This is a genomic window from Empedobacter sp. UBA5987, assembly GCF_002429865.1.
Taxonomy (GTDB): domain Bacteria; phylum Bacteroidota; class Bacteroidia; order Flavobacteriales; family Weeksellaceae; genus Empedobacter; species Empedobacter falsenii_B.
Genome location: NZ_DJBB01000064.1, coordinates 1 through 55654, shown reverse-complemented (window position 1 = coordinate 55654; position 55654 = coordinate 1). Strand labels below are relative to the sequence as shown.

Sequence of the window (55654 nt, the reverse complement as noted above, 5' to 3'; positions counted from 1 at the left end):
ACTACAAGATATGAAAAATTGCCATATTTAGTGTTGGGCAAAAAGCACATAAAATTGATGTAATTTCTTACCAAGATCATTCAGAAGCTACACTGCAAGTCAATCCTGACGGAAGCGGAAAGATTTTAAAAGTAGATTTATTTCCTGAAATTATTATTTCTGATTCATCACAAATCGAGTTGGCGCTTTCACTTCACAAAAAGGCAAACGAATTGTGTTTTATTGCGAATTCATGCAATTTTCCTGTATATCATCACGCAAAATGTAGCGCAAAATAAAACCGAGCTAAACTCGGTTTTAATAATTTATTATATTTCTAAAAATATCTGAAAAATTATTAATAAAATAATTTTCCTCATAAGACGTAATAAATTCTGGAGATTTAGTTAATGTTGTATTATTTAACTCAAAATTTCTTTGCTGAGAAAATAATAACTCTCTATTTTTTAAATTAAGAACTTGCAAAGCAATACTATATCTACTTTTACCTTCTTCTGGTAATTTCGCTTTACTAAGACTTAGATACTGAGCCTCTTGAATATACGGTTCTACTTTTAACTCTACAATAAATGCATAATCATAATAAGTATCATGATTTATAAAATTCATAAATTCATCCGACTTATAGTATTTATCATAAAACTCTAATGAATTAACAATCGTATTTTCATCATTAAATAATCCTTTTACAGATTGGTCAATTTTTTCATGAAGTTTATCTGAACCCTCTGGAAAATCATTCTTTATAATGACATAATTTTTTTGTTCCTCTAAATTAAGTTGAACAGTATTATTTTCATTTAAAGAAACATTTTTTTCGAGGCGATTTACATTATACGAATTGCACGAAGTAAAAATAATTATTAAAAGTAAAAAGCTATATTTCATGGATATAAATAAGATTTCACCAAAATTTGACTGTAAAAATGAATTCGATAATCTTTCATATTTATTTTATTAAGGTTCAATTTCGTTATTAAATCTGTGGTAATAGTACAATATTTTATTTTACATCGAATTCGCTTTATTCCCTTCAAAATGAATCATCCAAGGTGTTCCAAATTGATCGATAAAAGACGCATAAAGTTCAGCAAAAAACTGTTCTGCCAAAGGCATTTCTAATGATTTTGCATTCACCGAAAGACGATCATATAATTGATGCGCTTCTGCAGGATTATCGACATCAAGCATAATGTAATTGTTATTTCCTGCTTGATATTTTTGTCCAAATTCTTCGACAACATCAGAACCCATTAACATTGTTGTTTCATTAATAAACAATGCCACATGCGAAACTTTATCCTTTGCACTTTCTGGAATCTGAAATTCTGGACTTGGCGGCATATCACCCATTTTATACATCCCAATATTTTGCGTTTCAAAAACAGTTTCATAAAACTGAAATGCCTTTTCGCAATCTCCGTTAAAATTTAAGTAAGCGTGTACTTTAGCCATAATATAGTGTTTTTTTGTGATTATTTTTTTAATATAATGGTTGACCATTTTCATCGGTTGTTAAAACCTCTGTCATATAATTCAAAAATGGTTGAAGAACCTGAATTGATTTCGCCACTTTCTGCGGAAAATCTTTTGCTAAAACTTCTTCATCCGTGAAATTCTTGATAAATAAATATTGCTTTTTACGCAACAATTCAATTCGCTCATGATCTTTCGAAAAACCTTTTGGCGCAGATTTCACTTCATCTCCTTGCATTTCTCCAAACTCATTCATAATTGTTTTGGATTGAAGAATCTTCGCTAATTCATCCGAAACTTCAATATCTTTTCTAATACGAAGCAAATCATCGCGCTCTGGTCCCCAAAAACCAACACCTATAAAATTATGATTCGGTTGAATATGGAAATAATACCCACCTCTATTAAGTGGCTTTTTGCGACCTGTTTGCGCAGAAAAATGAGTTTTATAAGGAGTTTTATCATGAGAAAAACGAACATCTCTATAAATTCTATAAATTTTAAGCGGTTCTAATTCTTCCTTTTTACTTAATTGTTGATAAATCGCATTGAAAATTGAATCTGCTTCAGCTTTCGCTGTATCAAATTCAACTTTATGTTCTGTAAACCATTCGCGGTTATTATTTTTTTCTAATTTTTTTAAAAATTTATCGATTTGTGACATGATTTATTTTTTTCGATTAAGTAGTACTTTTTCATAATTTTCTATCCATTGTTGTGGCGTAATTTTTTGCGCTAATTCTCCGATTAATTCAAACGGAATATCCTCTACTTTTTTGAAACGAATACAACTTTTTCCCATATCTAATTTACGTTTTGAGTATTTTGGATATTCATCAACAAACCAATTCAGCAATTTATTGTCCATATAAATTCCCATGTGATATAACGCAATGAAATTCTTTTGAGAAGCAATATTGATAAACGGCAACGGTGATTTCGGATCGCAATGATAACCATTCGGATAAAGTGAAAACGGTACAACAAACCCAAGATGACCATAGCTCAACTGCAACTCGAAACCAGTGGGTAATTTATCTGCCAAAATTTTAATTAATTTCTCAACAGCTTCTTTTCTTTCTACAGGAATTGACGTTAAATATTCTTCTAAATTTTCGACTTCATATTGCATTATTTTCGATATTTATCATTCAAACCTTTTCCTTCTAAAATCATAGGTTTTATTTTTTCGATGCGAGAAATTTTCGTTTTCTCTTGTTTTGCTTCATCAATATATTCGATGTATTCTTTTTGTCTTCCTGAAGTTAAAGCTTTAAATGAAGTAAATAATTTATTGTTTTGATTTAGAGTTTCTTTCAAAATCCCATCAACTTCTTTTGGTACAGATTTTTGAGGTTTTATTTCCTTTCCGTCTTTCACCAATTGAATCGCTTCTAAGACATATTCTCTTACTTTTTCGACATCAATTTCATCGGCAGAATTAAATCTCCATTGACGCAAAGCTTTCGTTTTTTCTTCATTCGCATTCACCAAAACTTTATATTGATCTTTCAAGAAAACGCCATTGTGAAACCACAACGCAAAATGATTTTTGAAACCACTAAATGCCAACACATTTTTCTTGTTAAACGTATAAATATCTCCACCCCATTTAAACTCTTTTACAAGTTCCGTTTCATTTACAACTTGTTGAATTTTCTCATTCGCTTCTGCCCAATTACCATTGTATTTCGTCCATTCTTCAGCTTTCTGATCTTTCATCAAACTAACTTTATACAACACAATTTCTCTCAATAATTTCTTCGGTAAAACTTTATCCAAGGGAAGTTGTATTGCACCTTTTGATGTTTTATAATCGGTTAAATTATTTTGAAAATGTTCGATTGTTTCTGCTCCAGGATAAATCCCTACATGATTTTTGAACATCGCAAAATGAATCACATTTCCATTCAAACGAAATGTTGGCATTTTATAATTAATCGTTTCCATTGCTCTTGGTACAGCTTCATGAATAATTTTTCTTACGTTTTCTAAAATCTCCTGTTTAGCTTGATCAAACCCAAGAATATATTCATCAATAGTTGTGAAATTATCTGTCATCATAATTAATCTTCGCAAATCTCTTTCAGTTTGCGCAGTGCATTTATCCACATTTCTCTGACTTGAGTTTCTGGAAAAACCTGATCATCTATCTCCACCGAACAGGTTAATCGTGTGTGACCTTCTACATCTTCCATTTTATAGGTTTCTTCTGTATTTTTCCACGCATCAATTTCTGGTCCATCAAAAATTTCTTGACCTTCTTCATTCAGCTTTCCTATATGACGCATTTTGATTGATTTTCCAATAATATTTTCATCTATTGTAGCAATCATCGCTGCCGAACCTTTCTCGGTATCATAAGTGAAATAAACATGAGAACCTTCGGACCAATCTCCTTTAAAATCTGAAGTTTCACTAAACGATTTCGTCCAAATTTTATACGAATCTGGCGCAATCATTACTTTATGCACATGTTTAGGCTGCGCATAAATTACTTCTGTAAACGATACTTTTTTCATATTTTAAGCATTTGCTAATCCAAAAACAGCTCCAGCAGGATCTTCTACAATTGCAAATTGAAGATTTCCTTCTTTATTTTTAATCTCATGAATAGATTTCCCTCCCATTTCCAACGCTTTTTGTAAACTTTCCGCAACATTTTCTACACTAATGTACATAATCCATTGCGAAGGAATTCCTTTATTCATACCACGTTTCGTACAAACTCCACCAGCCGCATTTTCTGGAGAAGACATCATTGCATAATCATTGTATTCTTCTTCGCCATCTTTCATCGCAACATTTTTGACTTCCCAACCAATCACTTCTTTGTAAAAATCTTTTAATTCAGTCGAATTTTCAACAGTTAAATCAGCCCAAACCATTTGACCAATTTTCGATTTATTTTCTTCCATCTTCTACTATTTTTATCGATTTGATTCAACATAATTTTTGAAACTATTCAAAATAGCTTGCCAACCTTGTTGTTGCATTTCAGTAGGATTTTGACTTTCTGGTTCAAATTTTTCTGTGATTTTGGTTAAATTATTTTCTTCATGAAAATTAATTTCAACCTTACGACCATCTGCAATGTAATAACGAATAAATTTATTTGGAATGATTTCATCATATTTAGCTTCAAATTCGAATTGAAAACTGCCATCTTTCGCAGCCATCGTACTCTTTAATTTTCCACCAACTTGCAAATCATTTTCTGCTTTCGGACAATGCCAATCATCAGAAGCTTGATTCCATTTTACAATATCTTCAGGAGAATTAAAAGCTTTCCAAACTTGATCTATTGGAGCATTTATTATTGTTTCGATTGTGATCATACGTATGTCTTTTGTTCATTTTTAAGGTTTCATAAAATCAAAAGCACCTTTGCGCAAATTAATTCCGTATTCGAGATAAGCTTTCAGACACGCCAAGAAATTCGCCCAACCTTCTGTTTGTCCCATCAATTGCTTAATTCCAGCTTCATCATCATTCATTTCATGTTCAATGACTTTAACAATTGTCGAATCATTTTCTCCTTTTTCGAGAAAAATCTCCACCAACATATCATCAACTCCACCGCTCCAATCAAAAGAAATATATTCATCTTGTTTTAAATCGCCTCCCATTACAGGAAAAATATCATCAAACTCGGGAAATTTCCATTCAACAATTTTTCCAGTTTCGATAGCACCCGTCGAAGAAGCAATAAAATATTGATTCATTTTATTTGGATTAACAATCGCATCAAAAACTTCATTTTTAGATTTCTGAATTTGAATTGTTGCTTTTACAGTTAACTTCATTTCAATTGATTTTGGCTAACTAATTTAGTCAAAAAAAGTGTTCGAATTTTCGAATTCATAAAAAATAATTAAAACTTTATCGATATTGAAATCATTTGTAGAAAATAATTCGATTTATAAGTGTAAAATTTAAAAGTTTTTTACATTTATAGTATTGTAAAATTGATAAACACGTGAAAAAATTTACTCAAAAAGCCACTCTACTTAGTCTTATTTTGATGAGTGGGATTAGCTATGCGCAAGATGCAAAAGCAGATTCTGCCTATGTTAGAGAGTATTATGAAAAGACTGAACAATTAATTCCGATGCGAGATGGAAAGAAATTGTTTACAGCTATTTATACGCCAAAAGATCAAACCAAAAAATATCCTGTTTTACTTAATCGAACGCCTTATACAGTTGCGCCTTACGGAGCAAATGAGTATAAAAAATCGCTTGGAAATTTCCCTGCAGAAATGCGTGAAGGGTTTATTTTCGTCTACCAAGATGTGAGAGGAAAATGGATGAGCGAGGGCGAATTTGAAGATGTACGACCAGTTAATAAAACGAAAAATAAAAAGGCAATAGACGAAAGTACAGACACCTACGATACGTTGGAATGGTTGGCAAAAAACATGAAAAATTACAACCAAAAAGCTGGAATCTATGGAATTTCTTATCCAGGATTTTATTCGACAATGAGTTTGGTTAATTCACATCCAACGCTAAAAGCTGTTTCGCCACAAGCACCAGTTACGAATTGGTTTTTAGGTGATGATTTTCATCACAATGGTGTTTTATTTCTGAATGATTCTTTCAAATTTATGTCGTCATTTGGTGTGAAACGTCCGCAACCAATTACGCCAGATAAAGGTCCAAAATCATTAGAATATCCAATCAAAGATAATTACCGTTTTTATTTAGAAGGCGGATCTGTAAAGGAATTGAAGGATAAATATTTCCAAGATAATATCAAATTCTACAATGATTTGTTTGCGCATCCTGATTATGATCAATTTTGGCAAGATCGAAATCCTTTACCGCATCTTACCAATGTGAAACCTGCTGTGATGACGGTTGGTGGTTTCTTTGATGCAGAGGATGTTTATGGTGCATTTGAAACCTATAAAGCAATTGAAAAGCAAAATCCGAATGCAACAAATATTTTGGTAGCTGGACCTTGGTTTCATGGTGGTTGGGTTCGCTCTAAAGCCGATACATTTGGTGATATGCAGTTTGGAACGCCAACAGGTGAATATTATCAACAACAAATTGAGTTGCCTTTTTTCAATTATTATTTAAAAGACAAAGGAAATTTCAAACCAACAGAAGCGCAAATTTTTATCACAGGTTCTAACGAATGGAAACAGTTTGATACTTGGCCTCCAAAGAATGTGACAACGCAGAAAATGTATTTACAAGCTAACGGAAAAATATCTTTTCAACAGACTAATAATGTAAGTTTTGATGAATATGTAGCAGATCCAAATAATCCAGTTCCGTATCAAGGTGGTGTTTTAGAAAGTCGTCCGCGAGAATATATGGTCGACGATCAACGATTTGCGTCAACTCGTCCTGATGTTATGGTTTATCAAACCGATATTTTAACGGAAGATATGACGATTACAGGTCCAATTATCAATCATTTATTTGTTTCGTCAACGGGAACAGATGCTGATTATGTAGTAAAATTGATTGATGTTTTCCCTGAAGATATACCAAAATATAATGGAAAATTGATAGCTGGATATCAAAATTTGATTCGTGCCGAAATTATGCGAGGAAAATACCGCAATAGTTTTGAAAAACCCGAAGCAATGGTTCCTAATCAGAAAACAAACGTGACGTATTCTATGCCAGATGTTGGACATACTTTCAAGAAAGGACATCGTATCATGATTCAAGTTCAGAATACATGGTTTCCTTTAGCCGACCGTAATCCGCAACAATTTATGAATGTTTACGAAGCAACTGCGAAAGATTTCTTGAAACAAACACAACGAATTTATCACGATTCTTATATCGAAATTCCTGTTTTGAAATAACAAAAAAATCCAACAAGTAATTTGTTGGATTTTTTATTTTGATTCTAACAATTTATTCCACTAAAACTGCAGACACCAATACTTTTTCGAAGCTAAATGAAACACTTATCGGACAAGTTTCTTCTGCTTCTTTTGCTATTTTCTGAAATTCTTCATCTGTAATCGAAGGAATTTTTGCAGTTAAACTTAATTCTGAGCGAACAACTTTTCCTCCTTCAAAAACAATTTTACAATCGGTTTCTAATTTTTCTGCTGTATATCCCGCTTCTCCCAATAAACCTGAAGTTTTCATTGTAAAACAACCTGCATGAGCCGCTGCCAAAAGTTCTTCTGGGTTTGTTCCTACTCCCTCTTCAAATCTACTTTTGAACGAATATTGTGTATTATCTAATACTGTACTTTGTGTGGTTAATGTTCCTGATCCTTCTGTAACCGAACCATTCCAAACTGCTTTTGCACTTCTTTTCATTTTTGAATATTTTTTAGATTGAATTTTATTAAAGTTAAAGATTATGAAATCATTAGAAGAATAAATTCTCAACTTTAAGAATAATTTTAACGAAAAAAGTTCAGATAAAATTATCTGAACTTTTGCTAAAAAAACTACTAACCACCCTTTACTATGAATTGTATTAGGTTATTCGAATATACTAAGAAAATGATTATTTATAAAATTGAAAATCAATTTCTAATCTAATTTTAATGTTAGAAATCTTTTACAACGTAACTTTTCCAATCTTTCCTTTATTTCCCACCAAAATCACATATTTTTTATCTGGCGAAACTGTGCAAGTATTGTAACTATCTTGTGTAATAGTTGTCCAATTATGTCCTCCATCTGCAGAATAATCTACTCCAGAATAACCACAAACCAAGACTTTATCTTTTGAAATAATTGTTACACCAGATTTATATCCTTTTGGATATTTCCATGAATCTTGAAAATCAATTTTACCATTTGTCAACTTAAATTTATAGAAATTATAGCTCGAATCTTCTGGTTTTGTAAAATCTCCGCCAACCAAGTATCCAACATTATTTGTCGCGTCATAAGCCATTCCATTAATTCCAGAAGTAGAACTTTTCGTTTTCTCTAATACGTACATTTGTCCACCTTTTGGCGTATAATAGTACAAATTTGATAACTCTCCACCTGTAGCAATCAAGGTTTGCTTCGCATCTACATACAAATTACTTCCACTTGACGCAAAAAAAGCTTCTTTCGGATTTTTTAGACGTAAAGGTTGACCGTGAAGCGATTTAGCAACTTCCCATTTTGTAGGATCAGTAATCGAAGACGTTAATACAAATGGTTTATCTGGTGACATTGGATCGCCTAAAACAGTAATTTTCTTCGAAGTTTTATCCACATAAATTGCATCTAAAAAAATACCTTTTTCATTATTTTCATACACTTTATTCCACGATTTTCCGCCATCTTTCGATTGCAAAATATAAGCAGGAGAATCAATTCCTAAAGCCAAATAATTATCTTTTCCTAAAACCTCTACATCTCTAAAATCTCTATTTTCTACAACTTTGGGATTAATCCAACTAAATGTTTTTCCGCCATCTGTCGTTTTACCAATTGTATTTTTTGAACCCGAAACAATAAACGTTTTTGCATCCTGAAAAGCCAAACCTCGGTAACTAACAGACGAATTTTCCTCATTAATCACTTGATAGGTTTGCGCAAAAGACAAACTCGATAACAATAGGACGAAATATTTCATTTTTATATAAATTTTAGATTCTACATTTTATATAAAACTATTTTATCTCGGCGAATCAACCAAATATTTTTTAAGTTTGTGTTTTACATCAAATAAAATGAAACGATATACATTCTCAACATTACTTTTAAGTCTTACCTTAACGTGTTTTAATCCAATCAATCAAACGGTTTATGGGCAAAATACGTCAAAAAATAGTTCGAAAAGTTTACAGATTAATGAAAAAACATTAAGCGATATTCTTGAGAAAAATAAAGCTTTTTACAAAGAAGGAAAAGTTGCCGATTATATTCCAGAATTAGGAAAAATGCAAGCCGATAAAATTGCTTTTTCTGTGGTTAATGAGAATGGTAAAGTGATAAATATTGGCGATGTCAACCAAAAATTTACGATTCAAAGTATTTCTAAAATCATTGCGTTGATGATTGCTGTTACGGAAAAAGGGGAAAAAAATGTATTTTCTAAAATGGGTTATTTCGGAACAGATAAACCATTTAATCATTACGCAAATCTTGAAACAACAGGAAAACCTCTTAATCCGATGATGAATGCAGGTGCGATTTTAACAACTTCTATGATTGATGGCGAAGGAGAAATTCCTTTCAAAAAAATCCTTGAAATGGTTCGTTACATCACCAAAAATAATTCGATAGATTACAGTAAATCGGTTTATAATTCTGAAAAAGAAACGGGACACAAAAATCGTGGAATGTTTTATTTGATGAAAAATAATGGCTTAATTGAAGGTAATGAAGAAAAGTTGAACAACTATTTCAAACAATGTTCTATTGAAGCAACTGCCGAAGATTTAGCTAAAATTGGTTATTTCTTTGCGCATCAATGCACACGTTTTGACGGTGATACAACATATAGAAATCCAGAAATCTCACAATTAATTCAATCACAAATGTTGACTGCCGGAATGTACGAATTTAGTGGCGAATATTCTCGCACCATTGGTTTACCAAGTAAATCTGGCGTTGGTGGAGGAATTACCGTTTCCGTTCCAAACAAAATTGGTATTGGCGTTTTCAGTCCTGCACTCGACAAACACGGAAATTCTGCGGCTGGTTATCATATGATTTTGGATTTGGTAAAGCAATACAATTTAAGTTTATTTCAATAATTTCTTATGTTCGATTTTAGATTAAAAGTTTTTGATACGGTTGCTAAACGATTGAATTTCACGAAAGCAGCAAACGAATTAAACATAACACAACCAGCTGTTACGAAACATATTAAAGAAATCGAATTAAATCTTAACATTAAGTTATTCGAGCGAAATGGAACGAAAATAAAATTGACAAAAGCTGGCGAAATTCTATTAAAATATACAGAGGAAATTTTTTCTGTTTATCAAAAAATGGAATTTGAAATTGGACAATTGCAAGAAAAACAAAAGGGAACTTTGCGTTTGGGTGCGAGCACTACAATTGCGCAATATGTGTTACCACCTATTTTGGCAGAATTTCGAAAAAGATTTCCAGAAATTCAGTTGAGTTTAGTGATTCAAAATTCTGAAAAAATTGAAGATTTATTAGCAAATCAAAAAATTGATATTGGATTAATTGAAGCTCAAATCAAAAATAGAACGTTTCATTATTTTCCGTTTATGAAAGACGAAATTGTATTAGTTTCTCGTCAAAACCATTCAATTTCAACCAAAAATAACATCAAATTAGATGATTTAAAGAATATTCCATTAGTTTTTCGCGAACCTGGTTCTGGAACTTTAGAAACCATTGATTTAGCTTTAAAATCGAAAAATATAAAGCTAAATGAGCTCAATATAGAAATTCAATTGGGAAGTACTGAAAGTATAAAATCGTATGTACTACATTCAGATGCTTTAGCGTTTTTATCGATTCAATCCATTTTACAAGAACTTAAAAATCAAACTTTAACTATTATTGACATTAAAAACCTTGTAATAGAGCGTAATTTCAATTTTATCATTCCAGAAGGTGAACAATCTAAATTAGTGAATTTATTTATTGATTTCTGTAGTCGTTATAACTTAAAGTAATAATAGATTACTTTTTATCATTTCTTTTTGAATAATAAGTACAAGAAATTTGTACCATAAAATTATTCAAATCATGAAAATTATACATTCAGAAAAAGGCTTATTTCAACAATTCACTACACAAAAAGTTATCTTTTTAATATGTGCATTTCTATGTTTAATGCCTTTTATAAGCTCTCCTATCGCATTAGTTTTAGGATTTGCTGTTGCTCAAATATTTGGAAATCCATACGAAGTACAATCACGAAAAGTATCAAGCACTTTATTGAAAGTTGCTGTGGTAGGTTTAGGATTCGGAATGAATCTCTTTTCGGCTATACAAGCTGGAAAAGAAGGAATTCTATTCACTGTTGTAAGTATTTCTACGTTAATGATTTTAGGATTTTTATTTACCAAACTCTTCAAAATTGAAAAAGCTACAGGATACTTAATATCAGCGGGAACAGCAATTTGCGGAGGAAGTGCAATCGCAGCAATCGCGCCAATTACAAAAGCAAAACCCAATCAAATTTCGGTTGCATTAGCTGTTGTTTTTACTTTAAACTCGATTGCCTTATTGATTTTTCCACCACTTGGACATTTATTCAACTTATCTCAACACGAATTCGGTTTGTGGTGCGCCATCGCCATTCACGATACAAGTTCAGTCGTTGGAGCAGCAAATAAATACGGAGAAGAAGCTTTACAAGTCGCTACAACAGTAAAATTAGCACGTGCACTTTGGATTATTCCATTGTCGTTTTTAACCTTATTGTTTTTCAAAAACACCACATCAAAAATTAATATTCCGTGGTTTATTGGATTGTTTTTAATTGCCATTTGTGTGAATACCTATATACCTTTTGTTCATCAATTTAGCCCAATTATTATCGATTTATCAAAAGCTGCACTTACGCTTACATTATTCTTAATCGGAACAAGTTTATCATTTAAAATGATGAAAAATATTGGTTACAAACCTCTATTAATGGCTATTATTTTGTGGGTAATTATTGGAGTTGGAAGCTTAATTATGATTATGAATTTAGCTTAAAATCATTCAGATTTCTATATTTGTTGTTATCTTTAGAACAAGAAAATTTACAATGAATCATCGATTATTAAAAAATATTGCTCTCGGAATTGGATTTTCAATTTCGAGTTTTGTTTCTGCGCAAACCTATACTTTAAAATTCAAAACTAATTACGGAAAATTTGATGTAATGTTATATGATTTCACTCCCAAACATCGCGATTTGATTTTGAGTGAGATTAATAAAGGAACTTATACAAATGCACAATTTAACAGAGTTGTGAAAGATTTCGTCATTCAAGGAGGCGAATTAGATGATCCTATTTTGGCGCGAGAAGCCGAACATCCAGAGCAAAAACCGATTCGTTTAGCGCCAGAATTTAATCCGAAAGCTTTTCATAAAATGGGAGCTTTAGGTGCTGGTCGAGATGGAAATAAAGAAAAAGCTTCTTATTACAATCAAATTTATTTTGTTGTAGGAAAAAAAATTACAGCTCAAGAATTAGATAATTTAGAAGCGAAGAAAGGAATCAAATTTACAGCAGAACAACGCGCTGAATATTTAAAAAATGGCGGACAACCTCGTTTAGATCATGATTTTACAGTTTTTGGAGAAATTACAAAAGGTCTTGACAAAATCATGAAAATTAGTAATGTTGAAACGAAAAACGAATTACCATTAGAACCTGTTATTTTTTCAATCAAAGTGAAAAAGAAAAAAACGCCTACAAAGTATAACAAAACCAGTGTTTCACTAGGCGGAACAGCGATTGGTTTTTAATTATTATTTTTGCACATCAATAACACATTATGCAATCATCAATTTTATTAACGACTTTAAACGCAAAATATATTCACCTCAATTTGGCAATTCGTATTTTGTACGATTTAAATCATCATCATGGAAATATTTTTTGGAAAGAATTTACGATTAAATCTGACTTTGATGAAGTTGCAGAAAAATGCGTTAAATACAATATTATCTGTTTTAGTTGCTACATTTGGAATATTACGCAGACGTTAAAAGTTTGTAAACGAATCAAACAAATTTCTCCTGAAACTAAAATTTTGTTGGGTGGACCAGAAGTTAGTTACGAATATGATGATGTGATTGCAAATGATTATATCGACTATATCATTGTAGGTGAAGGAGAAATTCCGTTCGAGGAATTTGCAGCAAATTATCCCGCAATAGAAAATGTACCGAATTTAGTTTACAAAAAAGAGAACGAAGTTGTTTTCAATGCGCAAAATATTCAGTTTGATATTAATCGATTAGAAGGTCGAAATCCTTATCAATACGATAATCCAGCGGATTTGGAAAAGAAGGTTTGTTACATCGAAACTTCTCGTGGATGTCCTTATAAATGTGAGTTTTGTTTGGCAAGTTTAGACAATAAAATGCGCTATTTGCCGATGGAAACCATCAAAGAAAATTTGTTGTATTTGATGAAACACGGGAAAACAATAAAGTTTCTGGATCGTACATTTAACATAAAACGAGATTTTACGATCGAATTGTTTCAATTTATTTTGGATCATTACCGTGAAGGAAATGTTTTTCAGTTCGAGATTACAGCAGATATTGTTCATCCAGATATTATAAAATTCATCAACGAAAAAGTGCCTAAAAATCTTTTCCGTTTCGAAATCGGAATTCAAACTGTTAATCAACAAAGTAATCGAGAAGTTTCGCGCAAGCAAAATTTTGAAAAAACGTCAAATGTTATCAATCAATTAAAAGACCGAATCGAAATGCATTTAGATTTGATAGTTGGTTTGCCTTTAGAGTATATTGATGATTTGAAGTTTAGTTTCGAAGAAACTTTCAAGCTTTATCCACCCGAATTGCAATTAGGTTTTTTGAAATTTTTGAAAGGTACACCAGTTCGTCAAAAATACGAGAATTACGGCTATCATTTTGATCAATTACCTCCGTATCAAATTATAAAAAGTGATTTTTTAAGTGAAAAAGATTTAGAAAATATTACAGCTTTAGAAAATGCGTTGGAGATTTATTGGAACAAACCAAGAACGCCAGAAACGCTGAAATATATTAGTCAAAAGTATTCTATTTTCGATTATTTGATGGGATTAGGACAATATTTTGAGCAGCATCATTTATTCCACAAACATACATTGAATGATGTTTTTCAAATGATTTTTGATTTTGCGCAAACATTTACAAACGACAAAATTATATTAGAATTAATCGCGATTGATTATTATAGTTTTCATAAATCAAAACCAAAAGATTTATTTGAAATGGAACAAAAAATTGAAGAAGATTTGAGTGAACTTGCTTCTCATCCAAAAAGTAAATTTGTTTCGATTCCAATTTCATTTGATTATCTAATTTGGAAAGATGAAAATCGAATTGAAGAAACTACTGAAAATTGGTTAATAGAATTTGTAGGAACTTCTCACAATATTATTCATTGCGAAGTTTTAGAGAAATAGAAGTATAAAAAAACCTCTCAAATATTTGAGAGGTTTTTTTCTTAAGATTAGAATTGCTTATTGCCATCCACCTCCAACAGCGCGATATAATTCGACCATTGATGATAAAGATGATAATTTCGCATCAACAACATTCAATTCAGCATTCAACCCATTGTCTCTTGCTGTAATTACTTCTAAATAGTTTGCCATACCGTAGTTTAACAATTCTTCAGAATAGGTAATTGCTTGATTGTATAATTGATATTCTTTTTGTTTATATTCAGCTTTCTTCGTTGCTGCATCGTATGTGTATAACGCATCAGAAACCTCTTTACTTGCATTTAAGATTTTGCTTTTATAATTAATCAAAGCATTTTCTTGATTTGCTAAAGCAACTTCTTTTTGCGTACGCAATTTACGTTGTTGTAACAAAGGTTGAGTTAAGCTACCGATCACCGTTGCAAATAAAGATTGCGCACTAAATAATTTATCAATATCAATTCCTTGTACACCACCTGTTGCAGTAATAGAAAGAGAAGGATAAAAACTTGCATTCGCAACGTTAACATTCTCAAAAGCGTTCATCAATCCAAACTCTGCAGCTTTGATATCAGGACGATTTTCTAATAATTGAGCTGGAACACCAACAGATAATTTTTCATTAATTTTCTGAGAAGCTAAGTTTGTACGATTAATTGATTGAGGATTTGTTCCTAACAAAATACTCATCACATTTTCGTTCATCTTAATTCCATTTTCAACATCAACCAATAATGATTTCACATTGAACAATTGCGCTTCTGTTTGGTTAACTGCAACTTCTGTAACACTACCAGCTTCTTTCAAAGCTTTCGTTGTTTCTAAACTTTGCTCGCGGTTGATTAAAGTTTTATCTAAAATTCTTTTTTGCTCATCTAAAGCCAATAAGTTGTAATACGCATTTGCAATAGAAGCAACAATTTGTGTTTTTACCGCTTTGTGCGCTTCTACAGTTTGCAAATAAGTTGCAGCAGATGCACGTTGATTACTTCTAATTTTACCCCAAATATCTGCTTCCCAACTTAAGTTCCCTGAAACTTCGTATTGACTTTGTGCACGTTTTGACATTAACGCACCAAACTGAGTGTTACGAGAGTTTTCTGTAAACGTATATTTTGGCCCAACAGATAAAGTTGGTAAATAACCTGCTTTACCTTGTTTAGCATACGCTTCAGCGACTGCAATATTTTGCAGTGCCGAACGTATATCTAAATTATTTTGTAAACCTTGATTAATCAAAGCTTGTAATTGAGTGTCTGTAAAAATTTGTTTCCAAGAAACAGTTGCAACACTAGCACTGTCTTTTGCAATAACATCTGTTCTGAAATTTGCTTCATTTACAACAGCTTCAGGTCGATGATAATCTTTTGCTACGAAACAAGACTGAACAGCAAACAATCCAGCTGCGATTAAAGTAATATTAAATATTCTGTACTTTTTCATTTTTAGATTGAATTATTATGTTCAATTTCTTCTTGTGGACGATCAAATTTAACTGGTTTAACTTTTTCTTGTAATGTTTGGAAAACAACAAACAATACTGGAATAACAAATAAACCTAAAATTGTACCTACCAATAAACCAAATGCTGCTCCAGTAGCTACAGAACGGTTACCAGCAGATGATACACCTGTTGCAAATACTAATGGCATTAATCCTAAAATAAAGGCAAAAGATGTCATCAAAATTGGACGTAAACGAGCTTTAGCTCCATCTATAGCTGCCTGAACAATTGACATTCCGTGTACACGTCTTTGTAAAGCGAACTCTACAATCAAAATGGCATTTTTAGCGAGTAACCCAACCAACATGATTAAGGCAATTTGGAAATAGATATTATTTTCTAATCCAGCTAACCATTGAGATAAATACGCCCCCATCATACCACAAGGAACAGATAATAATACTGCGAATGGTAAAACATAAGATTCATATTGTGCAGATAAGATAAAGTACACGAATACGATACATAAAGCAAAAATCATTGCTGTTTGAGAACCTGAATTAATCTCCTCACGAGTAAGACCTGTAAAGTCAGTACTATAAGAAGTAGATAATGTTTGTTCAGAAACTTGATTAATTGCTGTAATCGCATCACCTGTAGAGAATCCTGGTTTTACTGCTCCTGTAATATTAGCTGATGTAAATAAGTTGAAACGGTTAACAGAGTTAGGACCATACACACGTTTTAAAGTCACAAATTGTGAAACTGGTGTCATTGAACCTGCATCCGTTTTCACGAACATTTTATTTAAGCTTGTTTCATTGATACGATCATCTGGTGAAGCTTGAATGTACACACGGTATTGTTTACCAAAACGTGTAAAGTCAGCTGCATATAATCCTCCAATATATCCTTGTAAAGTTGAGAAAATAGAACTTACTGAAACACCAGATTGTTTTGCTCTTTCAATATTAACATCGATTTCGTATTGAGGAAAACCTGTGTTTAAAGATGTTTGAGCATACATAATTTCTGGACGTTGCATTAAAGCACCAATATATTCCTTTGCAACTTTATCAAAATCAGCAATATCTCCACCTGTTTTATCTAATAATTTCAACTCGAAACCAGAAGACATACCAAAACCTGGAATTGATGGTGGTTGGAAGAAAATCATTTGAGCATCAGGAATTTGAGCTGCAGCACCAAATAATTGTCCAATGATTGATTGTACTGATAAAGCATCTGTTGTACGTTCTTCGAATGGCTTCAATTTAATGAACATCATACCATAGTTAGAACCAGCTCCAGAAATAATAGAGTTACCCGAGATAATTGTTGCTTTATCTAATCCAGGAATTTTTTCAATTTTTTTCTGGAATTCTTTTTCAACTTCATATACACGGTCCATAGAAGCACCCGCTGGTAACTCGATATTACCAATAATAAACCCATTATCTTCAGTTGGTACGAAACCTGTTGGCATCATCTTTCCAACACCCCAAATTCCTAAACCACTTACAATAATCAATAAGAATGAAATCCATTTGTGTTTAATTAAAAATTTGAATGAATTACCATATTTATGTGTCATACGATCAAATGAAGCATTGAAAGCATCAAAGAATCGCTGAATAAAGTTACGTTTTTGCTCTCCTTCTTGATGTGGTTTTAAGAATAAAGCACACAATGCTGGAGATAATGTCAAGGCATTTAATGCCGAAATTAAAATGGCAACAATTAAAGTAATACCAAATTGTTTGTAGAATACTCCGGTTGGTCCTGAGATAAATGTTACTGGTACGAACACCGCACACATTACTAATGTAATCGAAACGATTGCTCCAGAAATTTCATCCATCGCATTTTTTGTTGCATCCATAGGAGCTTCGTGATGAGACTCCATTCGAGCATGCACGGCTTCCACCACAACAATGGCATCATCTACCACAATACCAATGGCGAGTACTAAGGCAAATAACGTTAATAAGTTTAACGAGAATCCTGCCAAATTAAGGAAAAAGAATGTACCAATAATAGACACTGGTACCGCAATCAATGGTACTAATGTAGAACGGAGATCTTGTAAGAAAATATATACAACAATAAATACTAAGATAAATGCCTCTATCATTGTGTGAACAACTTTAGAAATAGACGCATCTAAGAATGTATTTGTATCCATTAAGATAGTGTAAGAAACTCCTTCTGGTAATAATTTAGAAGCCTTTTCTAACTCAGCTCTTAAGTTTACAATAATTTCTTGTGCATTAGATCCTGGTGTTTGATAAACAGCAAATACAGCAGAAGGATCTCCATCCATTGCAGAACGTCCTGCATAAGATTGAGCACCAAATTCTACATTCGCTACATCTTTTAATCTAAGAACCTGTCCGTTTGGTAAAGATTTAATAACAATATTACGATATTGATCTTCTGTCTTGTATCGCCCAGAATATGTAATTGTATATTGGAATGATTGTCCAGAGTTTTCCCCTAACGAACCAGCAGCAGCTTCAAGAGATTCTTGAGATAAAGCTGCAGAAACTTCAGAAGGAACTAAACCATAACTTGCCATACGAGAAGGGTCTAACCAAATACGCATAGAATAAGTCATCGCACCAAACACAGTTGCATCCCCTACACCGTTTACACGTTTTAAGGCTGGAATAATGTTGATGTTCAAATAATTCTGAAGATAAATCTCATCATATTTAGGATTTGTTGAACTAAACGAAGCAAACATCAATGCTGACGTCTGTTGTTTTTGCGTCACAACTCCAGAACGAGTTACCTCCGAAGGTAATAATGGTGTAGCACGTGCCACACGGTTTTGTACGTTTACCTGTGCGATATCTCCATCTACACCTGGTTTAAATACAACATCGATAGAAGCAGAACCGTTATTAGAGGCAGTAGAAGAAATATAATCCATTCCTTCAACCCCGTTCACCTGTTCCTCTATCGGAATAATTACAGACTCCATTACTGTCTTTGCATTCGCTCCGGGATAGGAAGCTGAAATTTTTACAGTAGAGGGTGCAATATCTGGATATTGTGTTACCGGAAGCGATATAAGCCCCAGTATCCCCAATATCAATATAAGGATAGAAATTACCGTAGATAATACGGGTCTTTCAATAAACTTTTTTAACATATCTATTTACAATTTAGAATACCGTTTTTGTCGATTCTACGATTTGATCAAAGTTTGCTGGAGTTGGTTTAACAGCTGTTTTATCACGTAATTTACCTACACCTTGTGCTACAACTTTATCACCTTTTTTCACTCCGTCTTTTACAACTGCCATATTATTCGCTCTTTCTACAACAGTAATTGGAGTTGCGTAAGCTGTATCTTTTGTTACTTTGTAAACATAAGTCATACCTTGTTGTTCAAATGTTGCAGCCTCTGGCACAACCAATACATCAACATAAGTTTTTGGAACACGAATACGTCCTGAGTTACCATTTGCCAAAAGCTTAGCTTCATTATTGAACGTTACACGGAAATCAATTGTACCTGTTGTTGGATTAATTTGACCAGTTACAGTTTGTATTTTACCTTTTTCAGGATAAACATCTCCATTAGCTAATACTAATTCTACTGCTGGAATTTTGTTTAATTTATCTTTTAAACTAGCTCCTTCTGATTTAGAAATAAAGTTTAAATATTCTTTCTCATTCATAGAGAAATAGGCATATACTCTACTTGTATTTGAAACTGTAGTAATTGGAGTTTGATCCGTAGGACCAACTAATGTCCCTTGACGAGAATTAATAGAACCAACTACTCCACTAATAGGTGCTCTTACAACAGAATAGTCAACATTTGCTTGCGCTCCTTTATAACTTGCTTGCGCTTGAGTAACACCAGCCTGCGCTTGAGACTTAGCAGCTACAGCTTGATTATAACTCGCTTGTGCTTTTGCTAGATTAGCTTTTGCAGTTTCTAATTGTACATTACTAATAATGTTTTTTTGTACTAAAGGAGTTAATTTGTTCACCTCTACTTGAGCTGCTTGCACTGCCGCCTGCGCTGCACTTACATTAGCCTGAGCCGCTTTTACATTAGCTTGCGCTGCACCAACACCTGATTTCAAAGCATCCGCATTCTGAGTTAAAACATTTGTCTCTAATTTGAACAAAGGTTGACCAGCTTGTACATATTGACCTTCATCAACATAAACTTCTGTAATATATCCTTGTATTTTTGCACGAACATCATTATTTACAATACCTTGAATATTTGCAGGGTATTCATCATAACTCGTTACCACTTTCGTTGGCACATCAACCACCGGATAAGGCGTTGGACCTTGTGCTTGTTGAGCAGCAGCATTGTCTTTCTTTCCACAAGAACTCAAAGCTATTGCCAAAGCACCAACCATTATAACGTTAACGTTTTTCATATTACTTTTACTTATTTTCTAGTTGAATTTTATTTATTTTTTGTATTGTCTCGTCTAATATCACTTTTGTTTGATTAAGATGTTCCAAATAGATATCAACTACCCTATTTTCAACATTTTTAGAAAGCGTATTATTCTCTAGTTTATGTTCTTTTATTCGATTTGTATAACCTATATCTTGAGAAATCATTTCATATAAAAAATCTAATTTCTCTGTCAAATAATTAAAATTTAATCTAAAATATCTTTTTCTAGAGTTAATTTTATTTATGTATTCGATATGTTTCATCGATAGTAAGTAGTTAATAGAGTTTGATAAGGAACTTTTACTAACATTAAAAATCTCAAGAAGTTCTTCGAAAGTAAATCCCTCCTCATCTGATTCTAAAATCATGTATGCTTGCAACTTAGCCGTCAATGGAGGAAAACCATAAGTTCTCTCCAAAAAAGCACTATAGCTGCAAAAAAGATCCAAATTACATGCTTGATTTTTTATATTCATAATGTGTATAATCTACAAAACCATGCAAATATAAAATAGTTAGTTCGGTTTACACAGAACTAACTATACTTTTTTCGTTATTTAACAATAAATTAAATTAATAATTTGTTAATCCACTATTTTTAAGACTAACAAAAAATAGACCAAACCAATTAATAATAAGTCAATTATAGTAAATTTAATTATTATTTTATACAATATTAGATAAGCAACCTTTTGTTTAAAAGAACTATTGAAGTTTAAAATTTATAGGAGTTTTTCTTAAAAAAGTATTAATTTCATCAATATCGTTCTGGTAATCAAATTTTAAATCTTCATGAAATTTTTCAAAAATAGAAAAAATCAATTTCAATCTGCCATGTTGATAATTGTATAATTTTTCTGCATTATCTCCTGTTGTATAAGTTTCAAAAAGATAAGGATAACGACTAAAAGATTCTTGAATGATATATTTTCTCAATTCAAATTCTGACACTTTATCTTTCGTAATTTGAACATGATAGTTCACAATTCCACTCAATGTTTTTAACGTCAACAACAATTGACGATGACTTCTATTTATGTTAATCTGATTAATTAAGTGATGAGACTTTTCAAACTGAAAATCAATCTTTTCATAAATATTTTTTACACGATCTTGCAAATCATTTTCATTCTCTAATAATTGAAAATGCAAATGTTCTACTAAAGTTTCATCTTTATTGATAAGACGCAAAAGAAGTTTATCTTTTTCTTTTGAAGGAAGATCTAAAATAGAATTTTTCAATTCAGGAACGTCTTTCAATTTCATACTTATTTTGTTTGTTGTTAGCTTGCTTAAAATTACAAAAATATTCGAGAAAATTCATTTTACACAAAACGATTAAATCATATAAATAATGTATATTCGAAAAAATAAATCATAACCTAAATGCCAAAATCACTCAAAACCTACATCATTTCCTCTGTTCTTCTCATTCTATTTTTATTGAGTTTAAACCTTATTGGTTTAAATTTAAAAGGAGAATATACCTATCAAATTCTAGCTTGGACTTGGATTATTTTCACCTTTTACATCGTTATTAAATTTTGGAAAATTATCTATATCAAAATTTATGGTTTTTTACTTTTTGCTTTAGTTGGATTGAGCATTTTACCAATGGCAATTCTGTTTCTATCTATCGTTAGTTTTTTATTCAATATGAATACAATTCAAACCATTAAAGTAAACGATGAATATAAAATAGTAGTTACGAAAAAAGTTATGGCAATGAAACGTGCTTATATCTATAATTCTGAATCTAAATTTCCTATTTTAGAAAAATCAAACAATATCGCGAGACCAGATTATAGTGATATTGTTTCTGAAACATTAAATATTAATTCTGATGATCCAAAGCTATATGAATACGAAAACGAACCTATTCAGCAAGCTAAACTGATTTCTATAAACAAGGATAGTATTGGAATTGAATATCAAATTCTCAACAAAAAGAAAATTATTTATCATAACCTTAACGAAACTTATGGATATTAAGCGCATTTCGTGATTTATAATCCGTACTTTTGCACTCCGAAAAAAGGATTATAATTATGAAAAGCGTTGTAGAACACAGAAAATTACTTGGAGTTGATAAAAATGTAACTCTAAAAGAGTTGAAAACAATTTACAGAAATACGATGAAAGATGCGCATCCTGATAAATTTATCAACGACGAAGCAGGTAAAATAGAAGCTGAAGAAAAAAGTAAAGTTGTGATCGAAGCATACCACTTTTTAGTAAGTATTAATCCTGAAACGCACGAAAAAAACAAAGAAGAATATACGATTACAACTGCAAAATCTAACATTCATGATTTTTATATGGATGAACAAATTTTGAAAGTAGAACATTTAGATGGAAATCATTACGAGTATTTTGGTGTTCCTAAAAACACGTACATCAAAATGGTAAATTCTGACTCTCCAAGCCGTTTTGCTAGAAGACATATCTATGGAAAATTTACACATAGAAAAGCTGGTGAAGCAATGAAAGATTAATTATCTGAACAATATAAAACCAAAAACCACTTCAATTGAAGTGGTTTTTTTTATGCTTAATATTCTATTGATTAGTTTCCTAAAATATAGTTGAAAATCAATGGCGCTACGATTGTCGCATCAGATTCTATCATATATTTTGGCGTATCAACATCTAATTTACCCCATGTAATTTTCTCATTTGGAACTGCTCCAGAATAAGATCCGTAAGATGTTGTAGAATCAGAAATTTGACAGAAATATGCCCAGAAAGGAACATCTGTCCACTCTAAATCTTGGTACATCATTGGAACAACACAAATTGGGAAATCTCCAGAGATACCACCAGCAATTTGGAAGAAACCTACACCTTTACCATCAGAATTAGCACGATACCACTCTGTTAAGTAAATCATGTACTCAATTCCAGATTTTACTGTAGACGCTTTTAAATTACCTTTGATTACGTTAGACGCAAAAATGTTTCCTGTTGTAGAGTCTTCCCAACCTGGACAAACGATAGGTAAATTTTTCTCAGCTGCAGCAACAATCCAAGAATCTTTCGGATCAATTTCGTAGTATTGCTCTAAAACTCCAGAATTTACAACTTGATATAAAAATTCGTGTGGTAAATAACGCTCACCTTTTTCTTCAGCAGCATGCCAAACATTCTCTAAATGCTCTTGTAAACGACGAAAAGCCTCCTCTTCTGGAATACAAGTATCTGTAACACGATTGAAGTGCGTATCTAACAATTCGCGCTCTTCCTCTGGCGTTAAATCACGGTAATTTGGAATTCTTTTATAGTGAGAATGCGCAACTAAATTCATTACGTCTTCTTCTAAATTTGCTCCTGTACAAGAAATGATGTGCACTTTATCTTGGCGAATCATTTCCGCTAATGAAATTCCTAATTCAGCAGTAGACATTGCTCCACCCAAAGAAATTAACATTTTACCACCTTCTAACAAGTGTTGCTCATATCCTTTTGCAGCGTCAACTAAAGCAGCTGCATTAAAGTGTCTATAGTTATGTTCTATAAACTGACTGATTGGTCCTTTACTCATTTTATTTGTTTTATATTTTATTAAAAATTCTAATTATTTATATCCTAATGTATTCAACACATCTTGATGCGTTTGTTCTTCTGAATATACTTTTGCTTCATAATTTTCGTCAATCAAAATATATTTGGGCTGAGGAATTAAACAGTGATTAATTCCACCAAAACCACTAATATTATCTTGGTAAGCTCCTGTATTAAAGAAACCGATATACAATGGTTTTGCTTGATCATATTTCGGAAGATAAATGGCATTTACATGCTGTTCTGAATTGTAATAATCGTCAGAATCACATGTTAAACCTCCTAATAATACACGTTCATACTTATCGTACCAACGGTTAATTGGCAACATTACAAATCGTTTCGAAATTGCCCAAGCATCTGGCAAAGTTGTCATAAAAGAAGAATCGATCATATCCCAATACTCTTTATCATTTTGTTTCTTTTGATAAAGAATTTTGTAGACTACTCCTCCACTTTCTCCTACTGTAAACGAACCAAATTCTGTAAAAATATTTGGAACAGGAATTCCTTCTTCATCACAAATCATTTTAATTTGCAACAAGATTTCTTTCGCCATGTATTCGTAATCATATTCGAAATTCAACGAATTTTTGATTGGGAATCCACCACCAATATTCAAACTATCTAATTCTGGACAAACTTTTTTAAGGTTTACATAAACTCTCAAACATTTTGTCAACTCATTCCAATAATATGAATTGTCTTTAATTCCTGTATTGATAAAGAAATGAAGCATTTTCAGTTTAATGCGTTCATTTGGTTTTACCATTGTTTGATAAAACGGTACAATATCCTTGTACCCAATTCCTAAACGAGAGGTATAAAACTCAAATTTTGGCTCTTCTTCAGATGCAATACGAATTCCGATTTCAAAATCACCTTCAATTGCCTCAGAAAACAAATCAACTTCCTCGTAATTGTCAATTACTGTAATCGTTTTACGATGTCCGCTATTTACCAAACGAGCAATATTTTCTACATATTCCTCACGCTTGAAACCGTTACAAACAACATACTGATCGTCTGTAATCAAACCTTCTCCAATCAAATTTTCGACAATATTAATGTCAAATGCAGAAGATGTCTCAATGTGAATATCGTTTTTTAATGCTTCACCTAAAATGTGACGAAAGTGAGAACTTTTTGTACAATAACAATAATTGTAAGTTCCCTCATAGTTTAACTCTTCACGCGCTTTTTCGAACCAACCTTTCGCTTTCTGAATGTTTTGCGAAATTTTAGGCAAATATGTAAATTTTAATGGTGTTCCATGTTCTTCGACCAAAGCTTTTAGGTCAATTCCATTAAATTTTAAGTACTCTCCATCTAATTCAAATTCATCTTGTGGAAAGTCAAATGATTGCGTGATTAAATCTATGTATTTAGTTTTCATTATGCTTTATAAATGTTACGTGTGTTTAATAATTCTAAAAATTTTGCAAAAAAATTAGGGTATTACAGACGTATCGCATAATATACATTGCGAAGCAATAAGGGGAAAGAATAATTCTTAAATTCGTTTCTATTCATTAAAACTACTGCGTTAAAGCTCTTTCTATTCTCAACGCTTTCGAATAAAAGGTTAAAATTCATCAACTTTTTTTATTAAAAAAATTATAAAAATACTTGTCGCAAATATAAGTTTTTTAATTCTGTTAAAAAGATAAAATAATATTAAAATTTAGCTTTACAGAACTGATGTTTTATGATGTAAAACAAATATTCAACAATTATTCAAAAATTTATTTTTTCTTTAAGGTTTAGCAAGGTTAAATATTGTATTTTTGAAATCGTTTTGAACGTAAATTATGGGTAAAATTATTGCTATTGCTAACCAAAAAGGTGGTGTTGGTAAGACGACAACTTCGTTAAACCTTGCTGCTTCATTAGGTGTTTTAGAGAAAAAAGTTTTATTAATTGATGCAGATCCGCAAGCAAATGCAACATCTGGTTTGGGTTTTGATTTGGATGAAATCGAAGCTGGAACCTATGAAGTATTGGAAAATGAAGTGCTTGCGAGCAAAGCTATTTTACAATCAGAATCGCCAAACTTAGACTTGATGCCTGCTCATTTAGATTTAGTTGCTGCCGAGATTGAGATTGTAGATTACGAGAACCGCGAATACATGTTAAAAAACGCGCTATCAGAAATCAAAGATCAATATGATTATATTATTATAGATTGCGCGCCTTCACTTGGTTTGATTACATTAAATGCGCTTACAGCTGCAGATTCTGTGATTATTCCTATTCAGTGCGAATATTTTGCGTTAGAAGGTTTAGGAAAATTATTAAATACGATAAAAGGAATTCAACAACATCACAACAAGGAACTGGATATCGAAGGTTTATTGTTGACGATGTATGATTCTCGCTTACGTCTTTCTAATCAAGTATTAGACGAAGTGAACAATCATTTTCCGCAAATGGTTTTCAAAACAATTATCACTCGAAATGTACGTTTGTCAGAAGCACCAAGTTTTGGCGAAACAATTATTCAGTACGACGCAGCAAGTAAAGGTGCAGAAAATTACTTAAATTTAGCGCGTGAATTTTTAATTAACAACAACGATACAGTTTAAATAAAATGGCAAAGCCAAACAAAAATAATCGCTTGGGACGTGGATTATCTGCTCTATTAAAGGATGAACCAACTGTAAAAACAGCACAAGATGAAGGTGCAAAGAAATTGGTTGGAAACATTTTGGAAATAGATTTAGAAAAAATCACCGAGAATCCTTGGCAGCCACGAACTAATTTCGATAAAAAAGCTTTAGAGGAATTGGTTTCGTCTATTCAAACATTAGGCGTTATTCAACCGATTACGATTCGTAAAAAACCAACTGGTGAATATGAATTGATTTCTGGTGAAAGACGTTTTCGCGCCTCACAATTAGCTGGTAAAAAAACAATTCCGGCTTATGTGCGTTTAGCAAATGACCAAGAAATGCTGGAAATGGCATTGGTCGAAAATATTCAGCGTCAAGATTTAGATGCGATCGAAATTGCGCTTTCTTACCAACAATTGATTGATGAAATCAAGTTAACACAAGAAGAATTAAGTAAACGTGTTGGGAAAGACAGAACGTCTATTACCAATTATTTGCGTTTATTAAAATTAGACCCAATTATCCAAACAGGAATTCGTGACGGAATGATTTCAATGGGACACGGTCGCGCTTTGATGGCTATTGATGATACTGATTTACAATTTGATATTTACGAAAAAATTGTCAAAAACAATTTATCTGTACGTGATACAGAACGTTTAATCAAATCGATAAAAGAAGGCAAACCTGAAAAAAAAGCAACAAATGAATTGCCTTATCAGTACAAAGAAGCATTAAGTTCTATTTCAAATTTATTGAATACGAAAGTTGAAATAAAACGTGCAAATAATGGAAAAGGTAAAATAATTTTGAATTTTACTTCAGATGATGAGTTTGAACGATTAAGAAAATTTTTAAATGAAAATTAAATCATTCTTACTTGGATTAACGATCTCTTCGACGTTTGCTTTTGGTCAGGTTAAAACGGATTCTTTAGTCGTTGTCGAAAATAATATTATTGTAAACGATACAATGAGCGTAACTAAAGAAGCATTAATGGAGAAAAGTCCAATTAGAGCCTCTTTGTATTCGGCTATTTTACCTGGTGCTGGACAATTGTATAACAAAAAATGGTTAAAAGCACCTATTGCGCTTGGTTTAGTAGGTACAGGAACAGGTTTTACGATTTATTACAATAATTTGTACAAAAAATACCGAAAAGCTTATATTGCGGTAAGAGAAGGAACACCAAACGAATTCACAGGAATTTTATCTGCAGAGCAATTGGCAGTTATTCAAGATGATTACAAACGAAAACGCGATTATAGTGTCGCTTTAACTGCATTAGCTTATTTATTAAATATTGTAGATGCAACAGTAGATGCGCATTTATTCACAGTTCGTAATGACACAGAAATGTCATTCAAACCAACAGTCATTCAAGATGAAATGACATTAGAGCCAGTTTTAGGATTGGCATTTAACTTAAAATTTTAGAAATTACAGATGAAAATTGCATTAATAGGATACGGAAAAATGGGAAAAGCCATTGAAGAAATTTTAATTCAACGCGGACACGAAGTTGTACTTAAAATATCTCGTACTCCACTTGCGGAAGAATTAAATAATGTTGAAGTTGCAATAGAATTTTCGAGACCAGAATTCGCTTACGACAACCTTAAAGTATTACTTGAAAATAAAATCGCAACAATTTGTGGAACAACAGGATGGTTAGATAAACAAGAAGAAATTAATCATTTAGCAATTTCAAATAACACCGCTTTTTTATATGCTTCTAACTTTAGTTTGGGCGTTAATTTATTCTTCGAATTAAATTCTATTTTAGCTCGAATGATGAATAAATATCGTAACGAATACCAAATTAATCTAGAAGAAATTCATCATACACAAAAGCTTGATGCACCTTCTGGAACAGCGATTACAATTGCAGAAGGAATTATTGACAATTCAACATATAATTCTTGGTCGATGGACGAAAAAGCAAAAGACATTATTCCAGTTGAAGCAAAAAGAATCGAGGATGTTCCCGGAACACATATCGTACAATATAACTCTGATGTAGATACTATTGAGATTTCTCATACGGCGCATTCTCGCAAAGGTTTTGCCTTAGGTGCCGTGATTGCTGCGGAATGGATTTGGAATAAACAAGGTGTTTTCACAATGAAAGATGTACTTGAACTGAACTAAATTAAAATACTAAATATCAAAAACTTATGCATGTACTAATTTACTGGTTAATTGGTTTTATTATTGCCAATATAATCTTTGGAGCTGCAACTTGGAAATTATATAAAAATGCTGGAAAGCAAGCAATTCAAGCTTATATTCCTTTTCTAAATATCTGGAAAGGTTTAGAAATTATTCATCGTCCAAAATGGTGGATTATTCTATTTTATTTGCCAATTGTTGGTCCTATTTTTTGGTTAGTATTCTTTGTTGATTTAGGAGATTCTTACGGAAAAATTGAAACAAAAGACAAAGTCATTATGGTTTTGACTTTAGGTTTATACATTTTTGCGGTTAATTATTCTGATAATCCAAAATATTTAGGTCCAGAAAAACGCAAACCAACATTTGTTTCTTCCTTAATTTTTGCCCTTGTTTTAGCAACTTTGGTTCATAACTGGTTTATTCAACCAATGATTGTTCCAACAGGATCAATGGAAAATACAATCAAAATTGGTGATGCTTTATTTGTAGAAAAAGTAAGTCACGGAGCGCGTGTTCCTATGACACCAATCGGAATTCCATTCTCAGAATTTATTTACCGAGATGGTTTTATCGACAAAGCACGCCTACCTTATATGCGTATTCCAGGTTGGAGAGATTTAAAATCGAACGACATTGTTGTCTTCAACTATCCTACAGATTCTATTTACAATGCGATTGATCGTAAAGATGCATATGTAAAACGTTTAGTAGGTTTACCGGGAGAAACCGTGCAAATTCGCAATGGTGTTTTATATGTAAACGATAAAAAATTCATTCCAAAGAAAGATGCGCAAGTTCAGCACGCTTATAAAGTAACTACAAAAGTCCCTTTTAGTGATAAATTATTATACGATAATTTTGGAATCATAAGTACAGATTATAATGCTGCAAAACAAGGTGACGGAACATTTATTTATCAATTTGCAGCTTTGACTGATGCTCATGTTACAGCAATGAAATCTAATGCAAATGTAGTTTCTGTTGAACCTATTTTACAACCTGTAGGTGAAAAAACGGAACATATTGTAAATGGAAAAATTGATAGTACAAACACTATTTTTCCAGTAAACAAAAACTGGAATCCAGATCAATACGGACCTTTATACATTCCGAAAAAAGGTGATGTAGTTGATGTTAACAAAGAAACTTTAGCGCAATATATTAACATTATTCGTCGCTATGAAAACAATACATTAAGAGTTGATTCTACAAACGGTAAGTTTGATGTATTTATCAATGATCAAAAAACAGATAAATACGAAATCAAACAAAATTATTATTTTATGGTTGGTGATAACAGAAATCAATCATTAGATGCACGTTTCTTTGGTTATGTTGGAGAAGATCATATTATTGGTCGTCCAATTATGATTTGGGCAAATATGAACGGAATGTTCGAGCCTGCTGCTCCTAAGAAATTTATTTGGAATCGTTTCTTTACTTCAATAAATAATGATAATCCGGACAAAACTTCGTACGGAATTTATGTTTTAATTGCCTTAATTGGTTGGATTGGATATGATATTGTAAAAGCTCGTAAAGAGAAAAAGAAAAACAAATATTAATAAAAAGAGCGATTAAAATCCTCTAAATTATAAAATTAACAACACTATAAATGTGCATTATAAGCTAATTGTAATGCACATTTCCATATAAAATAATAGAATGAAAAATACGTTTGCAGCTTTTTATTTTGGACCGATTGATTACTATGCAGAAATGGTAAAAAGCCAAACTTTGGATATCGAAGTTCAAGAAAATTTTCAAAAGCAAACTTACCGTAACCGCATGTATATTTTGGGCGCAAATGGTAAATTAATGTTGAATATTCCAATTTTACACAACGGAACACGTTTGTTCAAAGATTTGCAACCTTCTTATGAATATGATTGGCAAAAAGAACACATCAAATCGTTAAAATCAGCTTATCAAAGTTCTCCATATTTTGAATATTATGAAGATGAAATTATTCCAATTTTAGAACAAAAAGAGAAATTTCTTTTAGATTTTAATCTAAAAACAATTGATTTCATCAACAAAAAATTAAGCTTAGATTTGGATATTTCTAAAACTGAAACCTATCAAGATCTAAACCCTGAAAATGATTTCAGAAATCAATTTTCTGCTAAAAAAGCTCCTCAATATAACTTACCAGAATATGCGCAAGTTTTTGATGATAAATTTGAGTTTATAGAAGGTTTGAGTATCTTAGATTTACTTTTTAGCGAAGGACCAAGTGCCGCAGTATATTTAAAAAACTTAATAAAATAACAACATGAGAAAATTATTTATTGCTTTAGGATTTGCCTTTACATTAGGGTTTGCTCAAGCACAAACAACAGAAGTACCAAAAGAAAAATGGTATCATGCAGGTGTTGAACAAACAGGTATTTATGGTGTAAATACCGATCAAGCTTTACAATTCTTAAAAGACAACAAAAGAAAAGCGAATACAATTATTGTAGGAGTTTTAGACAGTGGTGTTGAGAATTTTCACGAAGATTTGAAAGCAAATATGTGGACAAATCCAAAAGAAATTCCAGGAAACGGAATCGATGATGACAAAAATGGTTACATTGACGACGTACATGGTTGGTCTTTTTTAGGAACTGCAAAAGGAATCAATTACAATGATGATACAACTGAATTAACACGTCTTTACAAAGCTTTATCATCTAAATACGCAACTTTTGATCAAAAGAAAAATCACGAAGCTATTGTAAAAAATCCTACTGAATATGCTGAATTTCAAAAAATTGAAAAAGAATATTTAAGTGCTGTAGGAAAAGCAAAATATAACCAACAAGTTGCTCAATCTAAATTGAATGCAGTTGAAGGTGGTGTAAATAAAATGGTTCTTGAGTTTGGTGATACTAAATTAACAAAAGATATTTTAAAGAATTATCAACCAACAGATTCTCAAATCTTAGAAGCTTTATGGATTTTTGGTGAGTTAAAAGAAGAGCAATGGGTTGGAAAAACAATGAAAGAAGTTTCTAACACTTATTTAGGAGCTACTCGTCGTGCTGCAAAGGGAGATGCTTTATCTTCTCACTTAAATCTAGATTTGGTTGATCGTAAAAATGTTGACAATCCAAATGATAAGAAAGAGCGTTTTTATGGAAACGGAGATTCTAACGGACCTGAGTCTTCTCACGGAACTCACGTTGCTGGAATTATCGGTGCTGTAAGAGGAAATAATATCGGTTCTGAAGGAACAACAGGAGGAAATAATGTAAAAATTATGTCGGTTCGTACAGTTCCAAATGGAGACGAACGCGATAAAGATGTTGCAAATGCAATTTACTACGCAGTTGACAATGGAGCAAAAATCTTGAATATGTCTTTCGGAAAACCTTATTCTCCTGATGCAGATTTAGTTTGGGATGCGTTCAAATATGCTTCTGATAAAGGTGTTTTAATCGTTAAAGCGGCAGGAAATAGCAACGAAGATATTGATGTTCATGTACATTATCCAACTAATTTCAGAAATGGAAATGTTGTTTCTAAATCTGTTCTTACGGTTGGTGCTTCTACTAAAGATCCAAATGCTTTAAAAGCTCGTTTCTCTAACTATGGTAAAAAATCGGTAGATGTTTTTGGACCAGGACAAGAGATTTATGCAACATATCCAGGGGTTGATCAATATCGTTTCTTAAACGGAACTTCTATGGCTTCACCTGCTGTTGCTGGTGTTGCAGCGTTGGTTTGGTCACATTATCCAAAATTAACTGCAGAAGATATTCGTAATATCTTAATGGAAACAGTTAATAAAAATGAGCAATTAAAAGAGATTTCTGTTGCAGGTGGTGTTGTAGATTCTTACAAAGCTGTGCAAAAAGCTGAAGAAATTTACAAACAACGTAAATTGAAATAATTTTAAATTTAACACAACATTATAAAAAGGCTTCAAATTTTGGAGCCTTTTTTGCGTTTAAACTCGAGATAATTTTAGATGTAACAATTTCGGTTGTTTCTCGACATATAGATAAATCAATTATGAAAAAATTCTTATTAAGTATATCAGTTGCCATGTTTATTGGTGTGGTATCGTTCGCACAAGAAACGACAACTGCTCTACCATTGCCTAAAGTTGATCAAAAATATTGGCAACACGAATCTTTCGAAGAAAGTGGTGTTTATGGTGTTAATACTCAAAAAGCTTTACAATTTTTAGAATCAAAAAAACGTAAACCTTCACAGTTAATTGTTGGTGTTTTAGATTCTGGAGTTGAGATTACTCACCCAGATTTAAAAGATAATATTTGGACAAATAGCAAAGAAATTGCTGGAAATGGAATTGATGATGATAAAAATGGATATGTTGATGATATTCACGGTTGGAATTTTATCGGAGGAAAAGATGGTAAAAATGTTGATGGAGACACATTAGAGTTAACACGTCTTTTTGTAAAATACCGCGATTTATTCGAAAAAAGTAAAGATGCAGCTTCAAACAAAACGAAATTTCCAAAAGAATTTGAAGAATATCAAAAAATAAAACCTGAGTTCGAAAATAAATTAGCCGAAGCAAAACAAAATGCAGCGCAATATGTACAGATGAATGATATTTTCTCTGTTGCATTTCCTGCTTTGATTAAAGAATGGGGCGAAAAAGATTTGAATGAAAAAAATATGATGTCTTTTAAACCTGTTTCTAAAGAAGCACAACAAGGGATGATTATTTTTGGTATGGTTCCGAAAGAAGCTTGGGAAGGAAAATCGATGAAAGATTTCTTAACAGAAGTTGGAAATGAAATTTCTGAAGGAACAAAATACTACAAAGAACAAGTTGAAATTAACTTGAATACAGAATTAGATCCTCGTCCAATTGTTGGTGATAATTATGCTGATAAATCAGAACGTTTTTACGGAAATAATGATGTAGACGGCCCTGATTCTATGCACGGAACGCACGTTTCTGGAATTATTGCGGCAAAATCTGGGAACGGAATTGGAATGGATGGAATCGCAGGAAATGGTTATGTAAAAATCATGTCAGTTCGTACAGTTCCAAATGGAGACGAACGCGATAAAGATGTTGCAAATGCCATTCGTTATGCAGCAGATAATGGAGCAAAAATCTTGAACATGTCTTTTGGAAAAGCTTATTCTCCAGATAAACAAATTGTTTGGGATGCATTTAAATATGCTGAGAAAAAAGGTCTTTTATTGATTAAAGCTGCAGGAAATGAAAACGTAAATATTGATGACGAAATTCACTTCCCTACCGTTTATGATGACAAAGGTGTAGAAGTTTCTAAAAACGTAATTACAGTTGGAGCAAATACAATGGATAATGACAATTTAAGAGCAAGTTTCTCTAATTTTGGTAAAAAGTCTGTAGATGTTTTTGCGCCAGGAAATGAAATATATTCTACTGTTCCTAATAAAGATGGGGAATACAAAAACGAAAGTGGAACTTCTATGGCTTCTCCAGTTGTAGCAGGAGTTGCAGCTTTGGTTTGGGCACATTATCCCAAATTAACTGCAACAGATATCAAACAAATTTTGTTAGAATCTGTCAACAAAAATCCTGCTTTAACAGATATTTCTGTAACAGGCGGTGTTGTTGATGCGTACAAAGCTGTTCAATTAGCAGAAAAAATGTATGTTGCTAAAAAAATGAAGTAATTAGTTTTATATAAATTGTTTTAAAATTGAAATCCTCAACTAAATTTAGTTGAGGATTTTTTATTTAAATACTATAAACTTTTTCTTCTAAAATACCAGATTCAATCTCAATTGGTTGTTCATTTTGTCTAAAAATTCGGGCAGATAATTTTCCTTTCAACTCCACCACTCCATTTTCTACACGAAGCCAACTTCCTTCTCTCAATCCAACTACAACTTGATGATTAAATTTGTGAAATTCATTGATACGTGTTTCTCTTGTTTCTCCTTTGTGCGTAGAATTTGGATCAGGATCCAAATAATGCGGATTAATATTAAAAGGTAAAAATTGCAATGCATCAAAACTTGGTGGATAAACGATCGGCATATCGTTTGTTGTTCCAATTGTTAAACCTGTCAAATTACTTCCTGCGCTAGTTCCAATATATGGCGTTCCATTATGTACAGCACTTCTCAACTCTTCTACCAAACCAAGTTCATATAACGTTTTTAGCAATAAAAATGTATTTCCTCCTCCAATAAAAATCGCTTTCGCATGCAAAATGGCTTCTTTTTTATTCTCGAAAGTATGCAAACCTTTTACAGAAATTCCAACCGTTTGCAAAGCATCTTTTACATTTTGCGTATAATCATCGTACGAAATTCCCGAAGGACGCGCATAGGGAACAAAAATGATTTCATCAGAATTAATAAATTCTTTGATTTCATCTTTTATATATTCTAAAAAACTATAACCGTGAATAGTACTCGTACTTATCACTAATAGTCTATCATTTGGATTTATCATGTTATCGAATTTTAACTCAAAAGTAAGTTTAAAATAAGAAAGTAGGTGAAAAATTGACAAAAAAATATACCGAATTACTTTACTTTTGTACAATTCTAAAAAATGAAATTTCAAGATTTCTAGATCTTCATGAAAAAAATAGTACACTTCATTATACCTTTATTCATAGTTGTTATTATGCTAATAATTGGAATAGAACAAACACTTCGAAAAATTCCCAATGATTACAAATACAAAGCAAATTATTTAAAAGAAAATGGAAAACAAATAGAAACTTTGATTCTTGGGAGTTCTCATACTTTTACTGGACTCAATCCAAAATTATTTAAAAATAAAACTTTTAATGCTGCGCATTCTGCTCAATCATTGGATTTAGATTATAAAGTTTTTGAACAAAATCGAAAATATTTACCCAATTTAAAAACCATTATTATTCCCATTTCGTATTTTTCGTTTACAAAACAATTGAATGATTTTAACCAAAAAAAGTTAAAATATTATTCCATTTATTGGAATGTTGATATAAATAATAACGAGTTAAATCTTAATTACGAAATTTTTTCAGAGCCTGTTGAAGTTAATTATAATCGAATAAAAGAATATTGGATTGAGGATAAAAATAATTTGACAATAGATACTAATGGATATATAAATAAGCGATACGAACCAAGTTGGAATGATAGTATTTATGCTAAAAAAACGTTTGAAAGACATTGTGCAAATTTGAATTCAAATCAAATACAACATATTATAAAAACACATTATCATGATTTAGAACAAATTATAAAACAAGCAAAATCAAATGATATAAAAGTTGTTCTATTAGCTACTCCTACAACTAATTTGTATAAAAATTATGTTATAAAAACACCTCAGTATTTCAACTTAAAAAATAATATTAATCGCTTATCGGAATATGATAATGTCATTTTCATCGATTATTTTATCAATAATAAAAGTTTCAGTAAAAAAGATTTCAAAAATTCAGATCATTTAAATGCAAAAGGTGCAGATAAATTAACCTTTAAGGTGGATTCTATTATGAATAAAACATTTACGTTGATTACAAAATAAATCGAATATCTATCATCAAAAAAGAGCTTGATAAATCAAGCTCTTTTTTGGTTTTATAGTTGTGTAAAATTAGTTTTTATAGGAAATCCATTTCACCATTTCTTTCACAGTTGGTTTTTTACCATAAATTAAAATTCCAATTCTATAGATTTTTCCAGCAATATAAACCATAAATATGGTGCTGATTAAAAGCAAAAATAAGGATAAAGCTAATTGCCAAATCGGAACATCGAAAGGAATTCGAGTAATCATTGAGATGGGCGAAGTTAATGGAATCATTGATAACCAAAAAGCAACTGGACCATCAGGATTTTCGAAAGTTGTCATACTTCCATAAAGTCCAATCATCATCGGAACTAAAGGAAAATATGTGAATTGTTGCGTATCAGTATCATTGTCAACCGCAGAACCAATTGCTGCGAAAACAGAGCTGTAAAACAAATATCCCAAGATGAAATAAGCAATAAAAGCAAAAATGATTAACGGATAATTAAACGTCAACAACACTTCGCTAATTTCTGTTACTTTTTGCATCATATCTGGGTTAGTTTCCGCTAATTGTGCTTGATTCATCATTTGTTGTGACATATCCATTCTCGATGCTGCAATTGCAGGAAATAAAATCAATAACCCCATTGTCATTCCAATCCATATTGCAAATTGCGTCACTGCAACCATTGTCGTTCCTAAAATTTTACCCATCATCAATTCGAAAGGTTTCACAGAAGAAATGATAATTTCTACAACACGATTATTCTTTTCTTCAACAACCGAACGCATAACTTTTACGCCATAAATCATCACAAACATGAAAATAATGTAAGTTAAAAACATCGATAATCCGATTTTCAACTCCATTCCTTTGTCTTCTTTTCCGTCTGTAACGTTGAAAACATTCAGGTTAACGCGAGCCTTAGAAGCTTCTAAAGCAGCTTTATCAATACCAGATTTTGCTTGTTTTTCTTTTTCAATCTTATCACTAATTGTTCTCGAAAGTTTTTCTCGATCAGTAATTCCAAGATTTCCATTTGTGATTAATTCTGTATTTTTCTCGATATTATCATAATTTCCATCTGTATTTTTTGGAATATGAAGAATCGCATTCAAATATTCGCTTCCTTTCAATGTATCTTTGATCGATTTCAATTCTTGAGGCGTGTAAATACTGAACATCATTTGTTTAGTCGATTTAAACGAGGTTACAAACTCTGTACTTTCATCTACAATTGCAATGTTTTTCACTTCGGAATTATTTGCAGAACTCAAAAAGAAAATCACCGCTCCTGCTCCAACAATCAGTAAAGGCGAAAGAAAAGTCATAACAATAAACGCTTTGTTTTTTACTTGAGAAAAGAACTCACGTTGTGCAACTAAAAATATATTTTTCATTTGAAAATTAGCTTAAAGATTAGGAATTGAACTTTGTTTAACGGCTTCCAAAAACACATCATTCATCGAAGGAATAATCTCTTTGAATTGATGAACTTGTCCAACTTGCATCAATTTATCTAAAATCACATTGGTTGGTGTTTCTTTATTATACAATAAATTAAATTCAGTTCGTTGATTAATGTTTCGTACATCCGAAATCTCAAATTCATTCGCTAAATTTTGAAGAGAATCAGCGGGAATTTCATTCAATTGAATCGAAAATTTCCCTGTCTTAAATTGATTTCTAACTTCTTCGATTGTTCCATCTAATACTTTATTCGATTGATTAATCAATGCCACATGATCACACATTTCCTCCACAGATTCCATACGATGCGTTGAAAAAATAATTGTCGTTCCTTTGTCTCTTAATTCAAGAATTTCATTCGCAATAATTTGCGCATTTACAGGATCAAATCCACTAAAAGGTTCATCAAAAATCAGCAAAGAAGGATTGTGAATAACTGTAATCACAAACTGAACTTTTTGTCCCATTCCTTTCGACAACTCGCTCAATTTCTTGTTCCACCAAGACATCATATCAAGTTTCTCGAACCAATATTCGGTACGTTTTTTAGCTTCCGCAGAAGAAAGACCTTTCAGTTTTGCAAAATACAGTGCCTGTTCTCCAACCTTCATATTCTTGTACAAACCACGTTCTTCTGGCATATAACCAACTTGACCGATTGATTTTTTCGTCAAAGGTTCTCCATTTAGTAAAATCGTTCCACTATCTGGCGCCGTAATTTGATTAACAATACGAATAAAAGTCGTTTTTCCAGCACCATTTGGTCCCAAAAGTCCATAAATAGAACCTTGTGGAATATTGATACTAAAATTATTAAGCGCAACTTTATCTTTATATTTTCTTGTTAAGCCTTGAGCTTGCAATAAAAATTCCATTTTCTATATCATTTGATTTGTAAAATTAGTAAGAAGAAAGTAAATTTTGTTACAGATTTTAATGAGATTCATTCGGATCCCATACAATTTCTTTAAAATTAATCACTTTATCATTTATAATCTCCACACCTTCATTCTCTAACAATTGCTGCATCAAACTCGAAGGATTAAAATGATGTTTTCCAGTTAACAAACCATTTCTGTTTACAACACGATGCGCAGGAACATCTTCTCGATTATGTGCATGATTCATTGCATAACCAACCACGCGAGCCGAAAATTTTTCTCCTATATATTTTGCAATCAATCCATAAGTAGAAACACGTCCTTCGGGAATTTGACGAACTATTTCATAAATTTTCTCATAAGTATCAGAAATGATTTTTGTCATAATCTAAACATTTATTGTAAATTTAAAGAAAGTAATAGAATATGAGCCAAAAAGTTCCAATTAAATCTCTTTTAAGCCGACCACGTTTTAAGGTTTTTACGCATTTATCAAAACAAGAATTTATTGATTTAATCAAAAAACACCTTGAAACAAATTCGACTGAATACGGAGGTTATGCCAATCAGGAAGTTGCGATGATTCGTGTCCGCAAAGACAAAGATAAATATTGGCACCCGCAATTACAAATCAGAATTGAAGATGACGATGATCATCCTGACTATTTGGTTGTAAGAGGAATTATTGGTCCCCCTTCTAATGTTTGGACATTTTTCGCATTTTTGTATGGTTTGAGCGGAGCTATTTTTATCACCTTAGGCTCTTATGCGGTTTCCGAATATATTGTACAAGGAAATAGTGTATGGATTTGGAGTATTCCTATTGCATTATTGATTACTTTAGGAACCTATTTAGCGAGTTTATATGGTCATTATTTGGCAAAATATCAGCTAGGAAGATTGTATCATTTCGTGAATGAATTGCTTCGTGATGCAGAGTTTTATCAAAATAGCGACGAAATCAAAGAATAAAAAAAGCGACCTAAATAGGTCGCTTACAAGAAATATGTTGAGATAATATATTAATTAGATTACTTTCACATTAACGGCGTTGATGCCTTTTTTTCCTTGTTCTAAGTCAAAAGATACTTTATCGTTTTGAGCTACTTTGTCTGTTAAACCAGAAACGTGTACGAAGTACTCTTTTCCTGATTCGTCATCTTTAATAAATCCGTATCCTTTTTCTTCATTAAAGAATTTTACAGTTCCTTTATTCATAGTATTTTATTTTCGTTGATAAAGATATAAGATTTATTTACAAAACCAATATTAATTTTTAGTTTTTTTTATAACAATTTTTTTAGCCTATAATTTCATTATAATTTTGCTTCAAATCATAATATTTTGGCAGGAATTTATATTCATATCCCGTTTTGTAAACAAAAATGCAGCTATTGCGACTTTCATTTTTCGACAAATCTTCAACATAAATCAAATTTAATTCAAGCAATTAATAAAGAACTTGAGATCAGAAAAGATGAAATTTCAACACCTTTAGAAACGATTTATTTTGGAGGAGGAACACCTTCTATCCTGTCCGAAATTGAATTAGAAAGTATTTTCGAAACGATTTATAAAAATTATTCAACCAAAAATTTAAAGGAAATTACACTCGAAGCAAATCCTGATGATTTGAATAAAGAAAAACTTAATTTCTTAAAATCAACTCCGATTAATCGTTTTTCGATTGGTGTTCAATCATTTTTTGAAGAAGATTTGAAATTAATGAATCGAGCACATAATGCACAAGAAGCTGAGACTTCGATAAAATTGGCGCAAGATTTTGGTTTCGAAAATATCACTATTGATTTGATTTATGGTTCTACGACCACAACCAACGAAATGTGGAAGCAAAATTTGCAAAAAGCAATTGAGCTGAATGTTCCACATATTTCTTCTTATGCATTAACAGTCGAAGAAAAAACAATTTTAAATCATCAAATCAAAAAAGGAATCACAAAACCGGTTGATGAAGATCGTCAAAACGAACAATTTCAACTTTTAGTTGACACTTTAACTTCGAATGATTTTATTCAATATGAAATCTCTAATTTCGGAAAAGAAGAGTATTTTTCTTTACACAATTCTAATTATTGGAAAGGAATTCATTATTTAGGAATTGGACCTTCTGCGCATTCTTATAACGGAAAAACTCGTGCTTGGAACATTGCAAATAATTCTAAATACATACAAGCTATCAACGAAAATAATCTACCTCAAGAAATTGAAGTTTTAAATGAAGTAGAAAAATTTAATGAAATGATAATGATAGGATTGAGAACAATTTATGGAATAGATTTAAATCGAATTAATTCAGAATTTTCTCAACCTTTAGTTAATTCTTTTCATGAAGAACTCAATCAATTAATCAACGAAAATTTAGTCGAAAAGAAAGAAAATAAAATTATTTTGAAACCCGAAGCAAAATTTTTCGCAGACGGAATTGCTTCAAGATTATTTTACATCAATTAATTTGTTAAATTTGCGATATGAATGATAACAGACCAATTGGTGTTTTCGACTCTGGAGTTGGTGGTTTGACGTTTGCAAAAGAAATAAAACGTCTGCTACCAAACGAAAGTTTGATCTATTTTGGCGATACTCAAAATTTGCCTTATGGAGAAAAATCGAAAGAAGCGATTACACAATTTTCGGTAGACATTACTAATTTTTTAATAGACAATAATTGTAAAGCGATTTTAGTTGCATGTAATTCTGCAACCGCTAATTCGTTGAAAGAAATTAGAGAAGCTGCAGGAAAAGATGTTCCTGTTATCGATGTTATTTCGCCTGTTGCGGAGAAAGTTTCGTTCGAATTAAGAGAAAAGATAGGTGTTATTGCAACAAAAGCAACTGTAAATTCGGGCGCGTACAAGAAAGCAATTCGTCGTCGAAATAAACATATTACGGTTATTGAAATGGCTACTCCTCTCTTAGTACCTGTTATCGAAGAGGGTTTTACAAATTCTACGATTTCTAAAGCAGTTTTAGAAACGTATTTATTGAACAAAAAATTAGAAGGAATTGATTCGATTATTTTAGGATGTACGCATTATACACATCTGGAAAAAGAAATCAATCAAGTATTTGAAGGAAAAGTTGATATCGTAAATTCACCTTTAATTGTCGTGAATCAAGTAATTTATCAATTGGCAAAAGAAGGAAAATTGGCTGCGAAAGATACTGTTGCAAACTATACATTTTATATTTCTGACAATACAGATAATATTATAAAAGTGGCAAAAAAATTCTTTGGAAAAGATATTCAATTAATTGAGAAAAATTTAGAAACGAAATAGAACCGACCATTATTTGTCGGTTTTTTTATAAAATATTACGAACAAACAAAAACAAATCATTACATGGAAAAATCAGCAGAATTAATTGCATTAGAAGAAAAATACGGAGCGCATAACTATCACCCACTTCCAGTTGTATTGGAAAAAGGTGAAGGTGTTTACGTTTGGGATGTTGATGGAAAAAAATATTTCGACTTTTTATCAGCTTATTCAGCTGTTAATCAAGGTCACTGTCATCCTAGAATTATTAAAGCGTTGAAAGATCAAGCCGAAAAATTAACGTTAACTTCTCGTGCTTTTTATAATGCGGAATTAGGAAAATACGAAAAATTTATCACAGAATTATTCGGTTTCGATCAAGTATTGCCAATGAATACGGGTGCAGAAGCTGTAGAAACAGCGCTAAAAATTGCTCGTAAATGGGGTTACGAAAAGAAAGGAATTCCAACTGGTGAAGCGATTATTGTAGTATGTAAAGACAATTTCCATGGTCGTACAACTACTATTATTTCTTTCTCGAATGATGAAGATGCACGTAAAAATTTCAATCCTTACACAAGTGGTTTCGAAGCTGTAGAATACAATGATGTTGAAGCTTTGAAACAAATTTTAGAAGAAAAAGCAGATAAAATTTGTGGATTCTTAGTAGAACCAATTCAAGGAGAAGCTGGTGTTAATGTACCTTCTGAAGGATATTTGAAAGCTTGTGAAGAATTATGTAAACAACATAATGTTTTATTTATCGCGGACGAAATTCAAACAGGAATCGCACGTACAGGAAAAATGTTAGCAATCGATCACGAAAATATTGATGCTGATGTTTTAATCTTAGGTAAAGCCGTTTCAGGTGGAGCTTATCCAGTATCTGCAGTTTTAGCAAATGATGAAATAATGAATGTCATCAAACCAGGACAACACGGTTCTACTTATGGAGGTAATCCATTAGCTGCGGCTGTTGCTACAGAAGCTTTGCAAGTTGTTTTGGACGAAAAATTAGCTGAAAATTCTGAAAAATTAGGACAAATTTTTAGAACAGAAATCACGAAAATGGCTGAAGAATTTCCATTATTCAAATCAGTTCGTGGAAAAGGTTTATTAAATGCAATTTTAATCAACGATACACCAGAATCTGAAACAGCATGGAATTTCTGTGTTGCAATGAAAGACAACGGATTATTAGCCAAACCTACACACGGAAACATCATTCGTTTCGCTCCTCCTTTAGTGATGAACGAAGAACAATTACACGAATGTTTAGCGATTATTCGTAAAACTGCACAAGAGTTTAATAAATAATCAACAATAAAATGATATAGAAAAAACCTGATGAAATTTCATCAGGTTTTTTTATATTTTAAGGCGCTAAACGCTCTTTTTTCCAATCAAAATCGTCTTGTAAAACATAACGAACTCTATCGTGTAAACGACTTGGGCGTCCTTGCCAAAACTCTATCTCAGTTGGACGAATCAAGAAACCTCCCCAATGTGCTGGACGAGGAATTTCTTTTCCTTCGTATTTTTTTTCTAATTCCAATTCCTCTGCCGTCAAATCTTCGTGCTCATCAATCACAGAACTTTGCGCCGAAATCCAAGCACCTAACTGGCTACTTCTTGGACGTGTTTCGAAATATCCATCCGAATTATTATCCGAAGTTTTTTCAGCCACACCTTTTATAATAATCTGTCTTTCTAGAAATGGCCAAAAAAATGACAAACAAACTTTCGGATTTTCTAATAAAGCTTTTCCTTTCTGACTGTTATAATTCGTATAAAAAATAAAACCTTCGTCCGTATATCTTTTCAATAAAACAACACGCGTTCTCGGAAATCCATCTTCACCAATCGTTGCAACAGACATCGCATTTGCTTCATCCACTCCATCCGATTCTTCAGCTTGCAGAAACCAATCACGAAATTGTTCGATCGGATTTTCTCTTAACGAATCAAAATTCATCGACTGTTTTTCGTAAACTTTTCTTTTATAACTTAAATCTTGTTTCATTAATGATTATTTTATATTTTTAAACAGCTAATTGTATATTTCGTTAAGATTTCACGTAACAAAACCGAAACAAAAATGTCTATCAAAAGTATAAAAAAAGGAGTTATTTTGGTCGCAAAACCAACATTAAGTAACGATATTTTTCAGAGAAGTGTAATTTTAATTACAGAACACTTAGAATCTGGAAGTATTGGTTTTATTCTTAATCATTCTTCTCATATTCCGATTAGTATTTTTGTATCTGAAATGGAGTCTGCATCTATTGTTTTTGAAGGTGGACCTGTCGATAAAGAAAACATCTATTATATTCACAAACGACCTGATTTAATCAGAAATAGTGAAAAAATTACTGAAAATTTATATTGGTCTGGCGTATATGAAGATGTGCGTGATGCAGTAAATCAGAATTTGATTACTCAAGAAGAAATCAAGTTTTTTATTGGATATTGTGGTTGGGCACCAAAGCAAATCAAAGATGAATTAAACAATAATTCGTGGGCTGTAACGGATTTGGATTTTGATATTTTTGAGCGTTGGGATGCTGATTTGTGGAAGAAATTGATGAAACAGCTTGGAGGTGAAAACTTAATTTGGCTAAACACCCCCGCTGATCCTTCTATGAATTAATCGATTATAAATACTTAAAAATCGATTTTGTTTTGTCTAAAGTGTATTCTTTTTTACGATTTTTGGTAATTGGTAAAATTCCAACTCCATCAATCAAAATGAAAACTTCTTCGGCTTTCTGAATTTCAAATGGAAAAATTTCGACTTCTTCTACTTTAAATTCTTCAGCTTTATTAATTTTTGTAATGAAATTTTTTCTCAAAACACTTGTAATAACACCTTCTTCTTTTTTCGGTGTACGAATCGTTTCTCCATTCACCACAAAAATATTTCCTCGTAAAGAACGTGCCATTTTTTTGTTTGCATTTACCAAAATAATATCAGCATAATCATTCTCTAAACGATAGATTTCTGCAATATTTTCTTCTGGACGATACGTATTCACAAGTGAGTAAAATGCAGTATTGATTGCATAATCTTTGTACACATCAATCTCGTTTTCAGCTTGTAAAAACTCCCAATCATTTTCACTATTTTCGATAGAAATCAAATAATTGATGGATGCTTTTAGATAATCTTCCTCATCATTTCTGAAAGCAAAAAATTCTACTTTCCCTGATTTGGTCTGATTTGCTTCTGCTAATAAATTGATTTGTTCTTGAAAAAATTCTGGTGTAAAATCTAACGGAATATTCATGCGGTAAATACGCATAGAAGCCATTAAATTGAAATAATGATCTTCCCAATCAATAATTTCACCATTTACAAATCGCAAAATTTCTTTTACAGCATCACCATTACGAAAAGCTCTGTTCTGAATTCCTATTTCTGCATTTGCTTTTTCGACAATAACGCCACCTAAGTTAATTTTCAAAATAATAGATTTTAAACAGATCCTAAGATTTTTTTTAGATCTTCAATTTGACTTTCCCACAATTGTTTTGATTCTTCTACTTCGTCTTCATCAGCAAAATCTGTAATAACTAATGATACATCGTTCGTTAAATCGTCTTCTACAATTGTTAATTCGAAGAAATATTTTGTATCTTCATCATATTCCCATTGAAAGCGCACGTATCCATCTTGCTTAGATTTCATCAAAAATGCAGATTCTTCGTGTCCATCCCAAATAAAAGTATATTTTTCTCCACGAGAATTTACGTTATCTGCAAACCATTCTGATAAACCAGAAGGGTTTGAAATATAGTTATATAGCAAAGACGGTGAAGACTTGATTGAAAATTCTACTTGATATTTCTTTTTTGGCATAATTCTATTTTATTGAAGTCGCAAGATATAAAATGAATTGTATCTACCAAAGAAAATCAAAATAAGTTTTGTTATAAAATCAAAAAAAAATTACCTTTGCAAAAATTAAAATTTAGGCGAGGTAGCTCAGATGGTTAGAGCGCAGGATTCATAACCCTGAGGTCGGCAGTTCGATTCTGCTCTTCGCTACAAATAAAAAGCCCAAACAGACAATCTGTTTGGGCTTTTACTTAACTACTAAAACCTATACTAATCTAAATAACCTACTACTTGATAAGCTCTTGTTCCTCTGTTGTAAATTTTTTGGTATAAAACACCTCCAAATTCATACAGATACTCGCCTCCATAATCTACTCTTTCATATCCTGCTGGTAACGCATATACGATAGCACCTAGAGGAGCTTGAACTACTTCATAATAATTTCTATTAGGGCTGTAATAAACTCCTTCGTAGAAATAATATGGATTTCTATTACCAATATTAATTGTTACATAACCTACTGGTAAAATATTAATTCTAAATCCTACATATGGCATATATCTCACATATCCACTGTTATAAGGACGATAGTAAATACCATTGTTTCCGTAGAAATTATAACTGTTATACGAATACTTGTTATAGTTTCTTACATTCACATTAGAAACTGGTCGGTTTCCTCTGTTGTATGAGCTAGAATTTATACGAACTGGATTGTTGTAGAAATCTCTGTTTTTTAAACTCTCAGATCTATTACCTTGATTACCTTGGTTATTTTCTCTGTTATTTCCACTATTATTCCAATCTTTATTAGAACTTGATCTACTACTTACAATCGCTGTATTATTTCTATCTATACGTGTACTCGTTTCACGTTCAGTTCTATTTGTAGAATTTTTCCAAGATTCATTCGTAGAATTTCCACGACCTATTCTTTCTGTTCTATTTCCTTCAATACGACTAGTTCTATTTTCTGTTCTAGCCATTTCAGAGCGTCCATTCCCTTGACTTCTTGAAGTCGCTTCTATTGAAGAAGAACTTCTCTCACCACCTCTTTGACCTCTATCTTGAGCATTTACACCAACAGCTAACATGGCTGTAAAAGCTACTCCTAAAAGTGTAAATCTAATTTTTTTCATCATCCAACTTTTTAATAAATTAAGACATCTCTCTAAATACTATTTCCGTGCCATAATTATAAATTTTAACCATACAAAATCAATAAATCATCAAAATAATTTATAAGTGAATAATATTCAATGAATTGTATTAACAATTTTGTTTGACAATTTTGTTAAATATTTTTATTCTTGACATCGTTTGTATTGATTTCTGAATTGATTACTTTTGTTTTTAAGAAATTATATAAAATGATTGACGTTAAAAATGCTTACATCGCCTTTATTAGTTTACAAAAAGTTGGACATAAAGTTCGAGAAGAAGCTAACATTTTTGCCGATAAAACACTAGAATATGACGAATCTAAGGAAGAACAATTGGTTCCTTTCTTATTAAGTCCTTTCAAAAAAACACTCGAAATTAATCGTTTCACGCATTATACAGAAAAATTAGAATTTAATGTTTTGTACAATCAATGCAAGCAAATGTTTGATGAAGAAATAGATTTTATCGATTTTTCGCAAGAAGTTTTAAGTCATTTATACGAGAAATCATTACATCCGCAGATCAAAAGTGGTGAAGTTTTTATTGCCCTTTTCGAAAATATGATGTTCGACGGAATTCCTTGCCGTGGAATTGGAATTTATAAATTAGAGAATAAGAAGAAATTCTTGCGTTTTGACGAATCACGTGGTTTAGATTACAACATTTGGAAAGGTTATAAGCTAGAAGGAATCGACAAAGCCTGTCTTATTCTTGATGCTTATCGCGACGAAGGTTTCCGCGTCTACTCTATCGATGATAAAAATGTGGAGTCAGAATATTGGAAGAAAAATTTCTTGGAAATTGATTTGATTAAGGATAACAATTACCATACGAAGAAATATATGGAGTTGATTACAGATTTCTCGAATGATTTTCTTTTGGATAAAACAGACAAAAAACAACAAGCAGAATTTATCTCAAATTCGATAAATGTGTTGAATTCGAATGAAGTTGTAACGAATGAAATTTTTGAAGATCAAGTTTTGAAACCTTTCGAAATTATTGATGAATTCAAAGAATATAAGAAAGATTATAGCGAAAATAATCGTGTTGAATTTGTGGAAGCTTTCGAAGTTTCAGTTCCAACTTTGATGAAAGAATCTAAGAAAATTAAAAGTGAAATTAAATTAGATACAAAGATTAACATCAAATTAGATTTGACAAATCCTGATGCAGCTGAAGAATATTTGGAGCGTGGTTTTGACGAAGAAAAGAAAATGTATTATTATAAAGTCTATTTCAATTCTGAACAATAAATTAAAGGCTCCTATTTTGGAGCTTTTTTTTTGATATTAATTCAATTTCAAAATACATTGATGATTCAAAATCTCAAAACCATTTTTCAGCCAAAAACCTTTTGCAAATTGATTTTCAGCTGTAAATTCTAATTCAATATATGCTTGATCGTTCAAGAAATTTATCGCTTCTTTAACCAATTTAGAAGCGATGTTTTGATTGCGATAATTTGCATCAACATACAACGAATCTATTCTTCCTTTTGATTTAATCACAAAATATTTCGGACGAAGATGTTTCGAACAAATAATATATCCCGTCAACTGATTTTCTATTTCGGCTACAAATATTTTTATATTCTGTTGATGTAAAATTCCCTTGAAAAAATCATCAATATCATGTTTGTAGGTCAAATCTATTTGATACAATGCATTAAACTCTTGATGATGTTGTAACAATTTTATCATCATTCTTTTCAGTTCAGGAATATCATTTTCTACGGCAATTCTTATCATATCTAAAAATAAAAAAATCCAGTTAAAAAACTCTAACTGGATTTACTAAAAACTATTGTTTATCTAGTTTTATTTTGTCTTGACCTTGTTGCAATTGATACAACTCTATAATATCCTCAATTGGATAATTAAACCAATCAACTTGTTTTTTGATTTTCGAATTTTGATCTAAATACAAATATGTCGTGAATTTCATCGCTGGAAACTTCATTCCATTATAGGTATAAGGCGAAAATTCTCCGTTTGCAATAATCATCGAATCGTTAGAAAATAATTCATTTACTTTCAATAATTTATTATTTTCATATTGCATCGTTTGATCACTCCAACGAATAATATCATTCAATAAATAACGCGGATCTACCGTAGAACCTCCCGAATATTGTGCTACATTTTCATATACCAAACTATCATTGTAAAAAGACAACATTTTCTTGTAATCTTTTCGAGATGAATAATTTTCGAAAAAACGTTTTCCTAATTCATCATTTTTACTGGCTGAAGAAGAATTACAACTTACTAAAAAAGTAATTGCAATAAGACTTAAAATCCATGTAAATTTTATTTTCATTTGTCTGAAATTCTTGTTAAATAATTTTCACCATTATCATCAGCCATTCCATCTTCATTGAGAATCATAATCTCCGAATTGTCCGACCAACGTAAAAATTGAAAAGGTAATTTTTTCTTTTTTGAATCAATCTCCATCAACGATCCATCATCTTTTTTGAATAATTCTCCGTTATAAGATTGACCTTTGTATTCAGCAGTAAATTTATCATCTGCTAATTTCAAAACAATTTTATCCCCAAAATATTTTCCTTCAAAAACACCCTTATAAACAAGCGTTTCATTTGTAAAAACAGAATTTTTTTCTAAAGACAATACATCTTCATGCGATAAGCTATCTGAACTTTTATCCACTTCTACATTGTCCTTTTTACAAGAAAATAAAAAGAGTTGACTGATAAATAGCAAAAAGAAAATCTTTTTCATCTGAGATGAATTATTTTTTCACGAATTGTTCAACATCTTTTCTCGAAATTGGATCATCACCCAAAATCAATAAACGTTCAACAACATTTCTTAACTCACGAATATTTCCTGACCAATCTAATTCTTTCAAAGCATCATACGCTGAATTATCAAAAGATTTTTGACTTGTTGTATCAGTAATAAAATGTTCAACCAAAGCAGGAATATCATCTTTACGATCATTAAGTGCTGGAACATTAATAATAATTACCGCTAAACGATGGTATAAATCCTCGCGAAAACGACCTTCCTCAATCTCTTTTCGTAAGTCTTTATTTGTTGCAGCAATTACACGAACATTTACATTAATCTCTTTCTCAGAACCAACTGGCGAAACTTTTCCTTCTTGTAGCGCACGCAAAACTTTTGCTTGAGCAGAAAGACTCATATCCCCTATTTCATCTAAAAAAATTGTTCCTCCATTTGCCAATTCAAACTTACCTTGCTTGTCTTTAACAGCTCCAGTAAACGATCCTTTCACATGACCAAACAATTCACTTTCGATTAATTCAGCTGGAATTGCCGCACAATTCACTTCAACCAAAGGTTTTACATTACGATTACTTTTCTCGTGTAAATGATGAGCAACCAACTCTTTACCTGTTCCATTTGGACCAAGAATCAATACACGAGCGTCTGTAGCAGCCACTTTATCTATAATTTGTTTTACTTCTGCAATTGCAGGAGCATCACCAATCATTTCATATTTTTTAGCAACTTTTTTCTTTAAAGCTTTATTTTCTTTCTTCAATTCTTTATTCGAAGACAGCAACGATTTACGGTCTAAAGCATTACGAACAGTCGTCAATAATTTATTAAGATCTGGTGGTTTTGAAATAAAATCGTACGCACCTTTTTTGATCGCATCTACAGCCAAATCAACATCTCCGTGCCCCGTTATCATCACCATTGTTAAATCAGGATTGTATTCCATCGCTTCCGATAAAACTTCCATCCCATCTTTCAACGGCATTTTTATATCACTTATAATTAAGTCGTATTCTTTTTCTTTTATTTTTTCAAGCCCTATAGCTCCGTTTTCAGCTTCATCCACATTCCATTTTGGATTTTCGTCCATTAAAATGCTTTTCAAAACGTTGCGAATTGCCTGTTCATCTTCGATTAATAAGATATTTGACATCGTTTAGATCGTTTATTTTTGTAAAATTAAAATAGACTCAAAGATAATTGAAATTATTATTTTTGAGTCTACTTTTGATATAGATTTTAATACTTTTTTTAAGATGTTTTCACTTTTCGTGCATTTTCTAAACCTAATTCTTTTATAGAAACTTCTCTCATTTCTATTTTTCGAATTTTCCCTGAGATAGTCATAGGGAATTCTTGTACAAACTTCCAATATTTAGGACGTTTGAAATGAGCAATGGATAAACAATAAGCCTTCAATTCGTCTTCTGTTACACTAATACCATCTTTCACTTTCACCCAAGCCATTACTTCTTCTCCATATTTGATACTTGGAACGCCAATAATTTGAACATCAGAAATTGATTCATGTTCGTACAAAAAATCTTCAATCTCTTTTGGTGAAATATTTTCTCCTCCTCTGATAATAATATCTTTAATTCGTCCAGTAATATTAATATAACCATCAACATCCATAGTCGCTAAATCACCAGTATGCAACCAATTATTTTCGTCAATAACTTGCGCAGTTGCTTCCGGATTGTTCCAATATTTTTGCATGACGGAATAACCTCTTGTACAAAATTCACCAGCAATTCCACGAGGTAAAATATCTCCTGTTTGCGGATCAATAATCTTAATTTCTAAATGATCTTGAACTGTTCCAACCGTCGAAACTTGCTTTTCTAAAGGTGTTCCGATAATAGTTTGTGTAGAAACTGGCGAAGTTTCTGTCATCCCATAACAAATCGAAACTTCTTTCATATTCATTTTAGCTTGCACTTTCTTCATAATTTCAATCGGACAAGGCGAACCAGCCATTACACCAGTTCTCAAAGATGTTAAATCGAAACGATCAAAATTTGGTAATTCTAATTCCGCAATAAACATCGTCGGAACTCCATAAAGTGATGTACACTTTTCCATTTCGACTGCATTTAAAGTCTTTGCAGGATCAAAACTATCCGAAGGAATTACCATACAAGCGCCATGCGAAGTACACGCCATATTACCAATTACCATTCCGAAACAATGATAAAATGGAACAGGAATACAAACACGATCACGATGCGTATAATTTAATCGAACACCAATAAAAAAACCATTGTTCAATAAATTATGATGCGTTAAAGTTACTCCTTTTGGAAAGCCTGTTGTTCCAGATGTATATTGAATATTTACAGCATCATCAAACTGAACAGATTGCTCTATTTGATGCACTTCTGAAGTCGAAATTTCTTCTCCTTTAATCAAAAAATCATCCCAATTTTCTTCAAAAATAATGATATGTTTTAGTAATTTCGCATTCTCTTTTACATTATTCAACATCACTTTATACTCACTTGTTTTGAAGCTTAAAGAAGCAAAAACTGCAGAAATTTCAGCTTGATTTAATACAAATTCGAGTTCATTTTCACGATAAGCAGGATTCAAATTAACCAAAATCATTCCCACACGGGCCGTTGCATATTGTAACAATGTCCATTCCGCACGATTTGGCGCCCAAATACCTACGCGATCTCCTTTTTGCAAACCAATTGCAATCAATGATTTTGCTATTTGTTCGGTTTGTGAATAAAATTCTGTATACGTCGCTCTATAATTTTGATCTACGCAAACCAAAGCCTCTTGTTGCGGATATTTTGCAACTGTATTTCGTAAATTTTCGCCAATTGTTTCTCCTAAAAGAGGATATTGTGATGCACCACTTGAGTATGATAAGTTAGAAATCATGCGCTTATATTCTATGTTTTTAAAATTACTTTCCAACTCAAACTTAACAACGATTTTCAGGAAAATAAATTTATCAAATACAAGATTTATGATTTCTAAAAGAATCGTATTTTTTTATTAAAATCAAAAATGAATTCAAAAAAATGAAGGTTTATTTTTAACAAATACTTAAAATAACTCCATCAAATTATCCTTAAATTGTAAAAAATTACTGAAAAATGAATACAATAAACCACGACAATTATACTTCTATTTACGATGGAATAGAAGTTGTAGATGCTTTACAGACACGTATTGCTGACATCAAGAAAACATTAATAATTGTAACAGAATTAGATAAATGGGATTATGCATATGCAGAAGGTAAATGGACGATCAAAGAAATGATACAACATTGTATAGATTGCGAACGTATTTTTTCTTATCGTGCGCAACATATTGCGAGAGAAGATTCACAAACATTAAATTTCTTCGATGAAAACGCCTATGTATTGACTTCGAATGCAAATGAAAGAAAGCCTGAAGAATTAATAAAAGAATGGACTAATTTGATGAAAGCAACTTACTTTCAGTTTGAATCTTTTAATGATCAAACTTTAAACAAAATAGGAAAAGTTGGTAATCGAGAGTATTCTGTTGAGAAAATCGGTTATGTAATGGCTGGTCATTCCATCCATCATATGAATGTAATTAATGAACGATATTTATAAAAAAAGTCAGCTTCTAAAAAGCTGACTTTTTTATTTCGGCATCACATTATAAGTTGGATCTTCTTCGATATTTACCTCAATAACGCTTTTTGCATTTTCTAATAATCGAATAGAATCTTTACTCAAATGTTGCAAAATTACAATTTTATCTTGTTGTGCATATTTAGATGTAATAATATTTAAAGCTTCGATTGCACTCATATCAACTATTCTACTCTCTTTCAAATCTATAACAATTATTCTTGGATCAGAATTAATTTCAAATTTCTCTAAAAAAGTAGAAGTCGAACCAAAGAAAAGTGGTCCATAAATCTCATATATTTTTCGTCCATTTTCATCAACAAATTTACGTGCTCGAATACGTTTAGCATTATCCCAAGCAAAAACCAAAGCCGAAACAATAACACCTACAAAAACAGCCAAAGCAAGGTTATGTAACACAATCGTGATAATCGCCACCAAAATACTTACAAACACATCCGATTTTGGCATTTTAGTTATCAATTTAAAAAATCCCCATTTAAAAGTCGAAATCGCAACCATCATCATTACACCAACAAGTGCTGCCATCGGAATTTTCTCAATCACTGGAGCACCAATTAGAATAATAATCAAGATTGTAATTGCACCAATTGCTGGTCCTAATCTCGAACGAGAACCTGCATCTAAATTAACAAATGTCTGAGCAATCATTGCACAACCTCCCATTCCACCGAAAAAACCATTTGTAATATTTGCAGCACCTTGCGCCAAACATTCTTTATTCGACGAACCTTTCGTTTCAGTCACCTCATCCACCAAAGTAAGCGTTAGCAAAGTTTCAATTAACCCAACCGAACCCATAATAATCGAATAAGGCAAAATAATTTTCAAGGTTTCTAACGTAAACGGAACACTCGGAATATGAAAACTTGGCAATTCTCCTTTTATACTCGCAATATCACCAACAGTCTTTGTATCAATATGAAATCCAATTACCAATAGAAAAGTCACAAGAATTGCAACCAAAGAAGCTGGAATAATTTTCGTTAATTTCGGAAAGAAATAAACTATCAGAACTGTAATTAGCGTCAATCCAGCCATCGTATAAAAAGGTGTACCACTCAACCAACTCGTTATTCCATTCGTAGTTGATTTGAATTGTTCTATTTGTGACATAAAAATAACAACCGCCAAACCATTTAGAAAGCCATACATAACAGGTTGAGGAATTAAACGAACAAATCTTCCTAATTTGAAAACACCAACTACTATCTGGAAAACTCCTGCTAAAGCAACCGCAGCAAAAATATATTGCTCACCATACGTAGCATTCAACGCGATTAAAGTGATAACGGTAGCACCTGCTCCACCCGCAACCATCGCTGGTCTTCCTCCAAAAACCGCCGTTACAATTCCCATGATAAATGCACCATATAAACCTATTAAAGGTGATAAACCAGCTAAAATTGCAAACGAAAGCGATTCAGGAATCATTGTCATAGCAACAGTTAAGCCGGCTAATATTTCGTTTTTATAATTTATTTTTTGATTGAATTTTAAATATTCAGCAATCGACATCAGAAGTTTTATTTCATGCAAAAGTAACAATTACTACGCATCTAAAATTAGTAAAAAGCTAGATTAAATATCAAATTACATACTAATCATTGAAGTAATTTTATAATTGTTAAATATTTCTTAATAAATATTTAACAATTAAGATATATAGCAAGTGTATTTTTGACGAAATTTAATTTCTAATGAAACATCTTTTAAAACTCTCCTTATTCATTCTAGGTCCATTCGTTTTGGCTCAAAGCGGTGTTATCTCAGGAAAAGTTGTAGATTCTAACGATCAATTTTCGTTACCAGGAGCTACAATTCGCATCGAGAATTCCAATAAATATACTGTATCTGACCAAAATGGTAATTATCAATTTCTAAATCTTACGCCTGGTATTTATATCATTTATATTGATTATTTGGGATACGAAACCATCTCAAAACAAATAGAAGTTACCGAAAATAAAACAGCCGTTATTGATTTTTCTCTAAACTCAGGTTACAACGAACTAAATGAAGTTGTTATAGTTGGAGATTATTTAAAAGGGCAAGCAAAAGCATTGAATCAACAAAAAAATAACGGAAATATTACCAATATTATTTCTTCAGATCAAGTTGGTCGTTTTCCCGATTCTAACATCGGAGATGCGTTAAAACGTGTCACTGGAGTTACAATGCAAAACGATCAAGGTGAAGCCAGAAACATTATCATTAGAGGTTTATCACCCGAATTAAATTCGGTCATGTTAAATTGGATATCCTAAAAAAAAATTCCAAAGAAAAAAAAAAAAAAAAAAATATTTTTTTTATATTTTAAATAAAAAAAAAA

At 31.7% G+C, this 55654-nt stretch carries 58 protein-coding genes, 1 tRNA gene and 1 pseudogene; 27 read left to right on the top strand and 33 right to left on the bottom strand.

Features of this window, described 5'->3' with window-relative positions; translation table 11 throughout:
* Positions 1–47 precede the first annotated feature (47 nt).
* Positions 48–278, top strand: a pseudogene (locus B3J26_RS14915) (OsmC family protein); the annotation flags it as partial.
* 19 nt (positions 279–297) lie between these two features.
* Here B3J26_RS14915 and B3J26_RS11575 read toward each other — a convergent pair.
* The 9 genes from B3J26_RS11575 to B3J26_RS11535 all read right to left on the bottom strand — a co-directional run bounded on the left by B3J26_RS11575 (position 298) and on the right by B3J26_RS11535 (position 5282).
* Positions 298–888, bottom strand: a complete 591-nt coding sequence (locus B3J26_RS11575; RefSeq protein ID WP_038330634.1) for a hypothetical protein — start codon at positions 886–888, stop codon at positions 298–300.
* Positions 889–1008: 120 nt separating this feature from the next.
* Entirely contained in the window at positions 1009–1455 is a 447-nt protein-coding gene (locus B3J26_RS11570; protein ID WP_115002045.1) for a VOC family protein, read from the bottom strand.
* 28 nt (positions 1456–1483) lie between these two features.
* Positions 1484–2140 (bottom strand): DUF2461 domain-containing protein, encoded by a 657-nt coding sequence (locus B3J26_RS11565; protein ID WP_291074641.1) that lies wholly within the window; start codon positions 2138–2140, stop codon positions 1484–1486.
* 3 nt (positions 2141–2143) lie between these two features.
* Positions 2144–2608: a DUF1801 domain-containing protein gene (locus B3J26_RS11560; protein ID WP_291074640.1), complete on the bottom strand. Its 465-nt coding sequence runs from the start codon at positions 2606–2608 to the stop codon at positions 2144–2146.
* A complete protein-coding gene (locus B3J26_RS11555) occupies positions 2608–3588 on the bottom strand; it encodes a DUF1801 domain-containing protein (protein WP_291074639.1) in 981 nt (326 codons plus the stop codon). Before B3J26_RS11555 ends, B3J26_RS11560 begins: the two co-directional genes overlap by 1 nt.
* A complete protein-coding gene (locus tag B3J26_RS11550; protein WP_125350073.1) occupies positions 3543–3998 on the bottom strand; it encodes an SRPBCC domain-containing protein in 456 nt (151 codons plus the stop codon). The genes B3J26_RS11555 and B3J26_RS11550 overlap by 46 nt, the downstream gene beginning before the upstream one ends.
* A 3-nt stretch (positions 3999–4001) precedes the next feature.
* Positions 4002–4394, bottom strand: coding sequence for a VOC family protein (locus B3J26_RS11545; protein ID WP_125350072.1), 393 nt, complete (start codon positions 4392–4394; stop codon positions 4002–4004).
* A gap of 12 nt (positions 4395–4406) precedes the next feature.
* Positions 4407–4814 carry an SRPBCC family protein gene (locus tag B3J26_RS11540; protein WP_125350071.1) on the bottom strand — a complete coding sequence of 136 codons (408 nt, stop codon included), beginning with the start codon at positions 4812–4814 and terminating at the stop codon, positions 4407–4409.
* Positions 4815–4835: 21 nt separating this feature from the next.
* Positions 4836–5282 carry an SRPBCC domain-containing protein gene (locus tag B3J26_RS11535; RefSeq protein WP_038330618.1) on the bottom strand — a complete coding sequence of 149 codons (447 nt, stop codon included), beginning with the start codon at positions 5280–5282 and terminating at the stop codon, positions 4836–4838.
* A gap of 173 nt (positions 5283–5455) precedes the next feature.
* Between B3J26_RS11535 and B3J26_RS11530 the strand changes: the two genes are divergently transcribed.
* Positions 5456–7306 carry a CocE/NonD family hydrolase gene (locus B3J26_RS11530; RefSeq protein WP_280048926.1) on the top strand — a complete coding sequence of 617 codons (1851 nt, stop codon included), beginning with the start codon at positions 5456–5458 and terminating at the stop codon, positions 7304–7306.
* Positions 7307–7358: 52 nt separating this feature from the next.
* On the opposite strand, the gene B3J26_RS11525 is transcribed toward B3J26_RS11530, so the two are convergent.
* The gene (locus B3J26_RS11525; RefSeq protein ID WP_125350069.1) at positions 7359–7775 is read right to left on the bottom strand and encodes an OsmC family peroxiredoxin; all 417 of its coding nucleotides are present in this window, start codon (positions 7773–7775) and stop codon (positions 7359–7361) included.
* 247 nt (positions 7776–8022) lie between these two features.
* Positions 8023–9039: a YCF48-related protein gene (locus tag B3J26_RS11520; protein WP_291074638.1), complete on the bottom strand. Its 1017-nt coding sequence runs from the start codon at positions 9037–9039 to the stop codon at positions 8023–8025.
* Positions 9040–9136: 97 nt separating this feature from the next.
* On the opposite strand from B3J26_RS11520, the gene glsA reads away from it, so the two are divergent.
* The 5 genes from glsA (at position 9137) to B3J26_RS11495 (ending at position 14537) form a co-directional block, all read left to right on the top strand.
* Complete coding sequence (glsA, locus tag B3J26_RS11515; protein ID WP_125350068.1) at positions 9137–10165, top strand: glutaminase A; 1029 nt, start codon at positions 9137–9139, stop codon at positions 10163–10165.
* Positions 10166–10171: 6 nt separating this feature from the next.
* Positions 10172–11065, top strand: coding sequence for a LysR family transcriptional regulator (locus tag B3J26_RS11510; RefSeq protein ID WP_291074637.1), 894 nt, complete (start codon positions 10172–10174; stop codon positions 11063–11065).
* A gap of 160 nt (positions 11066–11225) precedes the next feature.
* Positions 11226–12098: a YeiH family protein gene (locus B3J26_RS11505; RefSeq protein WP_291074636.1), complete on the top strand. Its 873-nt coding sequence runs from the start codon at positions 11226–11228 to the stop codon at positions 12096–12098.
* Between the two features lie 52 nt (positions 12099–12150).
* Positions 12151–12858, top strand: coding sequence for a peptidylprolyl isomerase (locus tag B3J26_RS11500; RefSeq protein WP_291074635.1), 708 nt, complete (start codon positions 12151–12153; stop codon positions 12856–12858).
* Positions 12859–12887: 29 nt separating this feature from the next.
* Positions 12888–14537, top strand: a complete 1650-nt coding sequence (locus tag B3J26_RS11495) for a B12-binding domain-containing radical SAM protein (protein ID WP_291074634.1) — start codon at positions 12888–12890, stop codon at positions 14535–14537.
* Positions 14538–14594: 57 nt separating this feature from the next.
* On the opposite strand, the gene B3J26_RS11490 is transcribed toward B3J26_RS11495, so the two are convergent.
* From B3J26_RS11490 to B3J26_RS11470, 5 genes are all read right to left on the bottom strand, one after another.
* A complete protein-coding gene (locus B3J26_RS11490; RefSeq protein ID WP_291074633.1) occupies positions 14595–16001 on the bottom strand; it encodes an efflux transporter outer membrane subunit in 1407 nt (468 codons plus the stop codon).
* A 2-nt stretch (positions 16002–16003) separates the two neighbouring features.
* On the bottom strand, positions 16004–19159 hold the full coding sequence (locus tag B3J26_RS11485) for an efflux RND transporter permease subunit (RefSeq protein ID WP_291074632.1): 3156 nt from the start codon (positions 19157–19159) through the stop codon (positions 16004–16006).
* A 13-nt stretch (positions 19160–19172) separates the two neighbouring features.
* Positions 19173–20414 carry an efflux RND transporter periplasmic adaptor subunit gene (locus tag B3J26_RS11480; RefSeq protein WP_038330599.1) on the bottom strand — a complete coding sequence of 414 codons (1242 nt, stop codon included), beginning with the start codon at positions 20412–20414 and terminating at the stop codon, positions 19173–19175.
* A gap of 7 nt (positions 20415–20421) precedes the next feature.
* A complete protein-coding gene (locus B3J26_RS11475) occupies positions 20422–20916 on the bottom strand; it encodes a GbsR/MarR family transcriptional regulator (protein ID WP_291059979.1) in 495 nt (164 codons plus the stop codon).
* A 229-nt stretch (positions 20917–21145) separates the two neighbouring features.
* Positions 21146–21706 carry a hypothetical protein gene (locus B3J26_RS11470; RefSeq protein ID WP_291067680.1) on the bottom strand — a complete coding sequence of 187 codons (561 nt, stop codon included), beginning with the start codon at positions 21704–21706 and terminating at the stop codon, positions 21146–21148.
* Between the two features lie 120 nt (positions 21707–21826).
* On the opposite strand from B3J26_RS11470, the gene B3J26_RS11465 reads away from it, so the two are divergent.
* A complete protein-coding gene (locus B3J26_RS11465; protein WP_291074631.1) occupies positions 21827–22432 on the top strand; it encodes a hypothetical protein in 606 nt (201 codons plus the stop codon).
* Between the two features lie 56 nt (positions 22433–22488).
* Positions 22489–22935 (top strand): KTSC domain-containing protein, encoded by a 447-nt coding sequence (locus tag B3J26_RS11460; RefSeq protein WP_038330588.1) that lies wholly within the window; start codon positions 22489–22491, stop codon positions 22933–22935.
* Between the two features lie 71 nt (positions 22936–23006).
* Here B3J26_RS11460 and B3J26_RS11455 read toward each other — a convergent pair whose 3' ends face one another.
* Entirely contained in the window at positions 23007–23981 is a 975-nt protein-coding gene (locus B3J26_RS11455; RefSeq protein WP_038330586.1) for a deoxyhypusine synthase family protein, read from the bottom strand.
* Positions 23982–24014: 33 nt separating this feature from the next.
* Positions 24015–25397 (bottom strand): arginine decarboxylase, encoded by a 1383-nt coding sequence (locus B3J26_RS11450; RefSeq protein WP_180904450.1) that lies wholly within the window; start codon positions 25395–25397, stop codon positions 24015–24017.
* A 415-nt stretch (positions 25398–25812) separates the two neighbouring features.
* On the opposite strand from B3J26_RS11450, the gene B3J26_RS11445 reads away from it, so the two are divergent.
* The 8 genes from B3J26_RS11445 (at position 25813) to B3J26_RS11410 (ending at position 34422) form a co-directional block, all read left to right on the top strand.
* Entirely contained in the window at positions 25813–26586 is a 774-nt protein-coding gene (locus B3J26_RS11445) for a ParA family protein (protein WP_038330582.1), read from the top strand.
* 5 nt (positions 26587–26591) lie between these two features.
* Positions 26592–27482, top strand: coding sequence for a ParB/RepB/Spo0J family partition protein (locus B3J26_RS11440; protein WP_291074630.1), 891 nt, complete (start codon positions 26592–26594; stop codon positions 27480–27482).
* On the top strand, positions 27472–28050 hold the full coding sequence (locus tag B3J26_RS11435; protein WP_291074629.1) for a DUF5683 domain-containing protein: 579 nt from the start codon (positions 27472–27474) through the stop codon (positions 28048–28050). Before B3J26_RS11440 ends, B3J26_RS11435 begins: the two co-directional genes overlap by 11 nt.
* Positions 28051–28059: 9 nt before the next feature.
* A complete protein-coding gene (gene dapB / locus B3J26_RS11430; protein WP_115000386.1) occupies positions 28060–28764 on the top strand; it encodes a 4-hydroxy-tetrahydrodipicolinate reductase in 705 nt (234 codons plus the stop codon).
* Between the two features lie 26 nt (positions 28765–28790).
* Positions 28791–30353: a signal peptidase I gene (gene lepB / locus B3J26_RS11425; RefSeq protein WP_291074628.1), complete on the top strand. Its 1563-nt coding sequence runs from the start codon at positions 28791–28793 to the stop codon at positions 30351–30353.
* Between the two features lie 100 nt (positions 30354–30453).
* Complete coding sequence (locus B3J26_RS11420; RefSeq protein ID WP_038330572.1) at positions 30454–31059, top strand: WbqC family protein; 606 nt, start codon at positions 30454–30456, stop codon at positions 31057–31059.
* Between the two features lie 4 nt (positions 31060–31063).
* Positions 31064–32665: a S8 family serine peptidase gene (locus tag B3J26_RS11415; RefSeq protein ID WP_291074627.1), complete on the top strand. Its 1602-nt coding sequence runs from the start codon at positions 31064–31066 to the stop codon at positions 32663–32665.
* 122 nt (positions 32666–32787) lie between these two features.
* Positions 32788–34422 (top strand): S8 family peptidase, encoded by a 1635-nt coding sequence (locus B3J26_RS11410; protein ID WP_291074626.1) that lies wholly within the window; start codon positions 32788–32790, stop codon positions 34420–34422.
* Between the two features lie 64 nt (positions 34423–34486).
* Here the strand turns inward: B3J26_RS11410 and pepE are convergent, their stop codons facing one another.
* The gene (gene pepE / locus B3J26_RS11405; RefSeq protein WP_038330565.1) at positions 34487–35209 is read right to left on the bottom strand and encodes a dipeptidase PepE; all 723 of its coding nucleotides are present in this window, start codon (positions 35207–35209) and stop codon (positions 34487–34489) included.
* A gap of 177 nt (positions 35210–35386) precedes the next feature.
* Here pepE and B3J26_RS11400 point away from each other — a divergent pair, with 177 nt between their 5' ends.
* Positions 35387–36283 (top strand): hypothetical protein, encoded by an 897-nt coding sequence (locus B3J26_RS11400; protein ID WP_291074625.1) that lies wholly within the window; start codon positions 35387–35389, stop codon positions 36281–36283.
* A 69-nt stretch (positions 36284–36352) separates the two neighbouring features.
* Here the strand turns inward: B3J26_RS11400 and B3J26_RS11395 are convergent, their stop codons facing one another.
* From B3J26_RS11395 to B3J26_RS11385, 3 genes are read right to left on the bottom strand one after another with little or no spacing between them, the layout of a single operon-like run.
* Positions 36353–37672, bottom strand: a complete 1320-nt coding sequence (locus B3J26_RS11395) for an ABC transporter permease (RefSeq protein WP_038330561.1) — start codon at positions 37670–37672, stop codon at positions 36353–36355.
* 12 nt (positions 37673–37684) lie between these two features.
* Entirely contained in the window at positions 37685–38617 is a 933-nt protein-coding gene (locus B3J26_RS11390; protein WP_038330560.1) for an ABC transporter ATP-binding protein, read from the bottom strand.
* 58 nt (positions 38618–38675) lie between these two features.
* Entirely contained in the window at positions 38676–39008 is a 333-nt protein-coding gene (locus B3J26_RS11385) for an MGMT family protein (RefSeq protein ID WP_115000393.1), read from the bottom strand.
* A 41-nt stretch (positions 39009–39049) separates the two neighbouring features.
* On the opposite strand from B3J26_RS11385, the gene B3J26_RS11380 reads away from it, so the two are divergent.
* A complete protein-coding gene (locus tag B3J26_RS11380) occupies positions 39050–39595 on the top strand; it encodes a hypothetical protein (protein WP_221855222.1) in 546 nt (181 codons plus the stop codon).
* A gap of 54 nt (positions 39596–39649) precedes the next feature.
* Here the strand turns inward: B3J26_RS11380 and B3J26_RS11375 are convergent, their stop codons facing one another.
* Positions 39650–39841 (bottom strand): cold-shock protein, encoded by a 192-nt coding sequence (locus tag B3J26_RS11375; protein ID WP_038330556.1) that lies wholly within the window; start codon positions 39839–39841, stop codon positions 39650–39652.
* Between the two features lie 126 nt (positions 39842–39967).
* Between B3J26_RS11375 and hemW the strand changes: the two genes are divergently transcribed.
* The 3 genes from hemW to rocD all read left to right on the top strand — a co-directional run bounded on the left by hemW (position 39968) and on the right by rocD (position 43218).
* Entirely contained in the window at positions 39968–41095 is a 1128-nt protein-coding gene (gene hemW, locus B3J26_RS11370; protein ID WP_291074623.1) for a radical SAM family heme chaperone HemW, read from the top strand.
* A gap of 17 nt (positions 41096–41112) precedes the next feature.
* Positions 41113–41922 (top strand): glutamate racemase, encoded by an 810-nt coding sequence (murI, locus tag B3J26_RS11365; RefSeq protein WP_125349482.1) that lies wholly within the window; start codon positions 41113–41115, stop codon positions 41920–41922.
* Positions 41923–41985: 63 nt separating this feature from the next.
* On the top strand, positions 41986–43218 hold the full coding sequence (rocD, locus tag B3J26_RS11360) for an ornithine--oxo-acid transaminase (protein WP_125349481.1): 1233 nt from the start codon (positions 41986–41988) through the stop codon (positions 43216–43218).
* 58 nt (positions 43219–43276) lie between these two features.
* Here the strand turns inward: rocD and pdxH are convergent, their stop codons facing one another.
* Positions 43277–43924 carry a pyridoxamine 5'-phosphate oxidase gene (gene pdxH / locus B3J26_RS11355; protein ID WP_280048899.1) on the bottom strand — a complete coding sequence of 216 codons (648 nt, stop codon included), beginning with the start codon at positions 43922–43924 and terminating at the stop codon, positions 43277–43279.
* Positions 43925–43999: 75 nt separating this feature from the next.
* On the opposite strand from pdxH, the gene B3J26_RS11350 reads away from it, so the two are divergent.
* The gene (locus B3J26_RS11350) at positions 44000–44551 is read left to right on the top strand and encodes a YqgE/AlgH family protein (protein ID WP_291074620.1); all 552 of its coding nucleotides are present in this window, start codon (positions 44000–44002) and stop codon (positions 44549–44551) included.
* A 4-nt stretch (positions 44552–44555) separates the two neighbouring features.
* Here B3J26_RS11350 and B3J26_RS11345 read toward each other — a convergent pair whose 3' ends face one another.
* Positions 44556–45365, bottom strand: a complete 810-nt coding sequence (locus B3J26_RS11345; RefSeq protein ID WP_291074618.1) for an aminotransferase class IV — start codon at positions 45363–45365, stop codon at positions 44556–44558.
* 11 nt (positions 45366–45376) lie between these two features.
* Entirely contained in the window at positions 45377–45760 is a 384-nt protein-coding gene (locus tag B3J26_RS11340; protein ID WP_038330532.1) for an START-like domain-containing protein, read from the bottom strand.
* 115 nt (positions 45761–45875) lie between these two features.
* On the opposite strand from B3J26_RS11340, the gene B3J26_RS11335 reads away from it, so the two are divergent.
* Positions 45876–45949 (top strand) — tRNA-Met (locus B3J26_RS11335).
* A gap of 60 nt (positions 45950–46009) precedes the next feature.
* Here the strand turns inward: B3J26_RS11335 and B3J26_RS11330 are convergent.
* Positions 46010–46879, bottom strand: coding sequence for a DUF6515 family protein (locus B3J26_RS11330; RefSeq protein WP_291074617.1), 870 nt, complete (start codon positions 46877–46879; stop codon positions 46010–46012).
* Between the two features lie 231 nt (positions 46880–47110).
* Here B3J26_RS11330 and B3J26_RS11325 point away from each other — a divergent pair, with 231 nt between their 5' ends.
* A complete protein-coding gene (locus tag B3J26_RS11325) occupies positions 47111–48160 on the top strand; it encodes a nucleoid-associated protein (RefSeq protein WP_038330727.1) in 1050 nt (349 codons plus the stop codon).
* A 36-nt stretch (positions 48161–48196) separates the two neighbouring features.
* Here the strand turns inward: B3J26_RS11325 and B3J26_RS11320 are convergent, their stop codons facing one another.
* The 5 genes from B3J26_RS11320 to B3J26_RS11300 form a co-directional block, all read right to left on the bottom strand.
* Positions 48197–48655 (bottom strand): GNAT family N-acetyltransferase, encoded by a 459-nt coding sequence (locus tag B3J26_RS11320; protein ID WP_038330524.1) that lies wholly within the window; start codon positions 48653–48655, stop codon positions 48197–48199.
* Positions 48656–48707: 52 nt separating this feature from the next.
* Positions 48708–49226: a hypothetical protein gene (locus tag B3J26_RS11315; RefSeq protein ID WP_038330521.1), complete on the bottom strand. Its 519-nt coding sequence runs from the start codon at positions 49224–49226 to the stop codon at positions 48708–48710.
* Positions 49223–49651: a hypothetical protein gene (locus B3J26_RS11310; RefSeq protein ID WP_038330520.1), complete on the bottom strand. Its 429-nt coding sequence runs from the start codon at positions 49649–49651 to the stop codon at positions 49223–49225. The genes B3J26_RS11315 and B3J26_RS11310 overlap by 4 nt, the downstream gene beginning before the upstream one ends.
* A gap of 10 nt (positions 49652–49661) precedes the next feature.
* Positions 49662–50831 carry a sigma-54-dependent transcriptional regulator gene (locus tag B3J26_RS11305; RefSeq protein WP_125349474.1) on the bottom strand — a complete coding sequence of 390 codons (1170 nt, stop codon included), beginning with the start codon at positions 50829–50831 and terminating at the stop codon, positions 49662–49664.
* A 98-nt stretch (positions 50832–50929) separates the two neighbouring features.
* Positions 50930–52570, bottom strand: a complete 1641-nt coding sequence (locus B3J26_RS11300) for an AMP-binding protein (RefSeq protein ID WP_038330517.1) — start codon at positions 52568–52570, stop codon at positions 50930–50932.
* Between the two features lie 218 nt (positions 52571–52788).
* Here B3J26_RS11300 and B3J26_RS11295 point away from each other — a divergent pair, with 218 nt between their 5' ends.
* Complete coding sequence (locus B3J26_RS11295; protein ID WP_084106811.1) at positions 52789–53280, top strand: DinB family protein; 492 nt, start codon at positions 52789–52791, stop codon at positions 53278–53280.
* A 30-nt stretch (positions 53281–53310) separates the two neighbouring features.
* Here the strand turns inward: B3J26_RS11295 and B3J26_RS11290 are convergent, their stop codons facing one another.
* The gene (locus B3J26_RS11290; RefSeq protein WP_291074615.1) at positions 53311–54840 is read right to left on the bottom strand and encodes a SulP family inorganic anion transporter; all 1530 of its coding nucleotides are present in this window, start codon (positions 54838–54840) and stop codon (positions 53311–53313) included.
* 182 nt (positions 54841–55022) lie between these two features.
* On the opposite strand from B3J26_RS11290, the gene B3J26_RS11285 reads away from it, so the two are divergent.
* On the top strand, positions 55023–55589 hold the full coding sequence (locus tag B3J26_RS11285; protein ID WP_349679520.1) for a carboxypeptidase-like regulatory domain-containing protein: 567 nt from the start codon (positions 55023–55025) through the stop codon (positions 55587–55589).
* The last annotated feature ends 65 nt before the right edge of the window (positions 55590–55654 follow it).

Coding starts and splice junctions, on each gene's coding strand:
- lepB (WP_291074628.1), top strand. CDS start 28,791: ATGCATGTACTAATTTACTGGTTAATTGGTTTTATTATTGCCAATATA.
- B3J26_RS11440 (WP_291074630.1), top strand. CDS start 26,592: ATGGCAAAGCCAAACAAAAATAATCGCTTGGGACGTGGATTATCTGCT.
- B3J26_RS11470 (WP_291067680.1), bottom strand. CDS start 21,706: ATGAAATTGAAAGACGTTCCTGAATTGAAAAATTCTATTTTAGATCTT.
- B3J26_RS11385 (WP_115000393.1), bottom strand. CDS start 39,008: ATGACAAAAATCATTTCTGATACTTATGAGAAAATTTATGAAATAGTT.
- B3J26_RS11465 (WP_291074631.1), top strand. CDS start 21,827: ATGCCAAAATCACTCAAAACCTACATCATTTCCTCTGTTCTTCTCATT.
- B3J26_RS11415 (WP_291074627.1), top strand. CDS start 31,064: ATGAGAAAATTATTTATTGCTTTAGGATTTGCCTTTACATTAGGGTTT.
- B3J26_RS11320 (WP_038330524.1), bottom strand. CDS start 48,655: ATGATAAGAATTGCCGTAGAAAATGATATTCCTGAACTGAAAAGAATG.
- B3J26_RS11505 (WP_291074636.1), top strand. CDS start 11,226: ATGCCTTTTATAAGCTCTCCTATCGCATTAGTTTTAGGATTTGCTGTT.
- B3J26_RS11295 (WP_084106811.1), top strand. CDS start 52,789: ATGAATACAATAAACCACGACAATTATACTTCTATTTACGATGGAATA.
- B3J26_RS11510 (WP_291074637.1), top strand. CDS start 10,172: ATGTTCGATTTTAGATTAAAAGTTTTTGATACGGTTGCTAAACGATTG.
- pdxH (WP_280048899.1), bottom strand. CDS start 43,924: ATGAAACAAGATTTAAGTTATAAAAGAAAAGTTTACGAAAAACAGTCG.
- murI (WP_125349482.1), top strand. CDS start 41,113: ATGAATGATAACAGACCAATTGGTGTTTTCGACTCTGGAGTTGGTGGT.
- B3J26_RS11350 (WP_291074620.1), top strand. CDS start 44,000: ATGTCTATCAAAAGTATAAAAAAAGGAGTTATTTTGGTCGCAAAACCA.
- B3J26_RS11560 (WP_291074640.1), bottom strand. CDS start 2,608: ATGCAATATGAAGTCGAAAATTTAGAAGAATATTTAACGTCAATTCCT.
- B3J26_RS11410 (WP_291074626.1), top strand. CDS start 32,788: ATGAAAAAATTCTTATTAAGTATATCAGTTGCCATGTTTATTGGTGTG.
- B3J26_RS11375 (WP_038330556.1), bottom strand. CDS start 39,841: ATGAATAAAGGAACTGTAAAATTCTTTAATGAAGAAAAAGGATACGGA.
- B3J26_RS11490 (WP_291074633.1), bottom strand. CDS start 16,001: ATGAAAAAGTACAGAATATTTAATATTACTTTAATCGCAGCTGGATTG.
- B3J26_RS11305 (WP_125349474.1), bottom strand. CDS start 50,831: ATGTCAAATATCTTATTAATCGAAGATGAACAGGCAATTCGCAACGTT.
- B3J26_RS11390 (WP_038330560.1), bottom strand. CDS start 38,617: ATGGAATTTTTATTGCAAGCTCAAGGCTTAACAAGAAAATATAAAGAT.
- B3J26_RS11315 (WP_038330521.1), bottom strand. CDS start 49,226: ATGAAAATAAAATTTACATGGATTTTAAGTCTTATTGCAATTACTTTT.
- B3J26_RS11475 (WP_291059979.1), bottom strand. CDS start 20,916: ATGAATATAAAAAATCAAGCATGTAATTTGGATCTTTTTTGCAGCTAT.
- B3J26_RS11545 (WP_125350072.1), bottom strand. CDS start 4,394: ATGGAAGAAAATAAATCGAAAATTGGTCAAATGGTTTGGGCTGATTTA.
- B3J26_RS11550 (WP_125350073.1), bottom strand. CDS start 3,998: ATGAAAAAAGTATCGTTTACAGAAGTAATTTATGCGCAGCCTAAACAT.
- B3J26_RS11310 (WP_038330520.1), bottom strand. CDS start 49,651: ATGAAAAAGATTTTCTTTTTGCTATTTATCAGTCAACTCTTTTTATTT.
- B3J26_RS11455 (WP_038330586.1), bottom strand. CDS start 23,981: ATGAGTAAAGGACCAATCAGTCAGTTTATAGAACATAACTATAGACAC.
- dapB (WP_115000386.1), top strand. CDS start 28,060: ATGAAAATTGCATTAATAGGATACGGAAAAATGGGAAAAGCCATTGAA.
- B3J26_RS11380 (WP_221855222.1), top strand. CDS start 39,050: ATGAGCCAAAAAGTTCCAATTAAATCTCTTTTAAGCCGACCACGTTTT.
- B3J26_RS11565 (WP_291074641.1), bottom strand. CDS start 2,140: ATGTCACAAATCGATAAATTTTTAAAAAAATTAGAAAAAAATAATAAC.
- B3J26_RS11420 (WP_038330572.1), top strand. CDS start 30,454: ATGAAAAATACGTTTGCAGCTTTTTATTTTGGACCGATTGATTACTAT.
- B3J26_RS11525 (WP_125350069.1), bottom strand. CDS start 7,775: ATGAAAAGAAGTGCAAAAGCAGTTTGGAATGGTTCGGTTACAGAAGGA.
- B3J26_RS11460 (WP_038330588.1), top strand. CDS start 22,489: ATGAAAAGCGTTGTAGAACACAGAAAATTACTTGGAGTTGATAAAAAT.
- B3J26_RS11285 (WP_349679520.1), top strand. CDS start 55,023: ATGAAACATCTTTTAAAACTCTCCTTATTCATTCTAGGTCCATTCGTT.
- glsA (WP_125350068.1), top strand. CDS start 9,137: ATGAAACGATATACATTCTCAACATTACTTTTAAGTCTTACCTTAACG.
- rocD (WP_125349481.1), top strand. CDS start 41,986: ATGGAAAAATCAGCAGAATTAATTGCATTAGAAGAAAAATACGGAGCG.
- B3J26_RS11575 (WP_038330634.1), bottom strand. CDS start 888: ATGAAATATAGCTTTTTACTTTTAATAATTATTTTTACTTCGTGCAAT.
- B3J26_RS11395 (WP_038330561.1), bottom strand. CDS start 37,672: ATGAAAAATATATTTTTAGTTGCACAACGTGAGTTCTTTTCTCAAGTA.
- B3J26_RS11535 (WP_038330618.1), bottom strand. CDS start 5,282: ATGAAGTTAACTGTAAAAGCAACAATTCAAATTCAGAAATCTAAAAAT.
- B3J26_RS11445 (WP_038330582.1), top strand. CDS start 25,813: ATGGGTAAAATTATTGCTATTGCTAACCAAAAAGGTGGTGTTGGTAAG.
- B3J26_RS11330 (WP_291074617.1), bottom strand. CDS start 46,879: ATGAAAAAAATTAGATTTACACTTTTAGGAGTAGCTTTTACAGCCATG.
- B3J26_RS11290 (WP_291074615.1), bottom strand. CDS start 54,840: ATGTCGATTGCTGAATATTTAAAATTCAATCAAAAAATAAATTATAAA.
- B3J26_RS11325 (WP_038330727.1), top strand. CDS start 47,111: ATGATTGACGTTAAAAATGCTTACATCGCCTTTATTAGTTTACAAAAA.
- B3J26_RS11570 (WP_115002045.1), bottom strand. CDS start 1,455: ATGGCTAAAGTACACGCTTACTTAAATTTTAACGGAGATTGCGAAAAG.
- pepE (WP_038330565.1), bottom strand. CDS start 35,209: ATGATAAATCCAAATGATAGACTATTAGTGATAAGTACGAGTACTATT.
- B3J26_RS11495 (WP_291074634.1), top strand. CDS start 12,888: ATGCAATCATCAATTTTATTAACGACTTTAAACGCAAAATATATTCAC.
- B3J26_RS11450 (WP_180904450.1), bottom strand. CDS start 25,397: ATGAAAACTAAATACATAGATTTAATCACGCAATCATTTGACTTTCCA.
- B3J26_RS11500 (WP_291074635.1), top strand. CDS start 12,151: ATGAATCATCGATTATTAAAAAATATTGCTCTCGGAATTGGATTTTCA.
- B3J26_RS11300 (WP_038330517.1), bottom strand. CDS start 52,570: ATGATTTCTAACTTATCATACTCAAGTGGTGCATCACAATATCCTCTT.
- B3J26_RS11520 (WP_291074638.1), bottom strand. CDS start 9,039: ATGAAATATTTCGTCCTATTGTTATCGAGTTTGTCTTTTGCGCAAACC.
- B3J26_RS11480 (WP_038330599.1), bottom strand. CDS start 20,414: ATGAAAAACGTTAACGTTATAATGGTTGGTGCTTTGGCAATAGCTTTG.
- B3J26_RS11485 (WP_291074632.1), bottom strand. CDS start 19,159: ATGTTAAAAAAGTTTATTGAAAGACCCGTATTATCTACGGTAATTTCT.
- B3J26_RS11435 (WP_291074629.1), top strand. CDS start 27,472: ATGAAAATTAAATCATTCTTACTTGGATTAACGATCTCTTCGACGTTT.
- B3J26_RS11340 (WP_038330532.1), bottom strand. CDS start 45,760: ATGCCAAAAAAGAAATATCAAGTAGAATTTTCAATCAAGTCTTCACCG.
- B3J26_RS11540 (WP_125350071.1), bottom strand. CDS start 4,814: ATGATCACAATCGAAACAATAATAAATGCTCCAATAGATCAAGTTTGG.
- B3J26_RS11400 (WP_291074625.1), top strand. CDS start 35,387: ATGCTAATAATTGGAATAGAACAAACACTTCGAAAAATTCCCAATGAT.